This is a genomic window from Pontixanthobacter luteolus, assembly GCF_009828095.1.
Lineage (GTDB): Bacteria > Pseudomonadota > Alphaproteobacteria > Sphingomonadales > Sphingomonadaceae > Pontixanthobacter > Pontixanthobacter luteolus.
This window is the reverse complement of record NZ_WTYP01000001.1, coordinates 224,576-279,877: the sequence shown is the minus strand read 5'-3', so window position 1 is coordinate 279,877 and position 55,302 is coordinate 224,576. Positions and strand designations below refer to the sequence as shown.

Annotated in this window: 60 protein-coding genes, 1 tRNA gene and 1 pseudogene; 24 read left to right on the top strand and 38 right to left on the bottom strand. The window is 58.9% G+C overall.

Going from position 1 to position 55,302, the window contains the following annotated elements; all coding sequences use genetic code 11:
• Positions 1-568: 568 nt before the first annotated feature.
• The 8 genes and pseudogenes from GRI43_RS01340 to GRI43_RS01305 form a co-directional block, all read right to left on the bottom strand.
• A complete protein-coding gene (locus GRI43_RS01340; protein ID WP_235903562.1) occupies positions 569-1,288 on the bottom strand; it encodes a FadR/GntR family transcriptional regulator in 720 nt (239 codons plus the stop codon).
• A complete protein-coding gene (locus tag GRI43_RS01335; protein WP_160729316.1) occupies positions 1,285-2,040 on the bottom strand; it encodes a helix-turn-helix transcriptional regulator in 756 nt (251 codons plus the stop codon). Before GRI43_RS01335 ends, GRI43_RS01340 begins: the two co-directional genes overlap by 4 nt.
• A gap of 59 nt (positions 2,041-2,099) precedes the next feature.
• The gene (locus GRI43_RS01330; RefSeq protein ID WP_160729315.1) at positions 2,100-3,404 is read right to left on the bottom strand and encodes an MFS transporter; all 1,305 of its coding nucleotides are present in this window, start codon (positions 3,402-3,404) and stop codon (positions 2,100-2,102) included.
• The gene (locus tag GRI43_RS01325; RefSeq protein ID WP_235903561.1) at positions 3,404-4,771 is read right to left on the bottom strand and encodes an FAD-linked oxidase C-terminal domain-containing protein; all 1,368 of its coding nucleotides are present in this window, start codon (positions 4,769-4,771) and stop codon (positions 3,404-3,406) included. Before GRI43_RS01325 ends, GRI43_RS01330 begins: the two co-directional genes overlap by 1 nt.
• 40 nt (positions 4,772-4,811) lie before the next feature.
• Positions 4,812-7,022, bottom strand: a complete 2,211-nt coding sequence (locus tag GRI43_RS01320; RefSeq protein WP_160729313.1) for a TonB-dependent receptor — start codon at positions 7,020-7,022, stop codon at positions 4,812-4,814.
• Positions 7,023-7,181: 159 nt separating this feature from the next.
• On the bottom strand, positions 7,182-7,955 hold the full coding sequence (locus tag GRI43_RS01315; RefSeq protein WP_160729312.1) for an SDR family NAD(P)-dependent oxidoreductase: 774 nt from the start codon (positions 7,953-7,955) through the stop codon (positions 7,182-7,184).
• An 11-nt stretch (positions 7,956-7,966) separates the two neighbouring features.
• The gene (locus GRI43_RS01310; RefSeq protein WP_160729311.1) at positions 7,967-9,451 is read right to left on the bottom strand and encodes a carboxylesterase/lipase family protein; all 1,485 of its coding nucleotides are present in this window, start codon (positions 9,449-9,451) and stop codon (positions 7,967-7,969) included.
• A 139-nt stretch (positions 9,452-9,590) separates the two neighbouring features.
• Positions 9,591-9,969 (bottom strand): annotated as a pseudogene (locus GRI43_RS01305) (DDE-type integrase/transposase/recombinase); the annotation flags it as partial.
• Between the two features lie 139 nt (positions 9,970-10,108).
• Here GRI43_RS01305 and GRI43_RS01300 point away from each other — a divergent pair.
• Entirely contained in the window at positions 10,109-11,782 is a 1,674-nt protein-coding gene (locus GRI43_RS01300; RefSeq protein ID WP_160729309.1) for a serine hydrolase, read from the top strand.
• A gap of 57 nt (positions 11,783-11,839) precedes the next feature.
• Here the strand turns inward: GRI43_RS01300 and GRI43_RS01295 are convergent, their stop codons facing one another.
• The 6 genes from GRI43_RS01295 to GRI43_RS01270 form a co-directional block, all read right to left on the bottom strand.
• Complete coding sequence (locus GRI43_RS01295; RefSeq protein ID WP_160729308.1) at positions 11,840-12,184, bottom strand: hypothetical protein; 345 nt, start codon at positions 12,182-12,184, stop codon at positions 11,840-11,842.
• 50 nt (positions 12,185-12,234) lie between these two features.
• Entirely contained in the window at positions 12,235-12,741 is a 507-nt protein-coding gene (locus GRI43_RS01290) for a hypothetical protein (protein ID WP_160729307.1), read from the bottom strand.
• 344 nt (positions 12,742-13,085) lie between these two features.
• Positions 13,086-13,802, bottom strand: a complete 717-nt coding sequence (locus GRI43_RS01285) for an IS6 family transposase (protein ID WP_160729306.1) — start codon at positions 13,800-13,802, stop codon at positions 13,086-13,088.
• A 491-nt stretch (positions 13,803-14,293) separates the two neighbouring features.
• Positions 14,294-15,010: an IS6 family transposase gene (locus GRI43_RS01280; RefSeq protein WP_160729305.1), complete on the bottom strand. Its 717-nt coding sequence runs from the start codon at positions 15,008-15,010 to the stop codon at positions 14,294-14,296.
• 121 nt (positions 15,011-15,131) lie between these two features.
• Positions 15,132-15,440 (bottom strand): hypothetical protein, encoded by a 309-nt coding sequence (locus tag GRI43_RS01275; protein WP_160729304.1) that lies wholly within the window; start codon positions 15,438-15,440, stop codon positions 15,132-15,134.
• Between the two features lie 367 nt (positions 15,441-15,807).
• A complete protein-coding gene (locus GRI43_RS01270) occupies positions 15,808-16,524 on the bottom strand; it encodes an IS6 family transposase (RefSeq protein WP_160729303.1) in 717 nt (238 codons plus the stop codon).
• A gap of 60 nt (positions 16,525-16,584) precedes the next feature.
• Between GRI43_RS01270 and GRI43_RS01265 the strand changes: the two genes are divergently transcribed.
• A complete protein-coding gene (locus GRI43_RS01265) occupies positions 16,585-16,827 on the top strand; it encodes a helicase C-terminal domain-containing protein (RefSeq protein WP_160729302.1) in 243 nt (80 codons plus the stop codon).
• 344 nt (positions 16,828-17,171) lie between these two features.
• Here the strand turns inward: GRI43_RS01265 and GRI43_RS01260 are convergent, their stop codons facing one another.
• From GRI43_RS01260 to GRI43_RS01250, 3 genes are all read right to left on the bottom strand, one after another.
• Entirely contained in the window at positions 17,172-17,897 is a 726-nt protein-coding gene (locus GRI43_RS01260; RefSeq protein WP_160730568.1) for an RHS repeat-associated core domain-containing protein, read from the bottom strand.
• Positions 17,898-17,912: 15 nt separating this feature from the next.
• Positions 17,913-18,071: a hypothetical protein gene (locus tag GRI43_RS01255; protein ID WP_160729301.1), complete on the bottom strand. Its 159-nt coding sequence runs from the start codon at positions 18,069-18,071 to the stop codon at positions 17,913-17,915.
• A 40-nt stretch (positions 18,072-18,111) separates the two neighbouring features.
• Positions 18,112-18,201, bottom strand: a tRNA-Ser gene (locus GRI43_RS01250).
• Positions 18,202-18,381: 180 nt separating this feature from the next.
• Between GRI43_RS01250 and hspQ the strand changes: the two genes are divergently transcribed.
• On the top strand, positions 18,382-18,762 hold the full coding sequence (gene hspQ / locus GRI43_RS01245; protein ID WP_160729300.1) for a heat shock protein HspQ: 381 nt from the start codon (positions 18,382-18,384) through the stop codon (positions 18,760-18,762).
• A gap of 45 nt (positions 18,763-18,807) precedes the next feature.
• On the opposite strand, the gene GRI43_RS01240 is transcribed toward hspQ, so the two are convergent.
• Positions 18,808-19,698, bottom strand: coding sequence for an ABC transporter permease (locus GRI43_RS01240; protein ID WP_160729299.1), 891 nt, complete (start codon positions 19,696-19,698; stop codon positions 18,808-18,810).
• Positions 19,699-19,796: 98 nt separating this feature from the next.
• On the opposite strand from GRI43_RS01240, the gene GRI43_RS01235 reads away from it, so the two are divergent.
• The 6 genes from GRI43_RS01235 to GRI43_RS01210 all read left to right on the top strand — a co-directional run bounded on the left by GRI43_RS01235 (position 19,797) and on the right by GRI43_RS01210 (position 24,266).
• Entirely contained in the window at positions 19,797-20,525 is a 729-nt protein-coding gene (locus GRI43_RS01235; protein WP_160729298.1) for a GcrA family cell cycle regulator, read from the top strand.
• A gap of 112 nt (positions 20,526-20,637) precedes the next feature.
• Positions 20,638-21,390, top strand: a complete 753-nt coding sequence (gene modA / locus GRI43_RS01230) for a molybdate ABC transporter substrate-binding protein (protein ID WP_268893564.1) — start codon at positions 20,638-20,640, stop codon at positions 21,388-21,390.
• Entirely contained in the window at positions 21,390-22,088 is a 699-nt protein-coding gene (modB, locus tag GRI43_RS01225; RefSeq protein WP_338090026.1) for a molybdate ABC transporter permease subunit, read from the top strand. The genes modA and modB overlap by 1 nt, the downstream gene beginning before the upstream one ends.
• Positions 22,078-22,698: an ATP-binding cassette domain-containing protein gene (locus GRI43_RS01220; RefSeq protein ID WP_160729296.1), complete on the top strand. Its 621-nt coding sequence runs from the start codon at positions 22,078-22,080 to the stop codon at positions 22,696-22,698. The genes modB and GRI43_RS01220 overlap by 11 nt, the downstream gene beginning before the upstream one ends.
• Positions 22,699-22,748: 50 nt before the next feature.
• Entirely contained in the window at positions 22,749-23,273 is a 525-nt protein-coding gene (locus GRI43_RS01215; RefSeq protein WP_160729295.1) for a DUF1993 domain-containing protein, read from the top strand.
• 45 nt (positions 23,274-23,318) lie between these two features.
• Positions 23,319-24,266 carry a DUF481 domain-containing protein gene (locus tag GRI43_RS01210; RefSeq protein ID WP_235903559.1) on the top strand — a complete coding sequence of 316 codons (948 nt, stop codon included), beginning with the start codon at positions 23,319-23,321 and terminating at the stop codon, positions 24,264-24,266.
• Here the strand turns inward: GRI43_RS01210 and GRI43_RS01205 are convergent.
• From GRI43_RS01205 to GRI43_RS01170, 8 genes are all read right to left on the bottom strand, one after another.
• The gene (locus GRI43_RS01205; protein ID WP_338089991.1) at positions 24,254-24,967 is read right to left on the bottom strand and encodes a DUF3142 domain-containing protein; all 714 of its coding nucleotides are present in this window, start codon (positions 24,965-24,967) and stop codon (positions 24,254-24,256) included. The two genes, GRI43_RS01210 and GRI43_RS01205, sit on opposite strands and share 13 nt — an antisense overlap.
• Positions 24,968-24,977: 10 nt before the next feature.
• Positions 24,978-27,125 carry a PA5441 family protein gene (locus GRI43_RS01200; RefSeq protein WP_160729293.1) on the bottom strand — a complete coding sequence of 716 codons (2,148 nt, stop codon included), beginning with the start codon at positions 27,123-27,125 and terminating at the stop codon, positions 24,978-24,980.
• A gap of 84 nt (positions 27,126-27,209) precedes the next feature.
• Positions 27,210-27,887 carry a polyamine aminopropyltransferase gene (locus GRI43_RS01195; RefSeq protein ID WP_160729292.1) on the bottom strand — a complete coding sequence of 226 codons (678 nt, stop codon included), beginning with the start codon at positions 27,885-27,887 and terminating at the stop codon, positions 27,210-27,212.
• An 8-nt stretch (positions 27,888-27,895) separates the two neighbouring features.
• Positions 27,896-28,951, bottom strand: a complete 1,056-nt coding sequence (locus GRI43_RS01190) for a succinylglutamate desuccinylase/aspartoacylase family protein (protein ID WP_160729291.1) — start codon at positions 28,949-28,951, stop codon at positions 27,896-27,898.
• A 127-nt stretch (positions 28,952-29,078) separates the two neighbouring features.
• A complete protein-coding gene (gene pnp / locus GRI43_RS01185) occupies positions 29,079-31,388 on the bottom strand; it encodes a polyribonucleotide nucleotidyltransferase (protein ID WP_160729290.1) in 2,310 nt (769 codons plus the stop codon).
• 189 nt (positions 31,389-31,577) lie between these two features.
• Complete coding sequence (gene rpsO / locus GRI43_RS01180) at positions 31,578-31,847, bottom strand: 30S ribosomal protein S15 (RefSeq protein WP_160729289.1); 270 nt, start codon at positions 31,845-31,847, stop codon at positions 31,578-31,580.
• Between the two features lie 6 nt (positions 31,848-31,853).
• Positions 31,854-32,864, bottom strand: coding sequence for a tRNA pseudouridine(55) synthase TruB (gene truB / locus GRI43_RS01175; protein WP_160729288.1), 1,011 nt, complete (start codon positions 32,862-32,864; stop codon positions 31,854-31,856).
• Positions 32,861-34,315: a sodium:solute symporter family transporter gene (locus GRI43_RS01170; RefSeq protein WP_160729287.1), complete on the bottom strand. Its 1,455-nt coding sequence runs from the start codon at positions 34,313-34,315 to the stop codon at positions 32,861-32,863. Before GRI43_RS01170 ends, truB begins: the two co-directional genes overlap by 4 nt.
• A gap of 103 nt (positions 34,316-34,418) precedes the next feature.
• Here GRI43_RS01170 and GRI43_RS01165 point away from each other — a divergent pair, with 103 nt between their 5' ends.
• The 4 genes from GRI43_RS01165 to galK are packed head-to-tail and all read left to right on the top strand — an operon-like array spanning position 34,419 to position 40,153.
• Positions 34,419-36,515 (top strand): alpha-galactosidase, encoded by a 2,097-nt coding sequence (locus GRI43_RS01165; protein WP_160729286.1) that lies wholly within the window; start codon positions 34,419-34,421, stop codon positions 36,513-36,515.
• Positions 36,512-38,011, top strand: a complete 1,500-nt coding sequence (gene glpD, locus GRI43_RS01160; RefSeq protein WP_160729285.1) for a glycerol-3-phosphate dehydrogenase — start codon at positions 36,512-36,514, stop codon at positions 38,009-38,011. The genes GRI43_RS01165 and glpD overlap by 4 nt, the downstream gene beginning before the upstream one ends.
• Positions 38,008-39,114 carry a galactose-1-phosphate uridylyltransferase gene (locus GRI43_RS01155; RefSeq protein WP_160729284.1) on the top strand — a complete coding sequence of 369 codons (1,107 nt, stop codon included), beginning with the start codon at positions 38,008-38,010 and terminating at the stop codon, positions 39,112-39,114. The genes glpD and GRI43_RS01155 overlap by 4 nt, the downstream gene beginning before the upstream one ends.
• 1 nt (position 39,115) lies before the next feature.
• On the top strand, positions 39,116-40,153 hold the full coding sequence (gene galK, locus GRI43_RS01150; RefSeq protein ID WP_160729283.1) for a galactokinase: 1,038 nt from the start codon (positions 39,116-39,118) through the stop codon (positions 40,151-40,153).
• A 12-nt stretch (positions 40,154-40,165) separates the two neighbouring features.
• On the opposite strand, the gene GRI43_RS01145 is transcribed toward galK, so the two are convergent.
• From GRI43_RS01145 to pspF, 12 genes are all read right to left on the bottom strand, one after another.
• A complete protein-coding gene (locus GRI43_RS01145) occupies positions 40,166-40,849 on the bottom strand; it encodes a site-2 protease family protein (protein WP_160729282.1) in 684 nt (227 codons plus the stop codon).
• 24 nt (positions 40,850-40,873) lie between these two features.
• Complete coding sequence (locus GRI43_RS01140; RefSeq protein WP_160729281.1) at positions 40,874-41,452, bottom strand: thymidine kinase; 579 nt, start codon at positions 41,450-41,452, stop codon at positions 40,874-40,876.
• Positions 41,453-41,588: 136 nt separating this feature from the next.
• Positions 41,589-41,990 (bottom strand): 30S ribosome-binding factor RbfA, encoded by a 402-nt coding sequence (rbfA, locus tag GRI43_RS01135; protein ID WP_160729280.1) that lies wholly within the window; start codon positions 41,988-41,990, stop codon positions 41,589-41,591.
• Between the two features lie 5 nt (positions 41,991-41,995).
• A complete protein-coding gene (locus GRI43_RS01130) occupies positions 41,996-42,592 on the bottom strand; it encodes a DUF1697 domain-containing protein (RefSeq protein ID WP_235903558.1) in 597 nt (198 codons plus the stop codon).
• Complete coding sequence (locus tag GRI43_RS01125; protein ID WP_235903557.1) at positions 42,553-42,963, bottom strand: PaaI family thioesterase; 411 nt, start codon at positions 42,961-42,963, stop codon at positions 42,553-42,555. Before GRI43_RS01125 ends, GRI43_RS01130 begins: the two co-directional genes overlap by 40 nt.
• On the bottom strand, positions 42,963-43,331 hold the full coding sequence (locus GRI43_RS01120) for a PaaI family thioesterase (RefSeq protein WP_160729279.1): 369 nt from the start codon (positions 43,329-43,331) through the stop codon (positions 42,963-42,965). Before GRI43_RS01120 ends, GRI43_RS01125 begins: the two co-directional genes overlap by 1 nt.
• 67 nt (positions 43,332-43,398) lie before the next feature.
• A complete protein-coding gene (gene infB / locus GRI43_RS01115; RefSeq protein WP_160729278.1) occupies positions 43,399-45,933 on the bottom strand; it encodes a translation initiation factor IF-2 in 2,535 nt (844 codons plus the stop codon).
• Between the two features lie 11 nt (positions 45,934-45,944).
• On the bottom strand, positions 45,945-46,709 hold the full coding sequence (locus GRI43_RS01110; protein WP_160729277.1) for a DUF448 domain-containing protein: 765 nt from the start codon (positions 46,707-46,709) through the stop codon (positions 45,945-45,947).
• Positions 46,690-48,381, bottom strand: coding sequence for a transcription termination factor NusA (gene nusA, locus GRI43_RS01105; RefSeq protein WP_160729276.1), 1,692 nt, complete (start codon positions 48,379-48,381; stop codon positions 46,690-46,692). Before nusA ends, GRI43_RS01110 begins: the two co-directional genes overlap by 20 nt.
• Positions 48,381-48,947 (bottom strand): ribosome maturation protein RimP, encoded by a 567-nt coding sequence (gene rimP, locus GRI43_RS01100; protein ID WP_160729275.1) that lies wholly within the window; start codon positions 48,945-48,947, stop codon positions 48,381-48,383. Before rimP ends, nusA begins: the two co-directional genes overlap by 1 nt.
• A 130-nt stretch (positions 48,948-49,077) precedes the next feature.
• Positions 49,078-49,938 (bottom strand): hypothetical protein, encoded by an 861-nt coding sequence (locus GRI43_RS01095; RefSeq protein WP_160729274.1) that lies wholly within the window; start codon positions 49,936-49,938, stop codon positions 49,078-49,080.
• 33 nt (positions 49,939-49,971) lie between these two features.
• Positions 49,972-51,009, bottom strand: coding sequence for a phage shock protein operon transcriptional activator (gene pspF / locus GRI43_RS01090; RefSeq protein ID WP_160729273.1), 1,038 nt, complete (start codon positions 51,007-51,009; stop codon positions 49,972-49,974).
• Between the two features lie 156 nt (positions 51,010-51,165).
• Between pspF and GRI43_RS13825 the strand changes: the two genes are divergently transcribed.
• From GRI43_RS13825 to GRI43_RS01040, 11 genes are all read left to right on the top strand, one after another.
• Positions 51,166-51,318 (top strand): hypothetical protein, encoded by a 153-nt coding sequence (locus tag GRI43_RS13825; RefSeq protein WP_202391566.1) that lies wholly within the window; start codon positions 51,166-51,168, stop codon positions 51,316-51,318.
• Positions 51,319-51,425: 107 nt separating this feature from the next.
• Positions 51,426-52,232 carry a phage shock protein PspA gene (gene pspA, locus GRI43_RS01085; protein WP_420849992.1) on the top strand — a complete coding sequence of 269 codons (807 nt, stop codon included), beginning with the start codon at positions 51,426-51,428 and terminating at the stop codon, positions 52,230-52,232.
• 4 nt (positions 52,233-52,236) lie between these two features.
• A complete protein-coding gene (pspB, locus tag GRI43_RS01080) occupies positions 52,237-52,530 on the top strand; it encodes an envelope stress response membrane protein PspB (RefSeq protein WP_160729271.1) in 294 nt (97 codons plus the stop codon).
• Complete coding sequence (pspC, locus tag GRI43_RS01075; protein ID WP_160729270.1) at positions 52,530-52,907, top strand: envelope stress response membrane protein PspC; 378 nt, start codon at positions 52,530-52,532, stop codon at positions 52,905-52,907. The genes pspB and pspC overlap by 1 nt, the downstream gene beginning before the upstream one ends.
• A 25-nt stretch (positions 52,908-52,932) precedes the next feature.
• Positions 52,933-53,247, top strand: coding sequence for a hypothetical protein (locus tag GRI43_RS01070; protein WP_235903556.1), 315 nt, complete (start codon positions 52,933-52,935; stop codon positions 53,245-53,247).
• Positions 53,247-53,627, top strand: coding sequence for a hypothetical protein (locus tag GRI43_RS01065; RefSeq protein ID WP_160729269.1), 381 nt, complete (start codon positions 53,247-53,249; stop codon positions 53,625-53,627). The genes GRI43_RS01070 and GRI43_RS01065 overlap by 1 nt, the downstream gene beginning before the upstream one ends.
• Positions 53,627-53,926: a fructose-1,6-bisphosphatase gene (locus GRI43_RS01060; RefSeq protein ID WP_160729268.1), complete on the top strand. Its 300-nt coding sequence runs from the start codon at positions 53,627-53,629 to the stop codon at positions 53,924-53,926. Before GRI43_RS01065 ends, GRI43_RS01060 begins: the two co-directional genes overlap by 1 nt.
• Positions 53,923-54,189, top strand: coding sequence for a hypothetical protein (locus tag GRI43_RS01055; RefSeq protein ID WP_235903555.1), 267 nt, complete (start codon positions 53,923-53,925; stop codon positions 54,187-54,189). Before GRI43_RS01060 ends, GRI43_RS01055 begins: the two co-directional genes overlap by 4 nt.
• 39 nt (positions 54,190-54,228) lie before the next feature.
• Complete coding sequence (locus GRI43_RS01050; RefSeq protein ID WP_160729267.1) at positions 54,229-54,468, top strand: hypothetical protein; 240 nt, start codon at positions 54,229-54,231, stop codon at positions 54,466-54,468.
• A gap of 23 nt (positions 54,469-54,491) precedes the next feature.
• Positions 54,492-54,914 carry a SufE family protein gene (locus tag GRI43_RS01045; RefSeq protein ID WP_160730561.1) on the top strand — a complete coding sequence of 141 codons (423 nt, stop codon included), beginning with the start codon at positions 54,492-54,494 and terminating at the stop codon, positions 54,912-54,914.
• 1 nt (position 54,915) lies between these two features.
• A complete protein-coding gene (locus GRI43_RS01040; RefSeq protein WP_160729266.1) occupies positions 54,916-55,263 on the top strand; it encodes a YbaN family protein in 348 nt (115 codons plus the stop codon).
• Positions 55,264-55,302: the final 39 nt, after the last annotated feature.

Genomic DNA, 55,302 nt, shown 5'->3' with positions numbered 1-55,302 from the left:
CCAAATATCCAAAAGCAAAATACCCAAAGTTCAATATAGTGATCACAGCTCAAATTATTATAGATAGCTTTTTGAAGCTTTTCACCATTTCTTCCTTTTAAAACCTCTTGATATCAATGCCGCCGGGCCAGTTTGCGGCTTTTATCTCTGGCTATTATTAAGGATGCCAGCAACATGAGAATCCCGGGGACAGTATATTTAATTCCCTGCTGAATTCAGCACTTTCGGTTTTGGGCCGCGTTTGCGGGGTTGCAGGTGGCGGCCGGCTTGCGAGGTCTGGGCATGTAAATACCCTAGGCCAATTAACTCAGTTCTCAAGCAGGTGCATTTGCTCCGACAGTGCAGTAGCGAAGGCCAAGAAAGCTGATTGCGACTAGAAACGGTACTTCGCCTTCGTGATCGACCGCACGCCAAAGGTAATGCGCCTCCCCAACCGATCAGACGCATTTCGCTCGCCGGTGCATTTGCGCTGACAGAACCCTTTTTTGGATATTGGGAAATGTTGGCGTTAAGAGCTCAAATAGCAGCGCAGCCTGTCTTTCCCGATTCCCGCAAAACCTAACCAGGCTTAACCGCTCGAGGTCCGATTGCCATGGAACAGATCGCCGATCGAACGGGCGAAATGTGAGTCCATCGCGGCGCGGGCCAGTTCGGGATCCTGGTCGGCAATGGCCTGCGCGACTTCCTGATGGAGAACGAGGGTTTCCTGCCGCTCTTCAGTCGTGGCGCGTCCGGCCCAAGCCTTCGGGATCGCGACGATCATCATCTGTTCGAATGAACGCACGATCTGGAAGAACAACGGATTTCCGCTCGCCATCGCGATGGTCTGATGGAACGCGGTATCCGCGCGCGTCCGGGATTCTTCGTCACGGCTGTGCGCGAGCGCATGCGCGGCCGCCAGGATCGCATCCGCCTGCTCCTCGCTCCGGCTGAGTGCTGCGAGTTCGGCGGTTCGCAATTCCAATGTTCGGCGCACATCCCAGACATCGGCGAGCGAGACCTGCGCGGTGGAAACGGCGTGGCCGATCGAGGTCGCCATGACCGAACCGTCGATCGCCCCGACCCGCGCGCGGCGTCCATTCGCGACATCGATCACCTTCAATGCGGCCAGGGCATGGAACGCTTCGCGCATTACCGGTCGGCTCACGCCGAGTTCTGTCGCAAAGCTGCCTTCGCTCGGCAGCATGTCGCCGACCTTGAGGCTGTTCGTGCGGATGTGTTCGCGGACCGCTTGCGTGGCGGTTTCCACCAGCGACCCCTTGGGCGGACGGATGGCAATCTGGTTCAAGCGGCAATTCCTGTTCGGCGCATTTCTGACGGTGCCACTCCGAAGCGGCGGGTGAAGGCGCGGGTAAAACTCGCGTTGTTGAGATAGGAGCAACGATAGCCGACCGTCGCAACCGGAAGGTCGCTGGCGAGCAGGAGGCGGCGCGCTTCCTCGAGCCGTCGCTCGGCCAGTATCTCGGCAATCGAACTACCATAGAGCACACGGAAGCCGCGGACGAGCTTGTCGCGGTTCACGCCGACGCCGCGCGCGATTTCCGCGATGGTAATCTTCTCGTGCCAGCGCAGGTCGATCATGCGCCGCGCCTCGGCGATCCGGGCGATGTCCTTTTCACCAAAGGAACCGCCACCGACCAGCGGCAGGAGGGTGTTGTTTTCCAGGGCAACATGAATCTGGCAAAGCAGCTCGATACTGCGGGCGAGCCGGAGGGTATCGCGCGCTTCCTCTGCTCCTTCGCATTCGATGATCGACAGGGCCAGGCCCTTGAGGGCGTTGGGCAGATGCCAGCTCTCGTAGCCCGACGCTTGGAACGGGAAGAGACGGCGGCAGGCGGAGCGCGCCACGACGAAGACAAGCGGATACTCATCGATCCGGTCCAATGCACCGTCATGACGATAGGAGAGCGCCGGTGTCTCGTTCGCGGTGAAGCCGGCGAAAAGGAAGACCGCTGAACCAGCGGGCAGGCGCGTGGAAGGCGCCGCACCGTAACCGACCAGCGTGGTCATTTCATCGGATACGGTGACAACCTGTTTCATAGTCCAACCATCCTCCACACCCCTGCCTTGCTAATACCTATATTACAGGTTGGCAAGAGCTATCTTACAGGTTCAGGAACCCGCCGCATGGCCATAATGAACGCCAGGAACGATAGCGTGCTAACGCTTACCCCGACGATTGCCAGCGCTTCGGCGAGCATCGCTTCCCCGCCCAAAAAGGCGCTCACGCGGGTCACGATCCAAGGAGCGAGGCCGAAACCAATCAGGCCGGCGACCGCAATGAACGCGCCAATACACAGACCGCGAAGCTCGTTGGGAAGGAGAACGGTCAAAGCCACCGAGACGACAAGCCCGGTAACCGCTCCGCACAGGGACAGCACACCCAGCGCGACCGCGAAGCTGGTAACGCTCGGCATGAGCGGGAACAGGGCCGCAGGAATGCCCAGCCCCGCTGCGATGACGGCGCCGAGAATGATGCCCCCGCGAAGATTGCTCTTCTGACCAAGATCGGCCGAAATGCCGCCGAGCACGGCCCCTGCGATCCCCGCGCCGAACATCAGCGCGCCGACCCATCCGGCGAATTCCTGCGGACTGAGACCGAAGTCGCGCGACAGCACGGGCGCGACCCAAACCCCGGCAGCTACGTCGGCCATCACCACGGCTATCTGGCCTGCGAAAAGCGGGATCAGGAACGCTCGTCGGCTCCACAATTCGGTCGCAACGACACGGAACGGCGCATTCGTGCTCGCTTCCACTTCGCGCCGCATCGGCTCTCGCAATAGGAGCAACGGCAGGAGCAGCAGCGCACTTATCAGAGCGAGCAGCACGTGTGTGCTTCGCCAGGGCGCCATGTCGGCCAGCCAGCCAGGCGCCGAGTGATCCGAGAGCAGCCCAAAAAGCCACCCCGTGAGAGCAAAGCCGAGCGCAACACCCAGCGCCTTACCGAGATTGACGATCAACATCGCCTTTCCACGCTGGGCCGCCGCGCAGAAGTCCGCACACAGGGACAGGGCAGCGGTCAGAGACCCCGTCGATCCGATCCCCACCAACATCCGCGCAGCAGTCAGCCAACCCGCGCTGGGCGCAAATGCCGTGAGCAGGGTCCCAAGCGTCCACAGGGCGGCCAGTCCGATGGTCAGGCGGACGCGGTTGCGCCGATCGACCAAGATGCCGACCGGGATCGAGAAAAGCACCATGGGTACTGCGGCACCCAGGCCCTGGATAAGGGCAAGCGCGTCGTCGCTTAGATTGAGTTCGGCCTTGGCGCTTTCCTGGACCGTCCCGAAGCTGCCGAGCGCGGCGAAGGCCACGGTGGCCACCAGCGCCAGGAGCAGCAGCGGGATCAGCGTCGCCGCATCGGTGAGGCGACCTTGCACATCTGCCGGTTTGGCCAGACTTGCCATCAGAGCGAGAAAATCTTGCCGGGGTTCATCAGGTTCTCTGGATCGAGCGCCCGTTTAATTGTTCGCATTTCCTCGACCGCATCGCCGAGCTCGGCAACCAGCCATTCCTGCTTGCCAAGTCCTATCCCGTGCTCGCCGGTGCAGGTGCCTTCCATCGCCAGCGCCCGTTCGACCAGTCGCGCATTGATCGCCTCGACTTCGCGCATTTCTTCGGGCGCGTCGGGATCGATAGAGAAGACCACGTGGAAGTTGCCGTCGCCGACATGACCCAGAATCGTCGCGGGCATACTTGCAGTGGCGAGATCCTTGTGGGTTTCGGCAATGCATTCGGCCAGTCGGCTCATCGGTACGCACACATCGGTAGCCCATCCGATCGCGCCTTCGCGCAGGTTCACCGCCGCGTAATAGGCATCGTGCCGAGCGCGCCAGAGCTTGTTGCGTTCCTCCGGTCTGTTCGACCATGCAAATTCGCCGCCGCCATTCGTTTCCGCGATGGCTTTGACGGTCACGACCTGCTCGGCCACGTATGCCGGGCTGCCGTGGAATTCGAAGAAGAGCGTGGGCGCTTCGGGGTAATCGAGTTTCGACCAGCGGTTGACCGCCCTCATCTGCAGCGAATCGAGAATTTCCACTCTGGCGAGCGGAACCCCGCACTGGATGGACTGGACCACGGTATCGACAGCGCCGTCCAGCCCATCGAAACTGCATACCGCCGAAGAAATAGCCTCGGGTATCGGGTGCAGGCGCAAAGACAATTCCGTGATGATCCCCAGCGTGCCCTCGGCCCCGACATAGAGCCGGGTGAGGTCGTACCCGGCGGCCGATTTCCGGGCGCGCGTGGCAGTCCGGATTACATTACCCTGAGGCGTGACGACCTCGAGGCTCAGCACGGCGTCCTTCATGGTGCCGTAGCGGACCGCATTCGTCCCGCTGGCTCGGGTCGATGCCATGCCGCCCAGGGTTGCATTGGCACCGGGATCTATCGGGAAAAACAGGCCTTGGTCGCGAAGGTATTCGTTCAACTGCTCGCGCCGGACGCCGGGCTGAATCACGCAATCGAAGTCCTCGGCATTGACCGCGATAATCTTGTCCATGCGGGTCATGTCGAGCGACACGCCCCCGCGCAAGGCCGCCGCATTCCCCTCAATGGACGTGCCCGCCCCGAACGGCACGATGGGGACAAGAAATTCTGAGCAGATCCTGACCAGCGCGACGACATCCTCGCGCGAATGCGCGAACACCACCGCATCGGGCAGCATCGCGACGTAGTGGGATTCGCTTGAGCCGTGCTGCTCCCTCATGGCCTCCCCGGTCTGGAGCTGGTCGCCGAAGCGCTGCTCCAGCCGGTCGAGGAACCCCTGAGGCATGTCAACCCGCGCCTGCGACTGAGCCGGGATGGCCATCGGATCAGAACCGCAGGCTGGTGCGCACGCCGTAGCGGCGACCATCGCCTTGGATGCCCAAGTCAGAGGCGGGAAGACCCGCCAGGACGAGCGTGGTCCGTTCGATGTAGCTTTCCCAATAGTCTTCATTGAAGGCGTTGCTGATGAAGGCTGCGATCTCGAATGGACCGGTCCGGTATGTCGCCGAGGCGCCGACCAGCCAGTAGCTGTCCAGCAGCGTGGGTGTCATCTCGTTCAGCGTTGCAGCCAGACGGTCGCCCTTCCCGGTGACATTTGCGCTAAGCACGAATTCCCCGCTGCCCAGTTCGAAGGTGTAGTCGGTCGCCAGATTGGCGCTCCAGTCGGGCTGGAAAGTGAGCCGGTCGGACGACAGCGTCCTGCCGGTGGTCTCGGTATAGGCGCTAGCATCAGTCAGGCGGGCATGCATCAAGGTCACGCCGCCGCTGATCGACCAGGCCGGTACCGGGCGGAACTGGCCTTCCAGTTCCACGCCATAGCTCTCGACATCGCCCGAATTCAGGTCGACGGTCACCAGCCCGCCGCCTTCTGCCGGCGCGATCGAGTTGAGGCCGATGTAGTCGGTATAGTCGTTGTAGAAGACGGCCCCCGCCAGACTGCCGCGGCCGTCGGGCAGAGCGTATTTCGCCCCAAGCTCGTAGGTCCAGGCGCTGTCGCCACGGTAGGTTCTGGTCGGGGCGGTGGGAGCGTTAAATCCGCCCCCGCGATAGCCGCGTGCGACGGACGCGTAAGTCATGAAGTCCTCCGACCAGTTGCGCTTCAGCGTCAACTTGGGCTGGAACTCGTCCGATTTGATGCGGGCCTCTGGCAGGGGACCTCCGCTTTCGCCCAAGGGGCCAAGAGCTGTGATCACCGAACCGTTGGCAACACGATCTTCGTGATCGTAGCGCAGGCCCAGGGCGACCTCCCAGTCGATTGAGGGTTCCCAGAACACGGTACCGAACACGGCATAGGTATCCGCCCGGGTCTCGTTGGTGGTCGTGCGGACGATATCGAATGGCAGCCCGGAAAATGCCGGAAAGAGCGTTGTGATGTCGAGCGCGTCCGCTTCTTCCCGGCTGTAGAACAGGCCGAGCAAGGTCGAGACGCTGTCGGACCATTCGCTGTCGAGACGCAGTTCCGCCGTTTTCGTGCGCAGTTCGTCGCCCCCGGTCGCACGGGCAAAATCGCCTGGGCCGAAGTCGACATCGCCGTCGATATTGGTGTTGTCGCGCGCGTCATAGGCGCCGAGCAGTGTCAGCCTACTGCCGATCCCTTCCATCGGAACTGCGAGTCTGGCGTTGATACCACGGTATTCAAGATCGGTCCGGTTGAGGGTGTTGAAAGTGAGATCGCGCGAGTAATCCTGGGGTCCGTCGACCCGCGAGTACGGAATATTCACCGACTTGATCCAGTCGTAATATCCATTGACCGTCAGTTCCACCGTTCCCGGCGTGAAGTGGACGGTACCGTTGATCGAATCGCTGTTGTAGGGATTGCCATCGGCATCGAGGAGAATGTTGCGGGAAAAACCGTCTTGCTCCTGATGCGAGGCTGCAACGCGCACAGCCAGCAAGTCTTCGACGACCGGTCCGGACAGAGAACCGGCGACAATTAACTGGTCGTCGGGGCCGGCAAAGCTCCCGCTCACGCGGCCTTCAAAATCATTGCCGGGCTGGCGCGTAATAACGTTGATGGCACCGCCCAGCGTGTTCTTGCCGTATAGGGTACCCTGCGGCCCGCGGAGCACCTCGATCCGCTCGATGTCGAGCAGGGGGTTGTTGAGATAGGCGGTGTTTGGCCGGTAGATGCCGTCGACGAACAGGCCGACACCGGGCTGAACCGACGGAACCAGCGTCACCCCGACTCCGCGAATGGCAACGAAGGCGCGGCCCGCACCATCGCTGTTGATGTTCAGGCCTGGGGCGAGCACGGCCGCTTCACGGACGGAATTTATTCCCCGCGCGGCAAGGGTATCGCCATCGATCGCCGTGGCGGCGACAGGCACTTCGATCAGGGTTTCTTCGCGTTTGCGCGCGGTGACAACGATGAGGTTGCCCGAATTTTCCTGTGCGTTGGTGACCGGATCGTCGGTTACCTCGCCCCGGCCGGGACTGGCATCATCCTTTAGCGTTACCTGCGCAGTCGCAGCACTGGCGGCAAGCGCCATCCCGGCGACACTCGACAAAGATGCAATACGGAAAATTTTCATGCTCATAGCCTCTCCCTGCGGAGCATTTGCCCCGTCCAGTCAACCTATAATACAGCTGATCAACCTGTAAGAAAGGTTCGAGGTTGTGCCGATCGTCAGAGAGGCTTTGCCGCGTTTATCCGGGTGGCGATAGCTCATCCGATCGGCGATAACCCTTCCCGCAGGCTACCAGCAGGTATAGCCACCGTCTGCTAGCACGATCGAACCGGTCATCAGGCTCGACATGTCGGACGCCAGGAACAGCACCACCGCTGCCACTTCCTCCGGCTCTCCCAGCCGACCTTGGGGCGTTCCGTCGATCCATCGCTGGTACATTTCTCCTTCGCGGTCGGCAAAGGCGTTCAGCGGCGTGGCGATGTAGGTCGGCGCCACCGCATTGACGCGCACGCCCCGATCCGCCCATTCTGCGGCCAGGCTTTTGGTCAACTGATGCACGGCCGCTTTCGAAGCGTTGTAATAGCTCTGGGCCTGCGGTCGGTTGACGATGAAGCCGCTCATCGAACCCACGTTGACGATCACGCCGCCACCGGCGCCCAGCATATGCCGTCCGAAAGCGCGCGCGCACCAGAACGTACCGTTGAGGTTCACGTCAATCACGTTAAGCCAATGCTCGTCCTGGACGTTTTCTGCAGGCGTTTCGCTGCGCGCGATCCCTGCATTGTTCACCAGAATATCGACGCGGCTCTCGCGCGCGATCAATGTTTTCACCGCATCGTCGACCTGAGCAGAAGATGTCACGTCGAGCAGGAGCGAAGCGCAGTCGATACCCTGTTCGGCCAGAGCAGCTTGTCCCGAATCGAGTGCGGCAGGGTCGCGGTCGGCAAGGATTACCCGCGCCCCGGCCTCGCCCAGTGCATGGGCGCTGGCGAGGCCGATGCCTTGCGCGCCGCCGGTTACGACCGCGACCCGGCCATCGAGCCGCAGTTTTTCAAGGTACATTTCAGCAACTCCTAATCGGGCAGATAGTCGGCCGCGGGCATGCGAGGTTCAATGCGCGTTTTGCTTGCGGCAAGCTGGTAAACGGGCAGATCGCCATTGGCAGGCTCCCACGGAAGGGCGCCTTCGCGGGCGAAATCGACCCACAAGCCGTGAATCCGATCTGCCAGTTCCGATGGAGGCGCTTCACCGGCAATACCCCGCGGCCCACTGACGGATTCGAGTGTCTTGAAAACGAAAGGAAGTTCGATGCCATGACATGCGCCGAGTTCCCCTTCGCAGGCGGTCGAACGCCAATCCATTTCGTAGACCCAGCTGCGTCCCCGATGCGCTTTTGCGAACTGGCGAGCGGGCCAGCGGAAGACCAGATCGCTCATCGCCCGCGTCATCGCTTCGCCTGGCCGGGCCCCTTTCTGGCCGAGACCATAGGCCTTCAGGACCTGACGCGAACGGGGCTGCGAGCGGGACAGCAGCCACCAGGCCACAAGGCCGGGGATCTTCCTGTGCACGCCCGTCGGTACGAAATAGAGATTCATTTCCTCAGCATTCGAACCGATCAGGATGTCGATATCCTTCCCGGCCCCTTTGCGCAGAGCCTCAATCGGTTTTTCCGGCAGGACGTCGTCGCCGTAGACCGGAATGAACCGGCTGATGCCGTACACGGGCTCGAAACCCTCAGGATCGCGCAGATCGACTGCCGTCGGCTTGGAGACTTTCTCCAGCGCCTCCATGGCTGCATCGTGATCGACATTTGCGAAGCCGGCCGCGTCCGGAGTAATCCCCAGCAGTTTGGCAAGCTTGCGGACAAGACGCTGGCCAACGTCAATGTCCCGCACCATCGCGCCGTGGCCGCTCTGGATGATTGCGCGACGAAAAAGTCCCGTCGCGAGCGGCGAGGTGACCAAGTCGGCGAGAGCCATCGCCCCCGCGCTTTCGCCGAACACCGTCACGTTGCGAGGATCGCCTCCGAAAGCCTTCGCGTTTTCCTGCACCCAGCGAAGCGCGAAGAGAATGTCCCGCAGGCCGATATTCGTCGGCGCACCCGGCACCGGCAGGAACCCGTCGATCCCCAGGCGATAATTGATCGCGATGCACACCACGCCGGACTTGGCGAATTGCGTTCCGTCGCTGACCGGCGCATCCTTGCTTCCGACCACGAAGCCGCCGCCGTGAACCCAGACCATAATCGGAGCGTCTTGAGCGTTCTCCGGCATCCAGACATTGGCCAGCAGATAATCGCCATCGCTTCCGTCACTGCCGGAGCCGACCAAGGGAATGACATCCAGTTGGGGGACTTCACGGACACGATACGGCGCGCAAGATCCGGGTTGCGTCGCGTCTCTGATTTGCCGCCACGGAGTACGCGGTGCGGGCAATGCGAAGCGTTCGGGCGGATCCGCGTAAGGCACACCGAGAAAGGTGCACACACCACCCGCGCGCGCGCCTTTTAGTTGGCCGGTCGAGAGTTCGAGGACAGGTGGCTCTTCATTTCGCTGCATCGATCGGACATTGCAGCAATCGACAGCGTTCGTCAGGCAAAAAGGCTTTGCGGATTGGCAGATTGGCTTTGCCGATGGTGCTGTCAGTCTAATCGCAACTTGTCTCTGATTGGCGGAACTAGGCAAGGTCGCGCTGGGTTTAGGCAGCGAGAAACTGCCACTCAGCCAATGCGGCCGAGCGGCTAGCTTTGTAAGTTTGGCGGTCGGTGAGATGGCGTTCGGCGTTAAAGTGATTGTGGACGTTGGCGTGGACCAAACCAAATTTCTATAGGCTCTTCATCTGTCGAAAACGCAGCAGTGCCCGCTCTCGTCGTCGGATCGGTAAGTGCGAGTTCCCCCGCTCGGTTGTTTTTCCAGCGACCCACCTCTTGGAGTTCGAGGTTGCCGAGCTCTATCATCGCTGCCGGATAGGATTTAAGATCGTCGGTGACGACCTTTTCAGCGTTGCCATGATGCTTGAACGCCTTGTTGAGGAAGCGCAAAGCTGCGGCTTTGTCATGTTTTTTCGTGATATAGCTAACTTACAAGGCGCGCCGCTCAGTCGACTTGGCTGAGTGGCAGTTTCCTGTTGCCTGATTTCAGCGCGACCTTGCCATAGCTTCGCCAATCGGAGACAAGTTGCAGTTAGTCTGACAGCACCTTTTTGAGAGTTGTAGCATGTCTTTTTTCGCCAAATTTCTCCTTCTTGTGGGCGCGTTGATTTCCTTCGCTTCTAGCGCGGCGGCGCAATCGCTTAACACCGAAGCCGTTGACGCCATGGTGAAAGCCTATGGGCCATCAGACAGCCCTGGCATCAGCGTTGCCATCACGCGCAATGGCGAGTTGATCTACGAAGGGTGGACTGGTCAGGCTGACCTTGAACGCGCGGTGTCCATTTCACGCGAGACCCGTTTCCCTATCGCGTCAATCAGCAAGCAATTCACCGCCTTTGCGATTATGAAACTGGTAGACGAGGGCAAGCTGTCCCTAGATCAGGAAGTGCGCGATTTCTTCCCGAATATCCGTAAAAGCGGGGATGGAATTACAGTTCAGCACTTGCTCGATCACACAAGCGGGTTGCGCGAGATCAACACGATAACGCAGGTTCTAGGATTTTCGGAAGCCTCGCTGGTGCTTCCCGAAGCCGCATTAGCGATCATTCTGCGCCAAGAGGGGCGCAACTTTGATCCCGGCACGAACGAGGAATACAGCAACACGGGTTACCAATTGCTCGCGCATATCGTCGAACGTGTTTCAGGCATGCCGTTCGAAGAGTATCTGCGCTCGCAGGTCTTCGAACCGTTGGGCATGACGAAGAGCTTTGTTCAAAGAGATCCCGCGATCCTGACAGCCGACTTGGCGCTCAGCTACGACGCACGTCGCACTTCGATGTATAACTACCTGTATGTGTCGGGTATTATTGGCTCAAGCGGGATCGTTTCCAGTCCCAGCGATCTGGCAAAGTGGGGTCACGCCCTCAACACGGGCGGGGTCGGAAACCCCAGTATCATCACCGCGATGAACAAGCGCACCCTATTGGCCAATGGCAACACAGCTGTGGCGTCCAATGGCCAAGAGTTTCGCGAATTTCGAGGCCTTAAAACATGGTCGCATGGCGGAAGTTCGGGCGGATTTCGCAGCTTTCTATTGCGCATTCCGGACGAGAAAATAGCCATCGCAGTGATCGGCAATCGCAGCGATTTCAAGAAAGCGGCGTTCGCCTTTGACATGGCCGAGGCTTTGCTAGCCGACCGGCTGGCCCCAAAGGTCGAACAGGACATGTCTCCTGAAACCACGGCGACGCTCGATACCTATGTCGGCGACTATCAATTGTTTGCAGGACTGATCTTTTCGATCCGACGCGATGGTGATGACCTGACCTTTGGTGTCTTTGGCTCGGAAAACCCCGCTCCGCTACCTCGGATTTCCAAAGGCGTCTTCTTGGTTGATCCCGTGCGCGATCGCAGGGCTGAATTTCATACTTTCGAGAACGGGAAGGCTACCGAGCTACGCTGGCAAGTGAGCAAGGACGGTTTCATTCGTGCGCCCCGTGTTGCGATGCAGCCTACACCGAAAGCGCCCTCAAATCCTGAAGCCCACGTCGGAATCTACTACAGCGATGAACTGCAAATCGGGTTTGAGATATCCTCGTCTGAAGATGGTCAACTGTTCGTCTCCAGCAGCTTGCGCTCGCCGGTGCCATTGATCCCATTTCAGCCAGGAGTCCTGCGCGCAAATGGCAATTCCCCGCTGACCTTGTTAGATTTTGGCGTTGAAACCGACTCTCCCAAAGACCGTGTGGTAGTTTCGACTACTTTGGCTGAGAATTTCGTTTTCGAACGAATAAAGTAAGTGCTTCAATCCAATGGTGCTGTCAGTCTGGTGCTGCGAATTCCGGGGACAGTATATTTAATTTCCTGCTGCATTCAGCACTTTCGGTTTTGGGCCGCGTTTGCGGGGTTGCAGGCGGCGGCCGGTTTGCGTTTCTTGCCGCTTGATCCATTCTGCGGCGGCAAACGGTCGTCCGGTTCGCAGACGCGTTTCGATGACGTTTGCAACAGCTTCACCTTCAGCCGCCAATTCGCTCGCTTCCAGCCCTTGGCGCAGCATCTCCCGCCAGTTCCGGACCACGACCTTGAGCGCTTGCATGTCGGCAAGTGGGTCGAGCCGTGTGCGGCGTCCTTGCGCATGGTTCTTCGCGCTTGACCATGGCCAATCCTCCGGCGGGATAGCCCTGAGGATGAAATACGTCAATTAAGTATACTGTCCCCTGAACTCGTGCTGTTGGGATCACAGCGTTCCGATCAGCACGAGCTTCGGTAGGCCAATATCTCGCCTAGAGATTTGCCGGTATTACTTACCTCCCCCACCTTCGAAAACTGCACTTCGCTGACGGAATTGTGCTGCAAAAAAGTGGCTTTCGATCGAACGAGGAAGATTTTGTCAGTACGGCTAAGCGGAGCTTTATGGTTCGGGAAATTCGATAGAATAGGCTTACCTAGATCGATAAACTTCTCTTCATCGAGTGAGCTTCCATCATATAAGATTGGTGTTCTGTAATCGGCTAAGGATAGCATTTCCTCATTGCCGTGCTCCACATTCTGGCATGACAACGAAATGAACGTAGGGAAATATCCTGAGGTCGTTTCTGACAAGACCATCAGCGCCTGAAAATCACCGTCAGGTGAGCGCCAACAACCCTCATCCGAATAATAATCTGCCGCACCCAATTCTTCGCGCGGACAAAAATCAGCAGCCTGCGAGCAATTTGCCAGCGAGAGGCTAATCAAAGGCACCAGAAAGCGCTTCATGGTTTCACCCCGCCCCACTGCATAGTGCGTCTCACCTCGGCTCCACAGTGAGCTGGATGAGTGGATATTGTGCAAACGCCGTACCCTCGCAGCTGTCTTGATATGTAATTATATGGGGCCTCCCTAATTCCTCCCAAAGCGTAATCAACGAGCCACTGATTGGCAAAGGGAAGAAATTCGTTTTTCATCTCACTAAGGGAATTCACCCCATTGCGATGGTGACCAACTTCGTGGGCAACGATGCCACCCATCGAGTAAGAAACCCCACGGCTTGCCCAAGGGTGCTGTCAGACTAACTGCAACTTGTCTCCGATTTGCGCAGCTGTGGCAAGGTCGCGCTGAGTTCAGGCAGCAAGAAACTGCCACTCAGCCAGTGCGGCTGAGCGGGCGGTCTTGTAAGTCTGCCTATCGACGAGGTGGCGCTGGGAGTTGAAGTGGTTGTGGACGTTGGCGTGAACAGACGAAAACTTCTGCAGTGATTTCATTCGCCGAAATCGCTGCATGACACGCTCTTTTCGTCGGAACGGTAAGTGCGAATTCTCCACCCGATTGTTCTTCCAGCGGCCCATCTCGCGGCGGTTTTCGTTCCCAAGTTCACGCATCGCAGCGGAGTAGGAATTGAGGCCATCGGTCAAGATTTTCTCTGCTTGGCCGTGCCGTTTCAGCGCTTTGCGCAGGAACTTCAAAGCTGCCTTTTTGTCCCGCTTTTTCGTGACATAGCTTTCAAGAATCTCTCCTTCGTGATCGACCGCCCGCCACAAATAATGCGTCTCGCCGTTGATCTTCACAAACACCTCATCGAGGTGCCAGCGCCAATGACGAAAACCCTTCATCCGGCTCACTCGCTGTCGCCGGATATCCGCAGCGAACATCGGTCCAAAGCGATTCCACCACAGCCGCACGGTCTCGTGACAAACGTCAATTCCACGCTCGAAGAGCAAATCTTCAACGTTCCTAAGCGATAGCGGGAAGCGGACGTACATCATCACGACCAAGCGGATGATCTCCGGCGATGAGTTGAAATAGCGGAACGGATTGGCTGATTTCTTGCGTCTGGGCATCGGCCTGCCCTACCCAATTAGCGCCGATTTTCAATCAGGTGCATTTGCTTTGACAGCACCGTTTCGCATTTTCGCCGCAATTCCCAATAACGTTGCATAGACTGCAGTCATCGGCCCATGAGCATAAGCAGCAAAGGCTAGATATCAAATTTGACTATTTTAGCCATTTGTCAATTTTGTCTTTTCTAATTCCAAACAAAACATCTTCTCCATCGGCATTTTTTCCATAGAAAAGAACAATCGAGATGTAAATAAAGATAATAAATGCAATATAGAACTTGTATTCGTTAAATATTAACAAAGACAAAAACAGAGCAATTGGAACTATATTTATCAATATTTTTCTAATTTTCTTAAGCATAATCAACAATTCACCCTACCTAATTGACTTACAATTTGACCATTTGCCGTAACACTTGCCTCCAATGGTGCTGTCAGACTAACTGCAACTTGTCTCCGATTGGCGAAGCTGTGGCAAGGTCGAACTGAGTTTAGGCAGCAAGATTTTGCCACTCGGCCAGGGCAGCTGAGCGGCAGGTCTTGTAAGTTTGACGATCGACGAGATGGCGTTGCGAGTTAAAGTGATTGTGAATATTGGCGTGAACTGAGGCGAATTTCTGCAGTGATTTCATTCGCCGGAACCGCTGCATGACACGCTCTTTTCGTCGGAACGGTAAGTGGCTGTTCTCAGCGCGATTGTTCTTCCATCTACCCATCTCACGACGGTTTTCGTTGCCAAGTTCACGCATTGCAGCAGGGTAGGATTTGAGGCCGTCGGTCACGATCTTCTCGGCCTGGCCATGACGCCGAAGCGCCTTGCGAAGGAACTTCAAAGCAGCCTTTTTGTCTCGTTTCATAGTGACATAGCTCTCTAAAATCTCGCCTTCGTGATCGACTGCACGCCACAGATAGTGCGTCTCGCCGTTGATCTTCACAAACACCTCGTCGACGTGCCAGCGCCAATTTCGAAAACCCCGCATCCGGCTGATACGCTGTCTTCGAATGTCTGACGCGAAGATCGGACCGAACCGGTTCCACCAATAGCGCACCGTCTCGTGGCTGATCTCCACCCCATACTTGAACAGCAGGTCCTCGACATTGCGGAGGCTCAGCGGATAACGGACATACAGCATCACCGCCATGCGGATCACTTCAGGCGATGAGTTGAAACGGTGAAATGGACTGGGTGATTTCTTGCGTCTGGACATCAATACGCCCTACCCACTCAGCGCCGAACTTCAATCAGGTACGTTTAATCTGACAAGACCCGACATGGCCATCCCAGCTAAACGCATCATTGCTCTGCTTCTCGGTGCTCGTATTTTGTTGTTAAAATCGGGCCCTAATTTTTAGATTACTGCCACATTTTCGACAGCGGCTTGGAATTTTGGCGAACAAGTCAATACCTGCAAAAGCTGCAAGCGGTGCATTCGGGTTAAAGAACCAACTCACGCCACAGTTCGCACATCGAAAGACATGGATGATTGGCACAACAACGGCGGTCATGAATATGCCGAAGCCAAAAAATGCGGCTGTCGGAATTCTATCCATCCAAAATCCTGCAGACGGAATTCCTATCACAACAAGAACAATAAATGTCCATCTGAACACTTCCGCAAACAACTTTTCAGTTTTCAACACATGCTCCTGTCAAATTTGGAGTTGGCGCACTTGTATACTTCGTTTCAACACCTCCCGAGCCGCCGAACCGAGGGGCAAGCCGTGGGGAGATTGTGCCTCCTGAACCAGTCTCACTAGCTTTGAAACCAACTCCAGCGCCTCCCGAAACATATCTTCCGGTAACGGCACCTTCTTCTGTGGCTCCTCTACCAAACCCGAGAGTTACGCCACCTCCGTATCCTGCTCCTAGACCACCCGACGCCGTACCACGAAACTGCAATGTAGCTGGATCTACGCTAAATCCGAACGAACCATTGGCAGGGTGCTGTCAGTCTAATCGCAACTTGTCTCCGATTGGCATAGCCCTCCCCTTCCCCGACCAATGTCAGGCCATGAGCGTTTGCCACTCAGCCAGTGCGGCTGAGCGGGCGGTTTTGTAAGTCTGTCTATCGATGAGATGGCGCTGCGAGTTGAAGTGATTGTGGATGTTGGCGTGGAGCGATGCGAACTTTTGCAACGACTTCATCTGTCGAAATCTGAGCATCGCTCGCTCTCGTCGTCGGAATGGAAGGTGGCTGTTTTCGACCCTGTTGTTCTTCCATCTCCCCATCTCGCGGCTGCTCTCATTGCCGAGATCGCGCATCGCAGCCGGATAGGACCTAAGCCGGTCGGTCACGATTTTATCCGCCTGACCATGCCGTTTCAGCGCTTTGCGCAGGAACTTCAAAGCTGCCTTTTTGTCCCGCTTTTTCGTGACATAGCTTTCAAGAATCTCTCCTTCGTGATCGACCGCCCGCCACAAATAGTGCGTCTCGCCGTTGATCTTCACAAACACCTCATCGAGGTGCCAGCGCCAATGACGAAAACCCTTCATCCGGCTCACTCGCTGTCGCCGGATATCCGCAGCGAACATCGGTCCAAAGCGATTCCACCACAGCCGCACGGTCTCGTGGCAAACGTCAATTCCACGCTCGAACAGCAAATCCTCGACGTTCCTAAGCGATAGCGGGAAGCGGACGTACATCATCACGACCAAGCGGATGATCTCCGGCGATGAGTTGAAATAGCGGAACGGATTGGCTGATTTCTTGCGTCTGGGCATCGGCCTGCCCTACCCAATTAGCGCCGATTTTCAATCAGGTGCATTTGCTTTGACAGCACCGTGCGGACGATACATTCCGCCCAAGGCGCAACCGCCGATCGCGTGATGGCCCACTTGGAGAGCTTCCGCGCCAACACCATCGATGCTCCAGCGGTCTATGTCGCGATCAGCAGGGCGAAGGATGCGGTCGCGCTCTATACCGATAGCCGCGCCAGGCTCACCGAAGCGCTCGGCCTGCGCGACGGCGAGCAGATCGGAGCGATCGATGAGGTGCGGTGGGAGGTGGAGGTGGCATGGAACTAAGGATATGTAGATAGCCACCTATCACCTTACTTTCGCCACCCCATCCTGACTTTCTTAATTCGGCAGCCATCAAGATCAAATATGATCAGGCTAGGAAATTCTTTTGGGACTACCCGTACTTGAGAAATTTCTATGCACTCTCGGTCAACTTCCATCTGGTCAGGAGATATCAGCAGTGCTCCATTTGCGGTCATTTGGGACACTACATCGCGAATGTCATCCCCAACTAAAGACTCGTATTTCAGAGTCCACCAGGTGAATGGAGTTGCGATTAGCAATAGTGCCACCGCACCTATAGCAACGACTGAGCGTTTCACATTCATCGGCATAATCCCTGATCCATTTTATCGATGTCCTGCCGCTCTTAGCCTGTCGGCTCCTCGGCGCTCCAGTGGCGTCCTTACGAGCCCATCTAGTCGTCCTCTTTGTGCTCGACCAGGCGCTGGCTGAGCATCGGATGGTGCAGGATGGCCGCGCCCACCTTCAGCCTGTACGGATTCGTCAGCCACAATGCCTGCGGCGCAATTGCTATTACAGCCGTCACTTCCTCCCCCTGGATTTAAATCGTAGTCGATATCATTTACGGTGAGCCCTTCGTGGAAGGCGTTTCCTACCGCAAGCACGGTTTCATCTGATGCATCAATCCTGTTGCCAGGAACACTACTGGGATCCTTCAGGTATTCCTTAAAATATGCCTCGTCAGTATTATAAGTATCTGACCCGACCGGCGATGGCCTTAAAGTACCGTCTATATCGGTATAAGAGAATACCGTTACTTTGCCACTTTCTTCCACAACTGCCACAAAGGCGTGATCAACAGGTGACGCTCCGAAAAATACGGGTCGGCTTATGTAATAGGCCTCTGTTCCATAAGGATCGATCGCATTCACCGGATCATTCCCGACATACCCATACAGGTTCACATTATCCTCATACCCGATGGGATCGGTCTGGAGGAACCTGCCTAGCGTCGGCGAGTAGATGCGGGCTTTGTAGTAATACATGCCCAGCTCGGCGAGGTAGACCTGCCCGGTGTACTGGAACCGTCCGGTGTTGGTGGCAGAGGGGATGCCGAATTGTCCTCGCTACGCTCGTTCAGCTCCGCTTCCATCATAGGTGTTGATCTGCGCCGAAGTGCCGTCATGCGCGGTGCGCATCACTATCGATCCGCGCGCATCGGCGTAGAGATTGGCGCGGGCGGAGGTTCCTACGCAGGCAGGCTGCGAAACGCTTTGCCGGGCCAACAATTGGCACCGCTCATGAATATCTGTGCTGGGGAGTGGGTGGCGGAGAGACAGGGATTCGAACCCTGGGTACGGTTGCCCGCACAGTAGTTTTCGAGACTACCCCGTTCGACCACTCCGGCATCTCTCCGCACGGCACAAGGCGTATCGGATACGCCCATCCTGGTCTGGAAGCGCGCCGGTTAGCCGATGCTATTTGGCTTGCCAACCCCTTTTGATCGCGGTTCAACAAGTCGATGCGCTCAGCGATAGTGGACGGGGCCGCCGCCCCCCTTGTTTCGCAGGTGCGAAAGCCTATATTCCCCAAACTATGGAACGTACCCAGTTCTTTTCCCAACAGGCCGGCCGAACGATCGATGTCCCTCGCCATGCGAGCGCGCGATTCGGCATTGGTGATGTCGTGCGCCACCGGATGTTCGATTTCCGCGGGGTCATTTTCGATATCGACCCCGTCTTTGCCAACAGCGAAGAATGGTATCAGTCGATCCCCGAACACATCCGGCCGGACCGTGAGCAACCCTATTATCACCTGCTCGCCGAGAATGAGGAATCGTCCTACGTCGCCTATGTCAGTCAGCAGAATTTGCTGGCCGATGCAGAAGGCGGGCCGGTGGAACATCCCAACGTCGCCGAATTGTTCGAACAGTTCGCCAATGGGCGGTACAAGATGCGGCGTTCATTGACGCATTAAAGGCGTGCCGCGACGGCGGTGCGCCGCGCAGTGCCGCGTTCGTTATCAGTCTTTCAGTTTCCAACCCGATTTGAGCACGCGGTAACAAATGACCGCGAGCACGAAATTGAATATCGCCAGCCCGATTGCTGCGCCGGCCACGGCGGAATCGGTCGAACCGATATCGCTTTGCCCCAGGAAGCCGTACCTGAAACCCGAGATCACATAGAAAAACGGGTTAAGCCGGCTGATCATCTGGAAAAATTCAGACAGATTGCTGATTACGTAGAAAGTGCCCGATAGCAGCGCCAGCGGTGCAACCACGAAATTAGTGATCGCCGCGTTGTGATCAAACTTTTCAGCCCAGATCGAGGTCAGCAACCCGACTAGAGACAGCATCACCGCGCCCATCAGACCGAACCAGATAATCGCCCACAGATGTGCAGCGGACAGATCAACGCCGGGCCAGAACGCCATCGCCAGTGCGACCGCTCCGCCGACCATCACCGCGCGGGTGACCGCCGCACCGACTATGCCGGCCATCAATTCCCCTTCGGAAAGCGGCGGCATCAGCAGGTCGATGATCGTTCCTTGGATCTTCCCGGCGAGCAAGGAAAAGCTGGCATTGGCAAACGCGTTTTGCATCATGCCCATCACGATCAGCCCAGGCGCGACGAATGTAGCGAACGGCACGCCCAGCACTTCGCGGCCAGATCGGCCAAGAGCGACGCTGAAAATGACGAGAAACAGCAAGGTTGTGACCGCCGGAGCCCAAATCGTCTGCGTCTGCACCTTGAGAAACCGCCGAACCTCCTTAATATAGAGACTCCACAACCCAATGCGGTTGATGCCGGTAAAGATCGGCTCTCCCTGCGGCGGGAACTGGTTTTGATGATCGGGTGCGCTCCCTGTAAGAGACACGCCGGAATTATCGCTGTTGTGGGCTTGATCGGCCATAGTGGCGCGCCTAGGGCCAATGGCTCGAACTGGCAAGCACCCGTGGCTGAAAATGCTGCGAAGATGCAAATGCCAAATTGATATTGGAACGAGATTGAATGAGCTGGACTGACGAACGGATCGCCACGCTGAAGAAGCTGTGGGAAGGCGGATCGACTGCAAGCCAGATTGCCGAAGAACTCGGCGGTGTGAGCCGTAATGCAGTGATCGGCAAGGCCCACCGGCTTGGCCTGAAATCGCGCCCTTCCCCGGTAAAGGCCAACGACAAGAAAAAACCGGCGAGCGCGGCGAAGTCCAAACCCGCACCCAAGGCACCTCCCAAGAAAACTGCGCCTGCGGCTGCGGCGCCAGCACCGGCACCTGCACGGCCTGCGCCGAAGAACAGCGCTCAGGCGAACAAACGCCCGCCCAGCAACGCGGTGGAACTGGCGGCGACGGCAGCTGGCGAAACCATTCCCAAGCAGCCGATCCCGAACAAGAACCCCGACCTGCCGAAAATCGTTTCGGTCGGCCCCGGCGGATTCCTGCGTCAGGGCCCAGGCGATCAGCAGCCGCCGATCCCGCCGGCACCACCCCGCCGCCTGGTACCGGCAAAGCCGAGCCCGGAAATTGCCGACAAGACAAGTCTGCTCGATCTGTCCGACAAGGTTTGCCGCTGGCCAATGGGTCACCCGGGCGAGCCGGATTTCCACTTCTGCGGCGCAGACGTGAACCCGGGCTTCCCCTATTGCGTCGAGCATTGCGGCCGCGCCTTCCAGGCACAGCTTCCCCGTGGTTCGCGCCGTCCCCCGCCGCCTCTGCCATTTGGCGGGCCGCGCGTGCGCTAAGCCGCTTGGCATTGGCCCAACAACGCTAACTCATGAAAGGGCCGCATCCGAAGGGATCGCGGCCCTTTCTGTTTCCTCGACAAGGACACGATCCTGAGCGAAAAGGCCGGTAATGCTGCGCCCGATTTTCTGTTTTCTGCTCACTCTTTGGCTTTCAGCCTGCGCGCCCTCGCAAGACAGAGGGCCAATCGTGCTTGCTGCATCCAGCCTCCAGCAGCCGTTGGAGGAGTTGGCAGACCATTGGGCGGCGCAGGGGCATGACCGCCCGGTCTTTTCCTTCGCATCGTCTGCTGCGCTTGCCCGCCAGATCGAAAGCAGCAGCGCCGCTGATCTGTACATTTCTGCGGATCATACCTGGACCGATTTCCTGATAACACAGGGCCGGATCGATGATGCGGGAATACGAACGATCGCCCGAAACCAGCTGGTCCTTGCGGCCAATACCGATGCCGGGCTCGCGGACAGAACTGGGCCCGAAACCACCTTGGGCGCTACCTTGAAAGCAGGCAGGATTGTCGTTGGCAATCCCGACACTGTCCCCCTTGGCCGCTACACCAGGGATGCGCTTGATCGGCAGGGGCTTTGGCAAGCAATCGAGGGCTCGATCGTGCCAGCCGCCAGCGCGCAGCAAGCCGTGCGGCTTGTTTCACGCGGGGAAACCCCGCTCGGGATTATCTACCTCTCCGACACGGTCGGCAATCAGCACGTTGCAACACTGCACCGGATCGAAACAACCGAGCCGATCGAATATCTTGCCCTGCGCCTGCCCGCGAGTGCGCACCCGGATGCCGACCGCTTCCTTGACCTGCTCACTTCAGAACGAGCAGCCGAAATCTTTCAGAAGCATGGTTTTACCGCGCCGTGATCGAGCCATTGTCGAGCGGCGAATGGCAAGTAATCGCGCTGTCGCTGCGGGTCAGCCTGGTCGCTGTTATGTTTACCGTGCCGCTGGCTTACGGCCTCGCCTACCTTCTCGCACGCCGGCGATTTCCGGGACGCATGATGCTCAACGCTGCGGTTCATTTGCCATTGGTGCTGCCGCCCGTTGTTACCGGGTATATCCTCCTCCTTCTGTTCGGCCGGGCCGGGCCTATCGGCAGCTTTCTGGAGGACAGTTTCGGCGTTTCCCTGATATTCCAATGGACAGGCGCTGCCTTGGCCGCGGGGATCATGGCTTTGCCCCTGATGGTGCGGGCGATGCGGCTGTCGATTGATGCGGTCGACCGCAGGCTGGTCGGTGCCGCACGCACTCTGGGGGCAAGCAAGTGGCGTGCCTTCTTTACGATCACTCTGCCGCTCAGTCTGCCAGGTATAATCGCCGGCGCGGTTTTGGGATTCGCCCGCTCTATCGGTGAATTCGGGGCAACGATCACCTTTGTCTCCAACATCCCCGGAGAAACCCGCACCCTCCCCCTCGCAATCTACACGGGCTTGCAAGTTCCGGGCACCGATCTCCAAGTCGCAAGATTGGCAGTAATCGCAGTGATTATTTCACTTGCTGCGCTGGTCGTGAGCGAATGGCTGATCAGCCTCCAGCAAAAGGGGCACGACCATGTCCTTTGACATCGCCATCGAAAAGCGGATTGGCAGGCGGACGGTCCAAATCGAGCTCAATTCTCCGCAGCGCCTGATCGCACTGGTCGGCCCATCCGGAGCGGGAAAGACGACGCTGCTCCATTCCATTGCCGGCCTGAAGCGCCCGGACCGGGGGCATATTTCAATCGGAGGCCGGGTTTTGTACAGCAGCGTGGACGCGGTAAACCTCGCCCCGGAAGATCGCGGCTGCGGCTATGTTTTTCAGGATGCGCGGCTGTTCCCGCACAAAACGGTTAGGCAAAACCTCCTGTATGGATCGCCGCGCGCTAACGGGGCCGCCGACATCAATTTTGATGACACCGTATCCCTGCTCGGTATCGCAGACATACTGGAGCGAAAACCGGCGAACCTTTCGGGCGGTGAAGAGAAACGGGTCGCAATCGGGCGCGCGCTGCTTTCGGCACCGCGTTTTCTTCTGCTTGATGAACCGCTGGCGTCGCTTGATCCGGATCGCGGCGAGAATGTCTTGCAGGCCATTGAAAGGCTGAGAGACACACTAGCGCTGCCGATCATCCATGTGAGCCATGATGCAGCCGAAGTTGCACGGCTTGGCGGTCAAACCTTCGTGCTGGACTAACGCAGCACACTGCCCCAGAATTCCAGTTTCAAAATTCAGGGAGCACTTTCATGCCGCTAACGCTTCATGCCGCCACCGTTCCAACCTGGCTTCAGGCGACCGCCGCCACGCGCGCGCTGGTGGACAAGGCGGAGGCCTGGTGCGACGCGAATAGTGATAGCGCAGAGGCCATTACCGGTGCATGCCTGGCTGAAAACATGTGGTCTTTCGATTGGCAGATCAACAGCGTCTGGATGCACAGTGCACACGCACTGGACGCGGTTCAAAAAGGCGCGTTCGAGCCTGACTTCACCGATATTCCCGGCAGTTTCGATGCTTGCCGTGCCAAGCTGGACAAGGCGCGCGACGGGATGCTTGCGCTTGATCCCGATACGCTGGAAGGCATCGCTGAAAACAACGTCGATTTCGTCTTGGGCGGAACCGTCAGAATGAGTTTCACGGTGCAGAATTTCCTGCTCAGCTTCAGCAATCCGAACTTTTTCTTCCATGCGACGACCGCTTACGACATCCTCAGGATGAAAGGGCTCGAGATCGGCAAGCGCGACTATCTGGGCGCACCCGCGATCAAGGGCTGACCTGCCCCCTAGCCCCGGCCAGCTTCGCTCGCTAGTGAGCGCGGCATGACAAAACCTTCCCGATTTGGCGCGATGTTTTTTGGCACGCGCGCCGCCTTCACGCTTGCCTTGCTGTCTACCGCCAATGCCGTCCATGCTGAACTCCTCGCGCCGGTCAAAGCGATGATCGATGCAGCGATCGCTACTGGTGACGCTGACAAGGTGGGCACAGTACTGGAACTTGCCCGGGTCACGAACCCGCAGGAAGCTGAACAGATTGATGCCATCGCGGCTGATTTCCGCGCAAGTCAGGCAGAAGTGGCGAAGGCTGAGGCAGAACGCGAGAAACAGGAAATCAGGAATGCGGGTCTGTTCGACAATTGGTCAGGCGAAGGGCAAATCGGCGCATTCCGTTCGACCGGCAATTCCAGCAATGTCGGCCTGACCGCTGGCCTGAAGCTGCAACGCAAGGGTATCGACTGGCGGCACAAGCTGACGGCGCTGGCCGATTATCAGCGCACCAATGGCGTTACGACGCGCGAGCAATTCCTGCTTGCCTATGAACCCAATTATCAATTGAGTGATCGCTTGTTTGCCTATGCTCTGGGCCAGTATGAGCGCGACCGGTTTCAAGGGTTCTCGTCGCGCGTTTCGGCATCGGGTGGGCTTGGTTACCGCGTGATCGAAACGGAAGACATGGAGCTTTCCGTCAAGGCTGGCCCGGCATATCGCAAAACCAGTTTTGTTGGCGGCGGCAGCACCAGCAGCATCGCGGCGCTCGCATCGCTCGATTACCAATGGGATGTAACCGACACCGTTAAACTGACCCAGGATGCCAGCGCATTCATCCAGTCAGGCAACAGCACGTATCTTTCAGCGACTGGCATAGAGGCATCGCTTGGCGGCGGCTTATCCGCCCGGGTGGCCTATGCGGTCGAACATGATACCGACCCGCCAGCAGGCGCGATAAAGACCGATACGCTCACCCGGTTTACCTTGATCTACGGATTCTGAACGCGCTTCTGAGGTAGCAGAAAGACGACATAACCGCGGAAGTCTGGATCATTGGCGATACCCGCAGGCTCGTCCCACGCGCCGCCTTCGACCAGTGCGATCTTGTACGGCATCGCAAGACGGTGGGCCGACTGCAAATACCGCCCGAAATCAGCAATGGTCGTCGTCTCACGGTAGGTTTGGATTACGATTTCATCCAATGGTGCGCGCAAGGCTGCCAGATCATCCTCATCCGCATTGGCCGGCCAATCCATCAAACCGGTCGCAGACAGTTTCAGCCCTGCCGGAAGTTCGCGGCGCATTGATTTGAGGAAAACGGCGTAATCGCCCAGCCTTCCGGTGCTGGAATCGAAGTCTATCTGAACGCCCGCAATGCCGGACACCCTTTGCCACAGCTCCACTTGCGCCCGCATTTGCGCCATGGCCGATGGCGCCCAATCGAGCCGCTCTGCGCGGATCACCATCCAGAGCTCCGTTTGCGAGCGTGCAGGTGGCGTTCGGTGTAGCGGAATGATCCGCGCCGCATCACCCTTGCGCAGTTCGCCCCATAGAACATAGACAGTGTCCGCCGTGTCCATCGCAGGCGGAGGCTCGACCCCGCTCCACAGGAAAAACGCGCTATAGTCCGCAGGGTCGACCACCCTGGCCGCTTCGCTGCGGCCCGGACCGCATCCGGCCAGCAGGCACGCGGAAAGCAGCACCGCGGCAAGCTTACCAATAATATTTGAGCTCCTGCGCCCATTTAGTGCCGCCATAGTCGCGTTTCAGCCGCCTGAACCACTGCGCACGGACGTGCTTCTCCGCACTTTCGCCGCCGCAGCTGTTCTGGCCAGCAGGAGCATAACATCTGACCGCACGGAACAGGGCATAGGCTCTCTGATCGCTGGTCGCGTCCCTATCATTCATGATCGATAGGTAGAAATTCTGCCGGGGAATCGGGTCTCCGCTGTAAAAATCGCGGCTGCCCAGCACTGCCGGTCCGTCAGGCTGCGAATAGGCGATACCGAACGCGAAATCGTCAAATCCGTTAAGCCTGTAAAAATCGCCGAGGCACAGCCGGCCCGCGACGCTTTGCGGGTCTGCCTGCAATGCAAGGGCAGTTTGCGTGATCGATGGACAATTGAAGCCATCCGACCATGTGCCACCCTCGAACAGCTGCAATGGGGGAAAGGCGGTGTCGTAGATGTTCCACAGACTTTCCTCGGCAGGATCGGACCCCAGGCCGCTTCCTTCCTGCAAGAACGACTGATCCTCAAGGAAACCCGCGTACTGGCCATGCTGAAGCTGTTTCAGCAAAGCCGTGAACAGCGCAAAGCGGTGCTCACCGCTCGCCTCGTCCCCAGTTCTCGACTGCCGTTTAAGAATTTCGATCCCCGCGGACTGTCCAAGCAATATCCGGCGGATGCGCGGCTCATGGATCGGGGAACCCGCCGCGAAAACACGGTCGAGCTGTCCCGCCTGCTCCCAGCTGCGGGCCAGCGCCAGTTCGACTGCCGGGCGCTGCCAGATACCCTGCGCGCCGCCAATCATACCCTGCCAGAACTGGGCCTCTCCGGTGTCCCCAAGGCTGTGAAGCGCAAGGCCGCGCAGAAATTGCTGGCTGAAAGCAATCGCTGTGTAGCGTTCTTGATGTCCGCCGTCCGGGATGAGCCGCAAGACCTCATCAGGTTCGCCGCGCACGTAAAAGGCATGGTTCGCCTGCAGAAGTGTCCAAATTTCGGGATGGTCGGAAAATGTCCCCGCAGACGCGGCCAATTCGGCCTCAGTGAGTGGACGATAGCGTTCGCCGTACCCATCGCTGCGCATCCGCATCAACAGCTCTGCAGCGAGAAGCAATGGATTGCTTGAAGCATCCCTGCCTTCGCGGACGAGATATTTGTCGTCGATCTCGGCGACTAGCGCACCGGTCTCTGCATCGCCTGCCTTCATGGTTTCAAGCTGGCGCCCGTAGATTTCTTCGAGGCCCGCGTAATCGCGCTGCAGCCACAGCGATTTACGGATGAGGCCCGCCGCTGATGATGCATAAAGCCCATCGGGATAGGCCGCGAGATATGCCTTGAAACCCGCCTCGGCGCGCGCTGCAGTTGCCGCTGAAACAAACCCCAGATCGAACCAGCCCCACCGATCATTGGCCCCGTCGATTGCCTGGTTGAGAGCATTGCGTGCGGTCATATAAAGCGCGGTTTCTCTGACCCACTCATTGCCCGCCTGCTCGCTCAAGTCGCGGTAGAGGCGATCTGCGCGGTCCCAATCAGAGGTATAAAAACTGGTCGATGCTTCCAGATAACCATGGAATGCGCCCGCGGGCGTGGCGCTGCCGCCAAATGCACGCGGCGGGGTGAAGAAACCGCCTTTCGTTTGCGGTCCCAGAGCCGCGGTCCCATCATCGCACACGGCTGTGAGGGCCGAGCGGGATTGCGCCAGAAAGCTGCGGTCGCCCTTTGTGCGGAATCCAGCATCTTCCAACGCCTGAAGATACGCCGCCTCGCCGGTTTCGGCGGTCTGGCATTTGGTGCCAAAGTGATCCGGGATCACGGCAGAATCGGTATCCGCGCCGGGATACCAGGCAAATTCGAGATTGCTCCAGCGGAAGAAATTTCGGCCTAGAAACGTTTGCCAACCAAGATCGGGATAAGCCTTGCCCGCACCGTCATTTCCGGCGCGGTCCTGCAGCAGCAGAAACAGGTTCACACGCGAATCGTTGCCGGGCGCAATCGCGATCTGGCTGGAGCATCCAAGGTCCGGATTTTCCGGCTTCCAGTCGGGCGTGCAGAACGCGCCGCCTGCGGCGACTTGCCCCGGCCACGCCAAGGCGGCGCAAGCGAACAGAACGCCGAGACCTGACCAAGCTTTTTTCATAATTTCCCCGCTGGCGCTGGTGCCCGCAGGGAATGTGTCACACAGGCACGCCAGCGCGCAAGAGCGCGGATCGCTCGAACACGGTCAGGCGCGGGCGAACCATATGGTGTGCCGGGGGCCCTTGTTGTTTGGCCGGGCGCGCACTTCCAGCACTTCCACGTCAAATCCAGCCCTTTCCAGCCGCCGGGTGAAACGCGGGTCCTGCGCTGCGGACCAAATGGCGAGGACGCCATTGAGGGCCAGCGCCTCTCGGGTCTGTTTCAGCCCGCGCGGGGAATAAAGCTTGTCGTTTTCTTCCCTCACCAGCCCGTCAGGCCCGTTATCGACATCCAGCAGAATGGCATCGAATTGCGGCCGCATGCCATCCGCAGCCTCTGCAATAGGATCAGCCACGTCTGTCATATCCAGCGTAAGGCGCGGATCGGCCAGACAGTCGCCGGTGTGATGCGCCATTGGCCCTTTCGCCCATTCGATGATCTTGGGGACGAGTTCCGCCACGACGAGACGGGCATCGGCGGGCAGCCTGCGCAGCGCCGCGCGTAAGGTGAAGCCCATACCATACCCGCCAATCAGCATATTTGGCCGATCGACCCGCAGCCGGTCGATGGTAAGTTCGGCAAGCTGCTCTTCAGAGAACTGCATCCGGGTCGACATCAGTTCATTGCGTTCGAGCGTGATCATGTGATCGCGGCCGTGAGAGATCAGTTCCAGCGTGGCACCGCCAGGCACCTCGGCACTATCAATAAGAATTCGTTCGAGCATGGGGCCGCCTAGACTATCTCGTCTTCGTCGAACAGACCGTCTGCAAACGCGGCCTCTTCTATATCGTTCAACCTGTCTTCCGCAGTCGCGGGTATTTCCACCTCGGCAATGTGAACCAGCGCATCCCCCTGATTGACCACCGGCAAATTGCTGCGTCCGATGATAACGCCAGCCACCGGCGAGTTCACTTCGATATCGGTATCTCCGAACGGGTCCGCCAAATATCCGACAACGTCAGACGCCTCCACGAATGATCCGCTTGCCTTTACGGCCCGGAAAATGCCGCCCTCAGGCGCACGAAGCCAGCTTGTGCGGCGGCTGACCACGGATTTGGCACCGGCCTTCCTCGGCAGCCTTACGCCCATCCCAAGGTGGTGCATGACGCGCAGGATGCCCTGCACGCCCACGCGCATGCTCAATTCGTCGAACCGCAGAGCCTCACCGGCTTCCAGTAGCAGTACATCGCAATCATGATCGGCAGCAGCCTGCCGCAGCGATCCTTCGCGCAATTTGGAAACAATGATCGCCGGCGCCCCGAACACCGGGGCCAGTTCAGCTGCAACCGGGCGGTTTTCGCTGATGCGGATCTGGGGCAGATTTTCGCGGTGCAATCCGGCCGAGTGCAGGTCGATGCCGATACTGCACCGGGCAAGAATTTCCTGAGTGAAGCGATAGGCAAGCTGGGATGCGAGAGAGCCCTTGGCGGAACCAGGGAAGCAGCGGTTGAGATCACGGCGATCGGGCAAATAACGCTGATGCGCGACAAAGCCGTATGAATTGACGACCGGGATACATAGCAGCGTTCCGGCGAGCCGTTTCGGCTTCACTTCCCGCAGCAAGCGCCGGACAACCTCGACCCCGATGATTTCGTCGCCATGGACACAGCCACTGACGAACATCACAGGACCGGGCTTTTTCCCATGGACCACCCGAACCCGCATCGAGACCTCGATATTGGTCGGCAACCGGCTGACAGGAATGTCGATGGTTTCGCTGGTCCCCGGCGCAACCGAATGGCCTGCGATCTCGAAGTGCGGAACTGGCTCGGCTTTGGGCACGGGCATGGACTTTCTCAGATTCCGGCGAATTCACGCCAGACAGCGCATCTGCACGCCTGCTTATGAAAAGGGAAGCTGCAATAAAAAGGGCCGCGATTGCTCGCGGCCCTTTCTGATTATCATGAAGTGACGCTTAGTCCTTCAGGAAGTCCGGCATATGGCTGTCGCCGCCTGAACCGCCCTTGTCACCGCCGTCACCGCTGTCACCGCTGTCACGGCCACCGCCGCGAGGACCGCGACCACGGCCGCCATCACGACCGCCACCGCGTGGACCGCGACGATCACCGCGATCTCCGCGATCACTGCGCGGCTTGCTTTCGCGCGGTGGGCGGGTGTCTTCCAGCTCTTCACCAGTTTCCTGGTCAACAACGCGCATCGACAGGCGGACCTTGCCGCGCTGGTCGATTTCGAGAACCTTGACCTTGACTTCCTGGCCTTCGGAAACGACGTCGCCCGGCTTTTCGACACGCTCGTTCTTCATTTCGGACACGTGGACGAGACCGTCCTTGCCGCCCATGAAGTTCACGAATGCGCCGAAATCAACGATGTTTACGACCTTGCCGGTGTAAACCTTGCCGACTTCCGCTTCTTCGACGATGCCTTCGATCCACTTGCGTGCAGCTTCGATCTGCGCGCCGTCGGAAGACGAAATCTTGATTACGCCTTCGTCATCGATGTCGACCTTGGCACCGGTTTCAGCGACGATTTCGCGGATGACCTTGCCGCCGGTTCCGATAACGTCACGGATCTTCGACTTGTCGATCTGCATCGTTTCGATACGCGGTGCATGCTGGCTGACTTCGTTACGGGCATTGCCCAGTGCCTTGGTCATTTCACCCAGGATGTGCGCACGGCCGGCTTTCGCCTGTTCCATGGCAGTCTGCATGATTTCCTTGGTGATGCCGGCAACCTTGATGTCCATCTGGAGGCTGGTGATACCCGCTTCCGAACCGGCAACCTTGAAGTCCATGTCGCCAAGGTGATCTTCGTCACCCAGAATGTCGGACAGAACGGTGAATTCGTCACCTTCAAGGATCAGGCCCATCGCGATACCCGAAACCGGGCGTTCGATAGGAACACCGGCGTCCATCATCGACAGACAGCCGCCGCATACGGTCGCCATGGAGGACGAGCCGTTGGATTCGGTGATGTCCGACAGAATACGGATGGTGTACGGGAAATCTTCCGCATCAGGCAGTACCGGGTGCAGCGCGCGCCATGCGAGCTTGCCGTGACCGGTTTCGCGGCGGCTGGTAAAGCCGAAGCGGCCCACTTCACCGACCGAATAGGGCGGGAAGTTGTAGTGCAGCATGAAGTTCGAATAGCTCAGGCCTTCGAGACCGTCGATCATCTGCTCGGCATCTTTGGTGCCAAGCGTGACGGTGCAGATCGCCTGCGTTTCACCGCGGGTGAACAGAGCCGAACCGTGGGTCCGGGGCAGCAGGCCAACCATGGCTTCGATCGGGCGGACTTCGTCGGTCTTGCGACCATCGATGCGCTGACCGTCTTTCAGGATCGCGCCGCGTACGATTTCGGCTTCCAGCTTCTTGACTGCCTTGCCGGCTGTCATCTGCGTCTGGCCGTCTTCTTCAGCGTAGGCTTCCTTGGCCTTGGCACGGGCTTCATTCAGCGCTGCCGAGCGAGCCGACTTGTCGGTCAGCTTGTATGCTGCAGCAATGTCGTCACCTACGATGCCGCGGAGCTTTTCCTTGATCGCCGATGTGTCGTCCGACGTGTTGATTTCCCAAGGATCCTTGGCAGCCTGTTCAGCGAGGTCGATGATCGCGCCGATAACCTTGCGGCTCTCGTCATGCGCAAACATGATCGCGCCGAGCATTTCTTCCTCGGACAGTTCCTTCGCTTCGGATTCAACCATCATCACTGCGTCGTTGGTTGCAGCAACGACCAGGTCGAGACGACCTTCTTCGTCCAGCGCAGTCGAAAGCGACGGGTTGAGAACGTATTCGCCGTTACGGAAGCCGACGCGTGCAGCGCCGATCGGACCCATGAACGGAAGACCCGAAATTGTCAGCGCAGCGGATGCCGCGATCATTGCAACGATATCCGGCTCGGTTTCGCCGTCATACGACAGGACCTGCGCGATTACGTTGATTTCGTTGTAGAACCCCTCTGGGAAGAGCGGACGGACCGGACGGTCGATCAAGCGGCTGGTCAGTGTTTCCTTTTCAGTGGCACGGCCTTCGCGTTTGAAGAAGCCACCCGGAATACGGCCAGCAGCCGAAAATTTTTCTTGGTAGTGTACGGTCAGCGGGAAGAAGTCCTGCCCTTCACGTACGGACTTGGCGGCGGTCACGGCGCACAGCACCACGGTTTCGCCATAGGTAGCCAGAACAGCGCCGTCAGCCTGACGGGCAATCTGACCGGTTTCGAGAGTGAGGGTTTTTCCGCCCCATTCAATCGATACGGTTTTCTTGTCGAACATGTATTTTCCTTATGAACCCGCCAGCCACATTGCTGTGCGGGGCCTTCTGTTTCCGGGAGATCCGGCCCGGGCCGGTATGGAACCGCTCTGGCTCCTCAGGCTCTGCCACCGAATTGTGACAGTTGCCCTGTATTGCGGCGATAGCGCCGATAAAAGAACGGCTCCCGTGTGGGAGCCGTTCCGAAACTCTTACTTACGCAGACCCAGTTTCTGGATCAGGTCGTTGTAGCGTTGCACGTCGATCTTCTTGAGATAGGCGAGCAGGCTACGGCGCTTGTTGACCATCGTCAGCAGGCCGCGACGGGAATGGTTATCCTTGTGGTTGGCCTTGAAGTGATCGGTCAGGTTCCGAATGCGGGTCGTAAGGATTGCCACCTGAACTTCTGGCGAACCGGTGTCGCCTTCGTTCTGTGCGTATTCCTTGATTACGTCCTGCTTCTCTTTAGCGCTGATCGTCATAGTCGTTTACTCCGCGACATCGTGAAGATTGAAACCCCTGACGACTTTCGCCGTCCCGCCAACAAGTTCCATCAATGCCACCGGAATTTCCCGGTGCATGGCACAATAGAGCCCGTCTGCTTGGGGCTGCCCCTCCAAGACACGGCCCTGACGGACCGCTGCTGCCTGTTGGGACGTGAGGGTAAGAGCCGGGATGTCGTCCAGCCCTGCCTCCAAAGGCAGCATTACGTCTTCAAGTCGCGCGCCCTTACCGATTTCGTTCAGTTTGTCTAGCGAAATCGCCTGTTCCTGAAGGAACGGCCCGGCCTTGATCCGCCTTAGATAGGTCACATGCCCCACGGTTCCAAGGGCGCGGGCAATATCGCGGGCCAGGCTGCGGATATAGGTCCCCTTGCTGACATGGGCAGTCAGGGTCACGGCATCGGCCAATTCCAGCGGCGCGCCCGGATCGAACGGGTCCGGACGGCCAGATGTTGTTGCAAAGGCGGAGACTACACCTCTGCCTGGCTCATAGCCGGACCCCATCGTGAGCGAGTGGATGGTTACCGCGCGGGTTTTCATCTCCACTTCTTCACCGGCCCGAGCAAGATCGTAGGCGCGCTTGCCATCGATTTTCAGTGCGGAATATTTGGGCGGCACTTGCTCGATGTCGCCTGTAAAATGGCTGAGAATTGCCTCGATCGCGGCCATTGGCGGGCGCTTTTGAGATGTCTGAACAACCTCTCCCTCGCTATCCAGCGTGCTGGTTTCTTCGCCGAACTGGACCGTGAATTCGTAGATCTTGCTCGCATCGAGCATACGCCCGGCCAGCTTGGTTGCCTCGCCCAGCGCAATCGGCAGCACGCCCTCGGCCAGCGGGTCCAGCGTACCGCCATGTCCAACCTTGGTTTTGGCATAACCGCCCTCACGCAAGTTGCGCTTCACCGCGCCCACAGCCTGAGTGGACCCTAGCCCGCGCGGTTTATCGAGAATGATCCAGCCGGAAAGCGGGTGTTTGGGCCTGGGGGTGTCAGTCATACCGCTTCAGGGTGGGGTGCGCCGTCACCAATCGCAAGCTGCGCGTTCTGACCGAAAATCAGTTTGTTTACGGCCAACGACACGGCAATCGACAGTAGCAGCGTTACCGCCATGCCGTGGATGTAGTGGGCAGGCTCCCACACCATGCTCCAGAAACCGTAGAAGACAACGCCCGCGACCACCCCGATCATCGCCGCCATCGCGCTGACATTGCGGAAGGCAAGGCCGACGATAAATGCCGACAGGATAGGCATGGATAGCAGGCCGTAGAGCTGTTGCACCGTGTTGATCAGGCTTTCCTGACTGGCAAAGAACGGCACCAGAGCGAGCGCTAGGACGGACATCACAACCGAAACGATTGCTCCCAGCCGCCCGATCTTCATCGTCTTGCCGATATACGCCTCGTGCAGATCGCACACGTAAAGCGCCGCGGACGCGTTGAGGATGGAATTGAACGTGGTCAGCACCGCCGCAAACAGCGCGGCTGCAAATGCGCCGGACATCCAGGCAGGCAGTATCTCGGCAACGATCATTCCATACGCGCCATCGGACGGGACATCGCCGAACATTTTGTAAGCCACGATGCCCGGCACAACGACGATTACCGGCACGATCATCAGCCGGATCGCCGCAGCCGCCATCACGCCTTTCTGTGCCTCTCGTATAGTTGGCGAGGCCATCGCGCGCTGGGTAATCGTCTGGTTGGTAGACCAATAAAACGTCTGGATGAAGATCATTCCGGTCAGCAGCGTATGCCATGGAATGTCGGAATCATTGTCCCCGATCAGGGTCAGCCGATCGGCCGGTATGCCGCTGAAATCGAAATCGATTGCCTGCATCGCCAGGAACGCGACCAGCAATGCCAAGCCAAGGATCAGCACGCCCGAATACGTGTCCGACACGGCAACCGCACGCAGCCCACCGAACACTGCATAGGCTGCACCGACACTCGCCAGTATAACCGAGGAGATCAGCAGATTCTCGATCCCCCCATCGATGCCCAGCATCGACAGGAAAAACCGTGATCCACCGTACAGGATCGCCGGGAGGAAGATGAAGAGATTGCCCGCGAGAAACAGGATGCTGATGAGCGCACGTATGTGCTTGTCGCCGTATTTCTTCTGCAGCAGCTCGGTCGTCGTGGTGCAATTGTTCTTGTAGTAAATCGGCAGGAAAACGAACGCGAGGATGAACAGGCCGAATACGGCGGCGAATTCCCACCAGGCCACCAGCAACATCTGGTTGCCGTTCATGCTGACAAGCTGGTCGGTCGACAGGTTGGTAAGCGTGATCGAACCGGCTACGAAATACCAGGATAGCCCACCATTGGCGAGAAAGTAGTCCTTCTCGTCCGCCGCAGCGCCTTTGCCTTTGCCCCGGCAATGCAGCCACGTGGCTAGCGCAATTAGCGCGGTGATGGCGATGAAAACCCCGACCTGAACCACATTCATTGAGGAAACTCTCCCAATCCTCTTTTATGTTCTGTGACTTGCCTAGCCCGCTTTTTGGCGAAGACCAATGTTCAAGCCGCAAATTCGCCGCTAGTGCCGGGATGTGAGCGAATTCCTGACACTGACAGGCGGCGGAACGCAGCTAATACTCTCGGCCCGCATCGGCGACCGGCCTTCCATTGTTCACTGGGGGCCAGAAATTGCTGGCTCATCACCGGTCGAATTGCATACTCTTTCGGCCAGAACGCACGCGCCGGGCGGGCCCGAAGTGCCGATTACGCCCAGCCTGCTGAACCCGATCGGCACTGGCCACCCTTCCCCCGGGATTCTGCTGCACAGTGCCGGAAAAGAATGGGCGGCCGATTTCCGTGTTGAGGAAATCGAAGACGTTTCTCCGAGCCATAAAGTCATCATCTCCCGCGACACGGTCAGCGGGCTTCGCGCCATTCACAGCTTTGTAGTCGATACCGAAACGGGCGTGCTGACCGCTTTCACTCGGCTTGAAAACCCCGGCCCGCAGGCAATTGCGATTGAATCGTGCGCCGCGCTGTGCCTGCCCCTTGACCCACGGCTGACGCGGCTGACAGGCTTTACCGGGCGCTGGGCCGGCGAGTTCCAGACAGAGACAATCTCTCGCTTCGCCGGAAGCTACCTGCGCGAAAACCGCGCAGGCCGGACCAGCCATGATTGCTACCCCGGGCTCTATATGGGCACAGACACAGCCGCAGAGCGCCACGGTCTGGCTGCCGCATTCCATCTTGGGTGGAGCGGCAACCACAGGCTGCGCGTCGATAGCGGATCCGATGGCAAGGTCTCCCTGCAGATGGGCGAATTGCTGCTGCCCGGCGAAATCATCCTGGGCCAGAACGATCATTACACCACCCCCGATTTATTCGCGGCAATTTCAGCGGATGGTTACGGCGATGTCACGCGCCGCCTGCACGAATATTGCCGCAGCAATATCCGGACCGGCATTGCCCGCAAACGGCCCAGGCCGGTGCATTTCAATACGTGGGAAGCCGTGTATTTCGATCATTCGCCGGAAAAACTTCTGTCGCTGGCACAGCAGGCGGCAGAAATTGGCGCGGAACGGTTTGTGCTGGATGATGGATGGTTCGGCGCGAGGCGCAGCGACCGCGCCGGCCTTGGCGATTGGGTGGTATCCGCCGATGTGTACCCCGACGGACTAGGCCGGATCGCCAACCGCGTCCGCGAACTGGGCATGGAATTCGGCCTGTGGTTCGAACCGGAAATGGTGAATCCGGACAGCGACCTATACCGCGCGCATCCCGACTGGGTGTTGCAGGCGGATGGGGCCGAACCAATCGCATCGCGCCATCAACTGCCGCTCGATCTGACCCGCAGCGACGTGTTCAATTATCTGGCAGAACGGATCACATCGATCGTGAACGAATACGGTGTCGGCTACATCAAATGGGACATGAACCGCGATATTCATCATCCCGGTGACAGCCAAGGCCGCGCTGCCGTGCACCGGCAAACCAATGCACTCTACCGCCTTATTGGCGACATTCGCGCGCAATGTCCGGACAATCTGGAGATAGAAAGCTGTTCATCCGGCGGGGCGCGCGCCGATTGGGAAATCCTGCGGCGAACCGACCGCGTATGGACCAGCGACAACAATGATGCTCGCGCGCGGTATTCCATCATGCGCGGCGCGGCGCATTTCCTGCCTCTGTCCATGCTGGGCAACCATGTCGGCCCGGCAAAATGCCACATCACCGGCCGAAGGTTCGAGATGCATTTTCGCGCAGGCACCGCAGTGCTCGGCCACATGGGGATGGAACTGGACCTCGATCAGGAAACCCCGGCCGACCGCGAAATACTGGCTGCGGCGATTGCGGTTCACAAGCAGCACCGCACGCTGATCCATGACGGCGATTATCACCGCCTTGAAACGCCCTCGCACATCAGCGGCGCAGGCGCCGTGTCGCGAAACGCAAGCGAGGCCCTGTTCCAGATTGCGGTCCTGGACCAGCACCCAACAACCCATCCGCCGGTGGTGCAATTTGCCGGGCTGGACCCCGACCGGTGCTACCGCATGGAATGTGTCTGGCCGGAACAACTTGCCGGACCTGCAAGCACCTTTGCGGGATCCGCCCTGATGCAATATGGCCTGCAATTGCCGCAATGCTGGCCTGACACCTGCCTGATTTATCATCTGGAAGCACAAACTTGAGCGAACCATACGACCTTCTGGTAATCGGCGGCGGCATCAACGGTGTCGGCATTGCCCGCGATGCAGCCGGGCGCGGCGCGAAAGTTCTGCTCGCGGAAAAAGACGATCTCGCCAGCCATACATCCTCGGCCAGCACAAAATTGGTCCATGGCGGTCTGCGATATCTGGAACACTATGAATTCCGGCTGGTGCGCGAAAGCCTGATAGAGCGTGAGCGGCTGCTCGGCCTGGCGCCGCATATCATCTGGCCGCTGCGCTTCGTATTGCCGCATGATGAAGGTCTGCGACCATCGTGGATGCTCAGGCTCGGCTTGTTCATGTACGACCATATCGGTGGCCGCAAAATCCTGCCCCCGACACGCACGCTAGACCTGCGCGCCCCGCCGCATGACGGCATTCTGGAAGACCGTCTCGTCAAAGGGTTCGAATATTCGGATTGTTGGGTGGAGGATTCGCGCCTTGTCGTCCTCAACGCGCTCGATGCCGAGAAACTCGGCGCGGAAATCTGCACGCGCACCGAATGCACCGCGCTGGACCGGCGCGGACAGGTTTGGATCGCCGATCTAAAAGGCCCAGATGGTTCGGTCAGGAGGATTACGGCCAGGTCCGTGGTCAATGCCGCAGGCCCGTGGGTCGATCAGGTTCTGGGCCGGGCCATCCCCGGCGAACGGCACGAGAACCTGCGGCTGGTCAAAGGCAGCCATCTGGTATTCCCGAAGCTGTATGAAGGGGATCATTGCTACATCTTCCAGAACCGCGACGACCGAATCGTTTTCGCCATCCCTTACGAGCAGGAATTCACGCTTGTCGGCACGACCGACGTCGCATTTTCGGGTGACGCCAACACGATCCAGATTTCTGATCAGGAATCAGCGTATATCTGCGATGCAATCAACGAATATCTGAAAGTAGATGTCACGCCTTCGCAGGCCGTTTGGAGCTATTCGGGAGTGCGCCCGCTCTACGATGACAAATCGCGCAACAATTCCACCGTCACCCGCGACTACGTGTTTGAATTGGACGATCCGCAGGACGCACCGCCGATCCTGTCGATTTTCGGCGGCAAGATTACCACCTATCGCAAACTGGCCGAACACGCGCTGGAGAAGCTCAAGATGCCATGGCTCGATCTGGGGAAGCCATGGACAGCGGGCGCACCCTTGCCGGGCGGCGATATTCCGGAGGGTGATTTCGGCAACTTTGCCGCGCGAATGGGCGAAGCGTACCCATGGGTTCCAGCGCCTGCCCTGCTGCGGCTGTGCCGCGCATATGGCACGCTTGTCACGGAACTTATCGGCGATGCAGACAGCTGGGCCGCGATGGGCACCGATTTCGGTGCCGGCCTGACTGAGCGCGAAGTGCGCTATCTTGTCGATCACGAATATGCGCGCACCGCCAACGATGTGCTGTGGCGGCGAAGCAAGCTGGGTTTGCACATGGACGATAGCCAGCGCCAGGCGGTCACAAACTGGTTTGCCAACGAAGGCCCGAAATGAGCACAGCGCAGGACCTGACCGCCATTGATAATATTGAGCAGGTCGAAACGGATGTGCCCGGCGGCCCCATAATGCGGCGCAGCTTTCGCAAGGTCGACGGGCGAATGCTCTATTTGTACGGCCGCGAACCGCACACTCTCGCCGTGATGCATCAACAGGATGATGCGATCGCGACAGGGGGCGAACTGCGCCGGCACCCGCTCCGCGGTGAATGGAACATCTACGCCGCCCACCGACAAAACCGCACGTTCAAACCTGCGGCCAGCGCAGACCCGCTTGCACCTACCCTGCCCGGCGGCCCGGCAACCGAAATCCCGTTCGAAGATTTTGAGCTGGCAGTGTTCGAGAACAAGTTTTCCGGACTGCATCCTCAGGCCTCGCAGCCCGCACGAATGGATGGCGCCGAAACCGCCGCCGCCGGAGGTAAGTGCGAGGTCGTAATCTACACGTCCGAAGCGCAAGGCAGCTTGCACACTATCGGTCAGGACCGCCGCAGATTGCTGATCGCGGCATGGATCGACCGCTACCGCAACCTGTTCAGCGAAGGGTGCGCCTACGTCCTGCCATTCGAAAACCGCGGAGAGGAAGTGGGCGCAACGCTGCATCATCCGCACGGCCAGATTTACGGTTTCGGCAAGGTGCCATTGGTCCAGCAATCGGCCATCGCCGCCTTCAGCCAGGGTTACGATCTGTCGGCGGAAATTGCATTGGCCATGCCCGATTACGGTCTGGCTGAAGCGGGCGGGATGGCCGCATTCTGCCCGCGTTTCGCGCGCTTTCCTTACGAAGTGTGGATTGCCCCCGAACAGCGCCGCGATGGCCCGTGGGACTGCTCCGCTGACGAACTGGACGGGTTTGCGCATTTGCTGGGCGATGTAACCCGCCGATACGACGCGTTCTTTGGCCGCCCCACGCCGTATATGTTCGCGCTGCACGCGGCACCGGCTGGCGGCTGTGAAAACTACCATTTCACAGCGCAGTTCTATCCTCTGCTGCGGGCGGCGGACCGGGTGAAATATCTCGCATCGGTCGAACAGCATACCGGCGTGTTCACGGTCGATGTGATGCCGGAAACGGCAGCCGCGGCCTTGGGAGGCGTTTGATATGAATGCGGCCGTGACATCCCCCGGACGGGTCAATCTCATCGGTGAGCACACCGATTACAATGGCGGCTGGGTGCTGCCGGCGGCCTTGTCGGTCGAACTGACTGCAACGGTAATGCCGCGAAATGACCGCAAGCTCAGCATCGCCGCGCGCGGATATTCCGGAACGGCGGAGCGCAGCCTTGATGATGAAGCCGATGGAAGCTGGTCAGACCCGGCCGTTGGCGCAATGCGCGAAGCGGAAGCGATGGGGTTGATTAGCGCAGGAGCCGACATCGCGGTTCGTTCAACCATTCCGGCAGGCGCAGGCCTGTCATCATCCGCAGCGTTGATCGTGACATTGCTGAAAGCCGCGCGAGAACTGGCCGGAAGCGCAACCAGCGATGCAGAAATCGCTGTCGCGGCAAGGCTGGCGGAAAATGAATACATGGGGGTCCCCTGCGGCATAATGGACCAGATGGCAGTTGCGATTGCCAAACCTGGCGAAGCAATGGCACTCGACACCAGCAACCTTGAATACCGCGTGGTCGCGCTGCCTGCGTCGCACCACATGGTAGTGATCCATTCAGGCCTCACTCGCAAGCTCACCGATGGCCGCTATGCCGCGAGGAAAGAGGAATGCGATGCCGCAAAAGAGGCTTTCGGAACGGATGCCCTGTGCCTGCTGGAACCTGCAGACATCGAGGCGTCCGGGGTAGATCCAGCCTTGAAAAGGCGGGCACGCCACTGCGCTAGCGAACATCGCCGGGTGATTTCGGCAATCGGTGCCCTCGAAAGCGGCGATGCGGCGCTTTTCGGCAGCCTCATGAACGCCAGTCACGCCTCCATGCGGGATGATTTCGAAATGTCCCTGCCCGAAATCGATGCTCTTGTGGATGATGCCGTTGCACTTGGTGCGGACGGCGCGCGGCTTACCGGCGGCGGTTTCGGCGGGTGTATCGTGGCCTGCGTGCAGGCTGATGCACGCGAGGCATGGCAGGCTGCCCTACTCGCGAAACATCCACGCTCACGCTATATCGACCACATTGAAGCGCGCTGATTGCGGCGATAGTCAGCCAGCAGCAATCCAGATCGCGATGGCCATGAATTTTTCCCGCATCCAATCGACGGGCGGTAGCACCACATTTTCGATGATCCCGCTGTCCGGAAATATCCATGTGATCGCAATCAAGCCAACCAGCAGCAGCATTCCGGCCCGCTGCAATTTGGCATAATGCACCGCCAGTGATCGCGGCAGCAGACCCTGCACAATGTGCGAGCCGTCAAATGGCGGGATCGGCAACAGGTTGAACAGCGCCAGAAAGATATTGATCGTAATGAAGTAATTGAGCGCCGTGATCGCCCAGCCCAGCGCACCGGTTGGCGGCTCCGTCAAACCAATCGCCAGCAGGCCCAGCACCACCGCACCTATCAGCCCTAGGAATATGTTCGTCGCAGGTCCGGCCGCCGCGACCGCCATCATACCGTAGCGCGGATTATCGAGCCGCTCCTGCCGCACAGGCACCGGTTTCGCCCAGCCAAAGATGGGCCCGCCCACGATTGCGAGCAAGCCGGGAACCAGCAAGGTGCCGACCGGATCGACATGGCGAACAGGGTTCAGGCTGAGCCGGTTCTGATCGCGTGCGGTGGGATCGCCCAGCGCCAGCGCCGTCCAGCCGTGAGCAACCTCGTGGAATACGATAGCGACAATCAGGCACGGGATCAGGATCGCCGCTAAAATCAGGGTTTCTGTCATGCACCCTAGATAGGGCGCACCGCGCTAACCCGCCAGTGCTTCGCTGAAATGCTTGCGGCACAGCGCGACATAGCGATCGTCCCCGCCGATTTCGGTCTGTGCGCCGGCTTTCACAGCCTTGCCGTGCTGATCCACGCGCAAATTCATGGTCGCCTTTCGGCCGCAGTCGCAAATGGCCTTCAGTTCGGTCAGCGAATCCGCGATGCCGAGCAATGCTGCGGAGCCAGGAAATAACTTGCCCTGAAAGTCGGTTCGTAGCCCGTAACACAGAACCGGCATGTTCGCCTCGTCCGCCAATTGCGCGCATTGCCAGACCTGTTCTTCGGTCAGGAATTGCGCTTCATCGATCAGCACGCAATCGACGCGGCCCTGTGTGTTTTCATCGAGCACAAATTCGAGGATATTGGTGTCGGCAGAAAACCGGTGTGCGTCACTGGCAAGGCCGATACGGCTGCTGATGGCCCCAAAACCCGGGCGGTCATCTATCGCCGCAGTCCACAGCGACACTTTCATGCCGCGTTCGCCGTAATTGAACGCAGCCTGCAGCAGAGTGCTGCTCTTACCGGCATTCATGCTGGCGTAGTAAAAATAGAGCTTGGCCATGACCCGTTCTAGCCGGGATCAAATCTCCTGTGGAGCGCAGCCGTGGAGAAATCCCAAACTAAGCGCCGCCGCCGGTTACACGCTCGCTGGCGCGGATGGCCTACCGGTCCCTCGGGATCAGGCAAACGCCCGGTGATTATTCGGTGTCGTCGTCCAGATCGCGCGCGACCTTTGGATCGTTGAGCAGCTGGTCGATCCGGCTTGCTTCGTCGAAACTTTCGTCGGGTTTGAATTGCAGTTTGGGCGCGAATTTCAGGCCCAGCCGCTTTGCCACTTCGCGCTGGAAGAAGGCTGTGTTGGTGCGCAGCGCCTTGAGCACTACGGCCTCATCCTCGCCCAGCAGCGGTTTTACATAAACGTTGGCGTTGCGCAGGTCCGGGGTCATCCGGACCTCGGTTACGCTGATAGAGGTAGCGCGCAGCGTATCGTCATGCGCCTCACCCCGTGCGAGCAGTTCGGACAGGATGTGCCGCACACGTTCGCCGACCTTCAGGACGCGAACGGATTGCTGTTCCTTGGATGACTGATTTCTAGCCACTGACTTTAACTTTCCCCCGCATCGAGCTCGTCCATTTTGGCGAGGATGCGTTTCATACTGCGAATATTGCGTGCCGTTCCGTTCATACCAAGACGCCGGGCAATGAATTCACCCGTCAGCTTGCTGGACCCAACGCCGTCCGCATAATCGATATGCAGGCATTTGGCACCTGCCGCCATGCGCTCATTGCCGCGCCCTTCGTGATCAATCTGCAGGGATTTGACCTGATGCTCTCCCGGATCATCCGGCAGAAACAAAGTGTGGACCACATTTTCAGCGCCGTCCCCAGCAAACGGATTTTCGGCAATCGTCGCGGCCAGTTCATCGCGCGTGCGCACTGTGACCATGCTGTCGATGTCGAATTCGTCCTTGACGATCCAGGCCATTTTCTCGGCCAGACCTTCTGATGGCGCCTCGTCATGCGTGAACAGCACGTTGCCGCTAGCAACCACCGTTTCAACATCGGCAAAGTCGCCATAGCGAAGTGCCGAGCGCAAATCTTCCATCAGCAAGCGGTTGCCGCCCACGTTGATACTACCAAGAAAGGCGACATAACGCATGGTCAGGCTACGCTCGCACCGGGATTGGGCGTCGGGATGCATGTCGAGGTAGAACGGGCAAGCAGGGTGCCGTCCGGTGCCATCAGTTCGGCCGCCAGATAGAGCACTCTCTTGCCTGCCTTGATTACGCGGCCGGTTGCGACCAGCTTGCCTTGCGGAACAGGGCGCAGGATCGAGAAATTCACGTCGACCATCAGCGGGGAATGCGTGCCGCCGGTGGAGTGCGTGTAGGCCCAGCCCATCGCTTCATCGAGGAAACCGGCAACGAGGCCGCCCTGCACGCTTCCGCGAGGTGTGATGAAACTTTCCGGCGCGCAGAAATTCATGAGAATTGTCTGCGATTCCTGGTCAAAGGAAACGAACTGCGCACCCATCAATTCCGCGTGTGCAAATGCCTTGGCTTCGAATGCCATCAGTCTTCCGCTCCGGGAACAGGAGTTGGAATTGCCGTGGACGTTGCGCGGGCAAGCAAATTGCCCTGCTTGTCGAACAATTCGCCTTCCAGAAATGCAATCCGGCGCCCCAGCCTGACAACACGGCCCTTGGCGGTGATGGTTTCCATCGGGACCATCCGGCAAAAACTGATGTTGCAGTCAAGATTGAGAGGCAGCAGTTCGCCATCGGTCGCGGCGAGAAGCGCCGTACCCATCACCTCGTCCAAAAACCCTCCGATCAGCCCGCCCTGCACCGCGCCCCGCGGCGAAGCGAAGGAAGGCGGCGGTGTGTATTCCACCGTCGCAGTCGCTGTCTCTTCATCGAAGGACACAAACTCCGACCCCATCAGCTCTGCTGACGGGGACCGGCGTTTGGTGAAGATTGGTGCCTGATCCGACAAGCTTCAGCCCCGATTACAGCGTGCGCTCACGCTCCTCGACTTCGAAGATTTCGAGCATATCGCCGGCCTTGATGTCGTTCGTGTCTTCCAGAACCACACCGCATTCGAGACCCGCGCGGACTTCGTCCACATCGTCCTTGAAGCGCCGCAGAGAGGCGATGGTTGTTGCCGAAACGATGACATCGTCGCGGGTGAGACGTGCGTGGAGACCCTTGCGGATGACGCCTTCGGTGACGAGCAAACCTGCCGCCTTGTCCTTCTTGCCGGACTTGAAGACTTCCTTGACCTCTGCACGGCCCATGACGTTCTCGATCTTTTCCGGACCAAGTTCGCCAGCCATTTCCTTCGCGATCTCTTCGGTCAGGTGATAGATGACGTCGTAATACATCATCCGCACCTTTTCCTTCTCGATCAACTGGCGCGCCTTCGGATTGGGGCGAACGTTGAAACCGATGATCGGGGCATTCGATGCCGCGGCCAGCGTAACGTCGCTTTCCGTGATCGCGCCGACGCCTGCATGCAGGACGCGGACCTTGATCAGGTCGTTGCCGAGGTTGTGGAGCGCCGTGTTGATGGCTTCCACGCTGCCCTGAACGTCCGCCTTCACAAGAACCGGGAACTCGACCAGATCGCTCTGCAGGTTCGAGAACATGGTATCGAAGCTGGTCGGAGCGAGTGCTGTACGCTTTTCGGTCGCCTTTTCCTGACGGTATTGGGCAACTTCGCGGGCACGCTGTTCGTTTTCGACCACGGTCAGCTGGTCGCCTGCGCCAGGTACCCCGCCCAAACCGAGGACTTCGACCGGCATTGATGGGCCGGCTTCCTTAATTTGCTTGCCCTGGTCGTTGACGATTGCACGGACCTTGCCGCTTTGCGTTCCGACAACGAATGTGTCTCCGCGCTTCAGCGTACCGCGGGTGACCAGCACTGTGGCGACCGGGCCGCGGCCCTTGTCGAGCTGTGCTTCGATCACGGTTGCTTCCGCATCGCGGTCCGGACGTGCTCTCAGTTCCAGCAGTTCAGCCTGCAGCGCAATCTTTTCTAGCAGTTCATCGAGTCCGGTGCCCTTGGTTGCCGACACTTCGACATCCTGAACATCGCCCGACATCGCTTCCACGATCACTTCATGCTCAAGCAAACGCTCGCGCACCTTTTGCGGGTTGGCTTCCGGCTTGTCGCACTTGTTGATCGCGACAATCATTGGAACGCCAGCGGCCTTCGTATGATTGATGGCTTCGATCGTCTGCGGCATGATGCCGTCATCCGCCGCAACCACCAGCACCACGATGTCGGTCACATTTGCACCGCGCTGGCGCATTTCCGTGAACGCAGCGTGGCCCGGTGTGTCGAGGAAAGTGATCTTCGACTTGTCTTTCGTTGTGATCTGGTACGAACCGATATGCTGCGTGATCCCGCCGGCTTCGCCCTTCGTGACGTTGGTGCCGCGTAGCGCGTCGAGCAGACTGGTCTTGCCGTGGTCGACATGGCCCATGATCGTAACGACCGGCGGACGCGGCCTCAGCGTTTCTTCCGGATCCTTGTCTTCTTCGACCTTGATGTCGACATCGTCTTCGGAAACCCGTTTGATGTTGTGACCGAACTGTTCGACCAGCAATTCGGCAGTGTCCTGGTCGATCGTCTGGTTGACGGTCACCATCATGCCGAGATTGAACAATTCCTTCACCAGATCGGCGCCCTTTTCAGCCATACGCTGAGCGAGCTCCTGAACGGTGATTGCTTCGGGCACGACCACGTCGCGGACCTGCTTTTCACGCGGCTTGTTCGAACCACCACCCTGTTCGCGGCGTTCCTTTTCGCGCGCGCGTTTCAGCGCGGCGAGGCTGCGCGCACGGCGGCCTTCGTCTTCGTTCAGCGCTTTGGTGACGGTCAGCTTGCCTGAACGGCGCTTGTCCGTCGCACCGGCTTTGTCCGGGCGCTTCTCTTCTTTCTTCGGCGGACGCTTTGGCTCCGGACGCGCGACAGGCGTGAACTTGCGAGCAGCCGGGGTCGGTGTTGCTTTCGGGGCAGGCGCTGGCTCAGCCGGTTTGGCTTCTTCTTCGGCATCGGCCTTGGCTTGCTTGGCCTCTTCTTCGGCCTGCTTTTTAGTCGCTGCCTCAGCCTCGGCTTCGGCCTTCTTGTTTTCTTCCTGAGCCTGCTTCTCTTCGATTACGGCCTTTTTCTTCTGCTCGTCATCGCGGCGGCGCGCGTCTTCGGCAAGACGCAGGCGCTCTTCCTCGGCTTCGCGCTGGAGACGCGCGACGCGTTCCTGCGGCGTTTCCGCATCGGCTGCGGGCCGTTTCTTGGGCGCAGACGCGGCTGCGACCGGCTGCGGTGCCGGTTCCGGCGCAGGCTCGGGTGCTGGCGCAGGTGCGGGCGTTGCCGCAGCTTCTTCACCGGGTTTGACGAGCTTGCGGCGCCGCTTCACCTCGACCGCAACCTTGTTCGTCCGGCCGTGGCTGAAAGTCTGTTTGACTTCCCCGCCATCGACCGGGCGCTTCAGGCCAAGCGGCTTCCGGGTGCGCGTCGGTTTTTTGTCTTCGTCGGCCATATAGCTCGTCTCTATCCTTCAATACTCAAATCGTCATCCCGGCGCGGTGCATCCTGCACCTCACCGTCATCCGTTAAGGGCTTTTCCGCCCGTAGGAAATGCATCAGGCGCGCAAGGATCGAATTGATCCTCCCGGCCGATCCGTCATCGGCTAACGCCATGTGAACGACATTGTCGCGGCCCAATGCCACAGACAGTGCCGCGCGGTCCAGTGGCAAGGTGATGCCACGGTCGCCCGAACCTTCCGCATCACGCCCAACGCGCCATGCCTGGTCCAGTTTCTTGCGCCCGTCCTCGCTCGCATCAGCGGCGTGGAGAAGCAGGGAAATACGGGCAGAACGTGCCTGTTCGGCAATCCTGTCTGACCCCAAGATAAGCTTTCCGGCCCGCATTTCGAGACCCAGCCGGCCAAGAAACAGTTTTGTCAGCCCATCCTCGATCATGTCGGAAAGGTTTTCCGGCAGGTTCAGCTTTGTCCCTTTAAATGCGCGCGCCAGTGCGCCGCGGAGCCTGCCCTTTGCCAGGGCCTCGTCCAACTCACGCCGTGTCACTCCGATCCAGGCACCGCGCCCCGGCGCCTTGCCAAGCGGGTCGGGCAAGACATCGTGGGAGCCATCTTCCCTTGCAGGCGAAATGGCGAGGCGGATCAGCGTATCCTTGGGGGCGATTTCTCCCGACAGGATACAGCGCCGTTCGGGGGCAGAAGCCTTGTGGCCTCGCCCCGTCGCGGTTTCAGAGATGTCGGACGCTACGCGCTCATTGTGTGGAGTCCGCATCAGCGGCCTCCTGTGGGTCGGATCCGGCCGCAGCGTCGGCAGCTGGTGCCTCGTCTACAGCAGCATCAGGTTCGTCGTCGAACCAGTGTGCGCGGGCTGCCATGATGATCTCGTTACCCTGCTCTTCGCTCAGGCCGAATTCACCAAGGACACCGCCCTTGTCTTCTGCACGCTTGCTCTGGACATCGGCGCGCATACGCGGGCCGTCTGCCGGGTTCTGGCGGCGCTTGGGCGCTTCACGCTTCTTCGCGATCAGTTCGTCCGTTGCGAGGTCCGCAAGATCATCAAGCGTCTTGATCCCGGCCTTGCCCAGAGTAACCAGCATGACTTCCGTCAGGTGCGGGATTTCGGCAAGATCGTCTTCAACACCCAGTTCGCGGCGCTCTTCACGGGCAGCCTCTTCGTGGCGCTCAAGCGCTTCGGTCGCACGGCTCTGAAGTTCTTCTGCAAGCTCTTCGTCGAAGCCTTCGATCGCTGCCAGCTCGTCCAGTTCGACGTAGGCAACTTCTTCGAGTTCGGCGAAGCCTTCTGCAACCAGAAGCTGCGACAGTGTTTCATCGACGTCCAGCTCTTCTTCGAACATCTTGGAACGTTCGGCGAATTCCTTCTGACGTTTTTCGCTCGCCTCTTCCTCGGTCATGATGTCGATCTGGTGACCGGTCAACTGACTGGCGAGGCGGACGTTCTGGCCGCGGCGACCAATGGCCAGGCTGAGCTGGTCGTCAGGAACGACAACTTCGATGCGGCCTTCGTCCTCATCGAGCACAACGCGGGCGACAGTCGCAGGCTGGAGGCCGTTGACGACGAACGTCGCGATGTCTTCCGACCACGGAATGATGTCGATCTTTTCGCCCTGCAGTTCCTGCACGACGGCCTGAACGCGGCTACCCTTCATACCGACGCAGGCACCGACCGGATCGATACTGCTGTCGTGGCTGATCACGCCGATCTTGGCGCGCGAACCCGGGTCGCGGGCAGCAGCCTTGATTTCAATGATGCCATCGTAAATTTCGGGCACTTCCTGCGCGAACAGCTTCTTCATGAAGTCCGGATGCGCACGGCTGAGGAAAATCTGCGGCCCGCGGTTGTTACGCTCGACCTTGGTAATCAGAGCGCGAACGCGTTCGCCGACACGGGCCGCCTCACGCGGGATCTGCTGATCACGGCGGATAACGCCTTCGGCGCGGCCGAGGTTTACGATCACATGGCCGAACTCGACCGACTTGATCACGCCAGTAATGACTTCGCCTGCGCGATCCTTGAATTCTTCGTACTGACGTTCACGCTCTGCATCGCGGACCTTCTGGAAGATCACCTGCTTTGCGGACTGCGCATCGATGCGGCCCAGATCGACCGGAGGCAGCGGATCGACGATGAAGTCGCCCAGCTTGGCATCGGGGTCGAGCTTCTGCGCGGCCTTCAGATCGACCTGCTTAAAGTAATCTTCGACCTCTTCGACGACTTCGACGACACGCCACAGACGCAGATCGCCGGTTTGCGGATCGAGTTTGGCGCGGATGTCGTTTTCTGCACCGTAGCGGTTACGCGCGCTTTTCTGGATCGCTTCTTCCATCGCTTCGATAACGATCGACTTGTCGATCATCTTTTCCGAAGCAACTGCGTTTGCAATCGCTAGCAGCTCTGCCTTGTTGGCGGAAATTGCACTGGCCATCAGTCGTCAGCCTTCTCTTCTTCGTCTTCTACAATATCCTCGGCACCATCGGTGACGAGAGGTTGGGTTGCTGCGATCAGCGCATCGGTGAGAATGAGCTTTGCCGCATGAATGTTTGCCAGCGGAACGTCTACCCGCCCCGCATTCTTATCCGCGATCGCGACTACATCGCCTTCGATACCCAGCAATTCGCCGCGCAGGTTACGATGCTTGCCGACCTTCTCCACCAGAGCGATCTTCGCCTCGTGACCCGCCCAGTTGGAAAAATCCTTGGGCCGGGTGAGCGGACGATCGATACCGGGCGAGCTGACTTCTAGGTGGTAAGTACCTTCAATCAGCGTCTGGCCTTGCTCCTCTAGCGCGTCGATCTTTTCCGAAACCGCCCGCGACAGCGCGGCACATTGGTCGATGACCAATTGCCCGGTGGCGGGATCTTCGGCCATGATCTGCAGGGCACGTTCGCCGTCACCGGCTTCCGAAGCGACCATTTTCACGCGCACAAGATCAAAGCCGAGTGCTTTCGCTTCGGGTTCGATTACATCTGTCAGGCGTGCCAGATCGGCCATTCGGTCTCCTAAGATTGGCATTGAAAATGACAAAGCTGTTTAGCGCCGGCCCCTTCCGGCGCCAGCCCCACTTTGCAGTCACAATGTCGGGATGGGGGTCAGATAGGCACTGTTTTGCCCGAATGCAACTTTATTCGCCGCCCCCGGCTTCATCCTGATCACCGCCTGCGCTGTCACGGTAGTCGAGCGTCCAAAGTACGTTCCCGGTTCCGATAACCAGCGGCAGGTTCATGTTGCGCGCAACATAATGAAGTATCTCGTTCGGGTGATCGTCGAGCAGATGCGCGGTGGTGTAATTTTCCGGTCCATTGATGACGTGCCGATTGATTACCGGCACATCGGTGCAGCTGTGCATGAATGCGCGCCCGGAGACGACTTTGCCGCCTGCATCGACATTGAACAGATAATGGCCTCCTAGCGGAAAGCGGCCAGGTTCAACCGGCGCTGAAAGCAGGTAGACCGGTATCTCACCAGTCTCGCTTGGCGGCAAAATAACCGTGTTCACGGCCCCGCTGGTACAAAGCTGCAATTGCTCTTTTGCACCTTGTTCAAGCGCAGCCTGTCTCGCCCCGACCTGACGCTGCAGATCACGGGAAAGCGGATGATCTTGCGGCGTTTGCATAATTTCGCCGGAAATGACCTTGCCGCCAGCCATCTCCAGCCGGGCAAACTCGTAAAGTGCCCCGTCAAATTCGGCATAGTAGACAAGGCCGATATTACCGCTGGCCAATTCCTCTGTGACATACCCTTTGATTTCCGGGTGATCGGCGAAATCGAGACGGGCGCGGACCCAGTCGGTGCCATGCCATGCCGCCTGGTCATGCAGGTAAATCTGCAAACCCAGTTCACTGGCCCGCTGGTTGGCCGCCTCCTGCTGCGGGGTCGCCTGCTCCTCCACCCCTACACCCTCGGGCAAATCGAAAGGCTGCGCGTTTGCAGCGCCTGGTGCCGCCAGCGCTGCAGCCAACAGCAGGAGAGAGAACTTGGTCATGGAATTTCCCGTTTTCACCGGAACGGCGATGTATCAGTCTTCTGCCAAGCCGTGCTTTTTGATGCAATGGCGCAGTTGGTCATATGTAAGGCCCAGCGCCTTGGCAGTCTGCCGCTGGTTCCAGCGATGTTTGCCCAAAGCGTGCTGCACGATCCTACGTTCATGATCATCCACCGCAGCGCGCAGATCGTCGATATTCTCAAGATCCGCCGCCGGGTTCTGGGCCGGTGCTGAATGCTCTGCACTTTTCGCGGCGGCCGGCGCTGCCGACCGGCTCGACGGTTCACCGGCAGGCTGCCAGGGCGAATCGAACGGGTCGAATTGGATATGGGCGATCGGTTCATGCCAATTGTCCCACCGGTAGATTGCCCGCTCCACCACATTGCGAAGTTCGCGCACATTGCCGGGCCAGGCGTATTCATCGAGCTGCTGCATCACGTGATCGGCAAAACCCGGCCAGCCATCCCAGCCGATTTCCGCGGCCATCCGGCGCCCGAAATAATCGGTGAGCACCTCGATATCGCCGTCGCGCACCCGCAGCGGCGGCAGGGTAATAACCTCGAAACTCAGCCGGTCGAGCAAGTCGGAACGGAACGTGCCCTCCTCCGCCGCCCGCGGCAGGTTTTCGTTGGTCGCCGCGACAATCCGCACATCGACATTGATCGGCCGGGAGGAACCGATGCGGTTCACCTCGCCATATTCGACGGCCCTCAACAGGCGTTCTTGTGCAGCCATCGACAAAGTGCCCAGTTCGTCGAGGAATAGCGTGCCTTTGTCGGCTTCTTCAAACCTTCCCGCGCGGGCTTTGGTAGCACCTGTGAATGCACCGGCTTCGTGGCCGAACAATTCGGCCTCGATCAGCGTTTCGGGCAAGGCTGCACAGTTCATTGTGACCAGCGGCTCTCCCCAGCGTTCGGACAGGCGGTGGAGACGTTCGGCAATCAGTTCCTTGCCGGTTCCGCGCTCCCCCACCACCAGCACGGGGCGGCGCATCGGCGCAGCGCGGCTGGCCCGCTCGACCGCATCGAGAAACGCGCCGGACTGGCCAATAAACTGGTTCTTCTGCTCCATCACCCCAACCTATAGTGAGAAATCCCATATGTTGGCAATAGGCACCAATAGCCGATTTGCGCATTACAATCCAAGTAGCTGGTTTTGTTCACTAATTCGAGTTTGGCACACCCCTTGCTATTACATGAACACAACCAATTCGGAAGGAACCAAGCCATGTTTGACCGCAGCTTTCTCCAGACAAAACTGGGCCAGGCCGCGATTGCCAGCGTTGCAGCGATGTGCGCCTTTGTCGCACTCAGCTCGCAAATGCAGGTGAGCCCGGCTTACGCCTCTGCCATGCAATGCGAAACAGTTGAGCTGGCATGAACAGGCCTTCCAGCAACAACCCGAGTGATCGGGACCCCCTAGGGCTGGAGCGGGACCGCCGACTGTCCCCCCTATCCCCCGACGGCAGACCCGCCCCGGCCCGAAATATCGTGTCGCGCTTCGAAGCAGAGGTTGAACGCCTCCGCCAGAGCCCTACACCAACACAGTCTTCACATCAGCAGGGCGGTCGCTCCGACCTGTTTAACTCCGGAGTACCCTTGATGGGAATATTCAGTCGCACCCGTGATATCATTGCCGCCAACTTCACCGACATGCTCGACAAGGCGGACGACCCGTCCAAGATGATCCGCATGATCATCCTCGAGATGGAGGAAACCCTGGTTGAAGTGCGCGCCAGCGCGGCCCGCACGATCGCCGATCAGAAAGAAATGCACCGGCATACGGTCAAGCTGGACCGGCTGCAGGCCGACTGGGGCGAAAAGGCACAGCTGGCGCTGTCGAAGGATCGCGAAGACCTGGCCCGCGCCGCGCTGGTCGAGAAGAAGAAAGCGTCCGACATGTCGGAACAGCTCAAGTCGGAAATCGCCGTGCTCGACGATGCCCTGCGCGCTTACGAACAGGATATCGCGAAGCTGCAGAACCGCCTGCGCGAGGCCCGCAGCCGCCAGACCGCCATTGCGGCGCGTCTGGAGAGCGCAGAAAACCGCGCGAAGCTGCGCACGCTGATGAGCACTGAGCGTACGGACGAGGCGCTGGCCCGGTTCGACCAGCTCGAACGCCGCGTGGATTACGCAGAAGGCCGCGCCGATGCGCTGTCCATCGCCGACAGCAGCGGCAAACCGTCGCTGTCCGACGAAATCGCTGCACTCGAAGGCTCCGACAAGGTCGACGAGGAACTGGAAGAAATGAAACGCGCGCTCGGTAAAGGCGGCGCAGAAGACAAGAAGGACTGATCAAATGGAAGAGATCATCATCATACCGGCCATTTTCATCGGCCTGCCGTGGATCATCCTGCACTACATCACGAAGTGGAAAACCGCCGCGACGATCACCACCGACGACGAGGAACTGCTGGAAGACCTTTACCAGCTGGCCAAGCGTCTGGACGAACGGATGGACACGGTGGAACGCCTGGTCGCAACCGACAACCCCGATTTCGAGCGCCCACGCCTGATGCATGACCGCGAAATCGACAATCAGAAATTGCGCGAGCTGGACCGCCTGCTCGCCGAGAAGAAGGGAGCACAGTAATGACCAGCGAACGCACCACACTGTACCGCGACAAGCAGAATGCGAAACTCATGGGTGTGTGTTCCGGCATTGCCGACTACACCGGGGTCAACGCACTGTGGATCCGCCTTGGCGTCCTGATGCTGACCTTCATGACCGGCGGTTCGACCATCCCGTTCTATTTCATCGCGGGCCTGCTGCTGAACAAGAAGCCTTCGCACCTTTACGTGGACAAGGAAGAGCAGAAATACTGGCAGCGTGTTCGCCAGAGCCCGCAGCGCACCGCCCGCGAAATCCGCAGCCGGATGCGCGACATCGACCGCCGCCTGGCCGACGTGGAAACATATTACGTTTCCAGCAATCCGCGCCTGAACGCCGAAATCGAGCGTCTGCGCTAACACTGAATTCTTGAGGGGAAATACAATGATCGGTGATCTTACAGGACTAGTGGCGGTATCAGCGCCATTCCTGATGGTTCTCGGAATAGTCTGGATATCGAAACAGAAAAAGCTGGAGGAAAAGCGCATCAGCGCCACAGCCGAGGCCAGCTCTGAAAAGGCTGCGCAATATGTCAGCCACGTCGCGGAACTGGAACAGCGCGTCCAGGTTCTGGAACGCATCATTACCGACCGCGGCTATGACATTGCCACGCAGATCGAGGCCCTTCGCGACCAGCGCGAAGTGGAAGCCAGCGATCGCGGCACTCCGCTGAACATTTCGAAGAAGGAAAACGTCTGATGCTAGCCGAAGCTACAGTAGTCCCCCATCTGCCCTGGATCATCGGAGCAGCCCTCGCAATCGGCGCTGCCGGTGTGGCCGGATGGATCCACACGACCAAGCTCAAGATCAAGCATGGCTATCCGCTCGAAGGGATGTGGGGCCAGTCGCTCAAGCCCAGCACTGACGGGCAGACCGCACAGCGCGTTACCCTGCTGACCCAGGAAAACGCCGAAATGCGTGCTGAACTGAGCGCGGTGAAAGATCGCCTCGCCAATGTCGAACGCATCGTTACCGACAGCGGATTCAGCGTCAGCAATGAAATCGAACGCCTGCGCGACCAGAGCAGCTCTGGCGCCGGTGTGCCGCTGTCCGACCGCAAGGCAGAGGTGCACGGCTAATGGGCGAACTGGCCATCATTTTCGGCTTCATCCTGATCGTGACAATCGTATCGCTTGGTTTCGGATCGTCGATGCACAAGCGCCAGATCGCCTACAAGGAACGCAAGGAAGCTATCGAGCGAGGGCGCAGCGATGCGGCCCCCTCGGCTTCGGCCAAAAAGATCGAAAAGCTCGAACAGCGCGTTCGCGTGCTGGAACGGCTGGCAACCGACCGCGGCCAGGATCTTGCTTCACAGATCGAGGATCTGCGCAGCCTTCCTGACAGCGTCTTCCAGGCTGCCGAGCGGGAGAAAGCATGATGAGCAGCTGGGCAATCGTTGCAATCGTGGCCATCGCCGTCTGGGGCGTGGTTCAGGCCATGAAAGCGAAGAACGGCCGCGAAACCGGCACAGTGGGCGACCACCAGCCGGACCGGCAGGCCGATCAGATTGCCCAGAGCGAGCTCAAGGAATTGCGTGAACGGATAAAGGTTCTCGAACGGATCGCGACCGACGCGAATACGACCGAGAGCCGCAAGATACAGGAAATCTCGCAAGAGATCGAGAACCTCAGGGACAAGTAATCGAAGCGGTGCAGGGAGCACTGCGGGAGGAATTGTGAAATGACCGAACAGATCATAGTTTCCAGCGCCGTGATAATCGGCATCGTGTTCGTCGCCCTTATCGCGCTGCGCGGTTGGCAGGGCTGGCTGGCACTGAAAGAACGCGAGCTGGAGCGCGAGAGCCACCCGCGCCAGGAAATCGACGGCGGCTCCAGCATTGGCGCGGCCCGCATCGAAATTGCCGACCTCAAGGAACGGCTGCGCAAACTGGAAGCGATTGCCAGCGGGGTGGATTTGTAGGCTGCAGCCACTAAATGGCTGGAATGCGAACAATTGAAGACATCCAGGAAGAATACGAATTTCTCGAAGGCGACGAGCGCTATCGCCTGTTGATCGAATTGGGCCGCGAGCTTGATGAAATGCCCGACGCGCTGAAAACCGACGCAACGCTTGTCCGCGGATGTTCGGCCAGCGTCTGGGTCTATCCGACCGAACAGGCCGGCCAGCTGCACTTTCTGGCAGACAGCAATGCCGCGATAACCAAGGGTATCGTCGCGCTGGTTATTTCGGCGGTGCAGGACAAACCGGCAACCGACATCGCGAACATGGATGTCACCGGCGCGCTTTCCCCGTTCGACCTCAAGAATCAGCTGAGTTCCAATCGCACTCAGGGCATTCCCAACATGATTGCCCTGGTTAAGGAGCACGCCGGCCGCATTGCATCAGGCACGGCCGAGACCGGCTGATATGCGGCCTTTTTTCCTTGTTGCGGGAATCTTGTCGGTCATCCTTGGCGCGATTGGCGCTGCCCTGCCCATCGTTCCGACAGTTCCGTTCCTGCTGCTGGCTGCGTTCTGTTTCGCGCGGAGCAATCCGGAATGGGAACAGCGCCTTTTGAATCACCCACAATGGGGCGCTCAGCTGCGTGACTGGCGCGAGCGGCGGGCAATTTCGCGCAAGTCGAAAACAATGGCGATACTGGCGATGGCGGCCGGGGTCGGATTTACGTGGTACTCGCTCGGCTTTCCCTACGCCTATATATCAATCGCAGTTCTGGTGATTTGCGGCACATGGATCGCGACGCGGGCAGAATAGCGCGGCGATGCCAGACCTTTGCGGCTGGCAATCCCCTGT

Excerpts from the sequence above, each read along its gene's own strand:
- GRI43_RS01335 (WP_160729316.1), bottom strand. The coding sequence starts at position 2,040 with ATGAAACAGGTTGTCACCGTATCCGATGAAATGACCACGCTGGTCGGT.
- GRI43_RS01330 (WP_160729315.1), bottom strand. The coding sequence starts at position 3,404 with ATGGCAAGTCTGGCCAAACCGGCAGATGTGCAAGGTCGCCTCACCGAT.
- GRI43_RS01325 (WP_235903561.1), bottom strand. The coding sequence starts at position 4,771 with ATGCCTCAGGGGTTCCTCGACCGGCTGGAGCAGCGCTTCGGCGACCAG.
- GRI43_RS01320 (WP_160729313.1), bottom strand. The coding sequence starts at position 7,022 with ATGAGCATGAAAATTTTCCGTATTGCATCTTTGTCGAGTGTCGCCGGG.
- GRI43_RS01315 (WP_160729312.1), bottom strand. The coding sequence starts at position 7,955 with ATGTACCTTGAAAAACTGCGGCTCGATGGCCGGGTCGCGGTCGTAACC.
- GRI43_RS01310 (WP_160729311.1), bottom strand. The coding sequence starts at position 9,451 with ATGCAGCGAAATGAAGAGCCACCTGTCCTCGAACTCTCGACCGGCCAA.
- GRI43_RS01300 (WP_160729309.1), top strand. The coding sequence starts at position 10,109 with ATGTCTTTTTTCGCCAAATTTCTCCTTCTTGTGGGCGCGTTGATTTCC.
- GRI43_RS01290 (WP_160729307.1), bottom strand. The coding sequence starts at position 12,741 with ATGAAGCGCTTTCTGGTGCCTTTGATTAGCCTCTCGCTGGCAAATTGC.
- GRI43_RS01285 (WP_160729306.1), bottom strand. The coding sequence starts at position 13,802 with ATGCCCAGACGCAAGAAATCAGCCAATCCGTTCCGCTATTTCAACTCA.
- GRI43_RS01280 (WP_160729305.1), bottom strand. The coding sequence starts at position 15,010 with ATGTCCAGACGCAAGAAATCACCCAGTCCATTTCACCGTTTCAACTCA.
- GRI43_RS01270 (WP_160729303.1), bottom strand. The coding sequence starts at position 16,524 with ATGCCCAGACGCAAGAAATCAGCCAATCCGTTCCGCTATTTCAACTCA.
- hspQ (WP_160729300.1), top strand. The coding sequence starts at position 18,382 with ATGGAACGTACCCAGTTCTTTTCCCAACAGGCCGGCCGAACGATCGAT.
- GRI43_RS01240 (WP_160729299.1), bottom strand. The coding sequence starts at position 19,698 with ATGGCCGATCAAGCCCACAACAGCGATAATTCCGGCGTGTCTCTTACA.
- GRI43_RS01235 (WP_160729298.1), top strand. The coding sequence starts at position 19,797 with ATGAGCTGGACTGACGAACGGATCGCCACGCTGAAGAAGCTGTGGGAA.
- modA (WP_268893564.1), top strand. The coding sequence starts at position 20,638 with ATGCTGCGCCCGATTTTCTGTTTTCTGCTCACTCTTTGGCTTTCAGCC.
- GRI43_RS01220 (WP_160729296.1), top strand. The coding sequence starts at position 22,078 with ATGTCCTTTGACATCGCCATCGAAAAGCGGATTGGCAGGCGGACGGTC.
- GRI43_RS01215 (WP_160729295.1), top strand. The coding sequence starts at position 22,749 with ATGCCGCTAACGCTTCATGCCGCCACCGTTCCAACCTGGCTTCAGGCG.
- GRI43_RS01210 (WP_235903559.1), top strand. The coding sequence starts at position 23,319 with ATGACAAAACCTTCCCGATTTGGCGCGATGTTTTTTGGCACGCGCGCC.
- GRI43_RS01200 (WP_160729293.1), bottom strand. The coding sequence starts at position 27,125 with ATGAAAAAAGCTTGGTCAGGTCTCGGCGTTCTGTTCGCTTGCGCCGCC.
- GRI43_RS01195 (WP_160729292.1), bottom strand. The coding sequence starts at position 27,887 with ATGCTCGAACGAATTCTTATTGATAGTGCCGAGGTGCCTGGCGGTGCC.
- GRI43_RS01190 (WP_160729291.1), bottom strand. The coding sequence starts at position 28,951 with ATGCCCGTGCCCAAAGCCGAGCCAGTTCCGCACTTCGAGATCGCAGGC.
- pnp (WP_160729290.1), bottom strand. The coding sequence starts at position 31,388 with ATGTTCGACAAGAAAACCGTATCGATTGAATGGGGCGGAAAAACCCTC.
- rpsO (WP_160729289.1), bottom strand. The coding sequence starts at position 31,847 with ATGACGATCAGCGCTAAAGAGAAGCAGGACGTAATCAAGGAATACGCA.
- truB (WP_160729288.1), bottom strand. The coding sequence starts at position 32,864 with ATGACTGACACCCCCAGGCCCAAACACCCGCTTTCCGGCTGGATCATT.
- GRI43_RS01170 (WP_160729287.1), bottom strand. The coding sequence starts at position 34,315 with ATGAATGTGGTTCAGGTCGGGGTTTTCATCGCCATCACCGCGCTAATT.
- GRI43_RS01155 (WP_160729284.1), top strand. The coding sequence starts at position 38,008 with ATGAGCACAGCGCAGGACCTGACCGCCATTGATAATATTGAGCAGGTC.
- galK (WP_160729283.1), top strand. The coding sequence starts at position 39,116 with ATGAATGCGGCCGTGACATCCCCCGGACGGGTCAATCTCATCGGTGAG.
- GRI43_RS01145 (WP_160729282.1), bottom strand. The coding sequence starts at position 40,849 with ATGACAGAAACCCTGATTTTAGCGGCGATCCTGATCCCGTGCCTGATT.
- GRI43_RS01140 (WP_160729281.1), bottom strand. The coding sequence starts at position 41,452 with ATGGCCAAGCTCTATTTTTACTACGCCAGCATGAATGCCGGTAAGAGC.
- GRI43_RS01130 (WP_235903558.1), bottom strand. The coding sequence starts at position 42,592 with ATGCATCCCGACGCCCAATCCCGGTGCGAGCGTAGCCTGACCATGCGT.
- GRI43_RS01125 (WP_235903557.1), bottom strand. The coding sequence starts at position 42,963 with ATGGCATTCGAAGCCAAGGCATTTGCACACGCGGAATTGATGGGTGCG.
- GRI43_RS01120 (WP_160729279.1), bottom strand. The coding sequence starts at position 43,331 with ATGGGGTCGGAGTTTGTGTCCTTCGATGAAGAGACAGCGACTGCGACG.
- infB (WP_160729278.1), bottom strand. The coding sequence starts at position 45,933 with ATGGCCGACGAAGACAAAAAACCGACGCGCACCCGGAAGCCGCTTGGC.
- GRI43_RS01110 (WP_160729277.1), bottom strand. The coding sequence starts at position 46,709 with ATGCGGACTCCACACAATGAGCGCGTAGCGTCCGACATCTCTGAAACC.
- nusA (WP_160729276.1), bottom strand. The coding sequence starts at position 48,381 with ATGGCCAGTGCAATTTCCGCCAACAAGGCAGAGCTGCTAGCGATTGCA.
- rimP (WP_160729275.1), bottom strand. The coding sequence starts at position 48,947 with ATGGCCGATCTGGCACGCCTGACAGATGTAATCGAACCCGAAGCGAAA.
- GRI43_RS01095 (WP_160729274.1), bottom strand. The coding sequence starts at position 49,938 with ATGACCAAGTTCTCTCTCCTGCTGTTGGCTGCAGCGCTGGCGGCACCA.
- pspF (WP_160729273.1), bottom strand. The coding sequence starts at position 51,009 with ATGGAGCAGAAGAACCAGTTTATTGGCCAGTCCGGCGCGTTTCTCGAT.
- GRI43_RS13825 (WP_202391566.1), top strand. The coding sequence starts at position 51,166 with ATGTTTGACCGCAGCTTTCTCCAGACAAAACTGGGCCAGGCCGCGATT.
- pspB (WP_160729271.1), top strand. The coding sequence starts at position 52,237 with ATGGAAGAGATCATCATCATACCGGCCATTTTCATCGGCCTGCCGTGG.
- pspC (WP_160729270.1), top strand. The coding sequence starts at position 52,530 with ATGACCAGCGAACGCACCACACTGTACCGCGACAAGCAGAATGCGAAA.
- GRI43_RS01070 (WP_235903556.1), top strand. The coding sequence starts at position 52,933 with ATGATCGGTGATCTTACAGGACTAGTGGCGGTATCAGCGCCATTCCTG.
- GRI43_RS01065 (WP_160729269.1), top strand. The coding sequence starts at position 53,247 with ATGCTAGCCGAAGCTACAGTAGTCCCCCATCTGCCCTGGATCATCGGA.
- GRI43_RS01060 (WP_160729268.1), top strand. The coding sequence starts at position 53,627 with ATGGGCGAACTGGCCATCATTTTCGGCTTCATCCTGATCGTGACAATC.
- GRI43_RS01055 (WP_235903555.1), top strand. The coding sequence starts at position 53,923 with ATGATGAGCAGCTGGGCAATCGTTGCAATCGTGGCCATCGCCGTCTGG.
- GRI43_RS01050 (WP_160729267.1), top strand. The coding sequence starts at position 54,229 with ATGACCGAACAGATCATAGTTTCCAGCGCCGTGATAATCGGCATCGTG.
- GRI43_RS01045 (WP_160730561.1), top strand. The coding sequence starts at position 54,492 with ATGCGAACAATTGAAGACATCCAGGAAGAATACGAATTTCTCGAAGGC.
- GRI43_RS01040 (WP_160729266.1), top strand. The coding sequence starts at position 54,916 with ATGCGGCCTTTTTTCCTTGTTGCGGGAATCTTGTCGGTCATCCTTGGC.